54 protein-coding genes and 1 rRNA gene (1 of these 55 running past the window's edge) are annotated in these 56,300 nt (G+C 72.6%); 34 read left to right on the top strand and 21 right to left on the bottom strand.

Annotated elements, in window-relative coordinates; genetic code table 11:
* The 9 genes from rrf to E2B92_RS24410 all read left to right on the top strand — a co-directional run.
* Positions 1–78, top strand: a 5S ribosomal RNA gene (gene rrf / locus E2B92_RS24370); the annotation flags it as partial.
* Positions 79–139: 61 nt separating this feature from the next.
* Positions 140–784, top strand: coding sequence for an HAD family hydrolase (locus E2B92_RS24375; RefSeq protein ID WP_133087686.1), 645 nt, complete (start codon positions 140–142; stop codon positions 782–784).
* Positions 785–836: 52 nt separating this feature from the next.
* Positions 837–2,006 (top strand): MFS transporter, encoded by a 1,170-nt coding sequence (locus E2B92_RS24380; protein WP_133087687.1) that lies wholly within the window; start codon positions 837–839, stop codon positions 2,004–2,006.
* Positions 1,975–3,150 (top strand): acetoin utilization protein AcuC, encoded by a 1,176-nt coding sequence (locus E2B92_RS24385; protein ID WP_126888980.1) that lies wholly within the window; start codon positions 1,975–1,977, stop codon positions 3,148–3,150. Before E2B92_RS24380 ends, E2B92_RS24385 begins: the two co-directional genes overlap by 32 nt.
* Before the next feature lie 143 nt (positions 3,151–3,293).
* A complete protein-coding gene (locus E2B92_RS24390) occupies positions 3,294–4,109 on the top strand; it encodes a phosphatase (protein ID WP_126888981.1) in 816 nt (271 codons plus the stop codon).
* Between the two features lie 128 nt (positions 4,110–4,237).
* Positions 4,238–4,450, top strand: a complete 213-nt coding sequence (locus E2B92_RS24395; protein ID WP_160159783.1) for a helix-turn-helix domain-containing protein — start codon at positions 4,238–4,240, stop codon at positions 4,448–4,450.
* A gap of 151 nt (positions 4,451–4,601) precedes the next feature.
* Positions 4,602–4,700 (top strand): 30S ribosomal protein bS22, encoded by a 99-nt coding sequence (locus E2B92_RS24400; RefSeq protein ID WP_003948845.1) that lies wholly within the window; start codon positions 4,602–4,604, stop codon positions 4,698–4,700.
* 159 nt (positions 4,701–4,859) lie between these two features.
* A complete protein-coding gene (locus E2B92_RS24405) occupies positions 4,860–5,930 on the top strand; it encodes an NAD-dependent epimerase/dehydratase family protein (protein ID WP_126888983.1) in 1,071 nt (356 codons plus the stop codon).
* Positions 5,931–5,947: 17 nt separating this feature from the next.
* Positions 5,948–7,012 carry a lysophospholipid acyltransferase family protein gene (locus tag E2B92_RS24410; protein ID WP_126888984.1) on the top strand — a complete coding sequence of 355 codons (1,065 nt, stop codon included), beginning with the start codon at positions 5,948–5,950 and terminating at the stop codon, positions 7,010–7,012.
* Positions 7,013–7,111: 99 nt separating this feature from the next.
* On the opposite strand, the gene E2B92_RS24415 is transcribed toward E2B92_RS24410, so the two are convergent.
* From E2B92_RS24415 to E2B92_RS24425, 3 genes are all read right to left on the bottom strand, one after another.
* Positions 7,112–8,302, bottom strand: coding sequence for a DUF5667 domain-containing protein (locus E2B92_RS24415; protein ID WP_126888985.1), 1,191 nt, complete (start codon positions 8,300–8,302; stop codon positions 7,112–7,114).
* Between the two features lie 247 nt (positions 8,303–8,549).
* A complete protein-coding gene (locus tag E2B92_RS24420) occupies positions 8,550–9,329 on the bottom strand; it encodes an ECF subfamily RNA polymerase sigma factor, BldN family (RefSeq protein WP_126888986.1) in 780 nt (259 codons plus the stop codon).
* Between the two features lie 430 nt (positions 9,330–9,759).
* Positions 9,760–10,665 (bottom strand): HAD family hydrolase, encoded by a 906-nt coding sequence (locus E2B92_RS24425; RefSeq protein ID WP_073753144.1) that lies wholly within the window; start codon positions 10,663–10,665, stop codon positions 9,760–9,762.
* Between the two features lie 101 nt (positions 10,666–10,766).
* Here E2B92_RS24425 and E2B92_RS24430 point away from each other — a divergent pair, with 101 nt between their 5' ends.
* From E2B92_RS24430 to hemB, 6 genes are all read left to right on the top strand, one after another.
* Positions 10,767–11,033, top strand: a complete 267-nt coding sequence (locus E2B92_RS24430; protein WP_126888507.1) for a glutaredoxin family protein — start codon at positions 10,767–10,769, stop codon at positions 11,031–11,033.
* A 312-nt stretch (positions 11,034–11,345) separates the two neighbouring features.
* Positions 11,346–12,155, top strand: coding sequence for a redox-sensing transcriptional repressor Rex (locus E2B92_RS24435; protein WP_126888506.1), 810 nt, complete (start codon positions 11,346–11,348; stop codon positions 12,153–12,155).
* Positions 12,152–13,507, top strand: coding sequence for a glutamyl-tRNA reductase (locus E2B92_RS24440; RefSeq protein WP_126888505.1), 1,356 nt, complete (start codon positions 12,152–12,154; stop codon positions 13,505–13,507). The genes E2B92_RS24435 and E2B92_RS24440 overlap by 4 nt, the downstream gene beginning before the upstream one ends.
* Positions 13,504–14,481: a hydroxymethylbilane synthase gene (gene hemC / locus E2B92_RS24445; RefSeq protein WP_126888504.1), complete on the top strand. Its 978-nt coding sequence runs from the start codon at positions 13,504–13,506 to the stop codon at positions 14,479–14,481. Before E2B92_RS24440 ends, hemC begins: the two co-directional genes overlap by 4 nt.
* Positions 14,478–16,142 carry a uroporphyrinogen-III synthase gene (locus E2B92_RS24450; protein ID WP_126888503.1) on the top strand — a complete coding sequence of 555 codons (1,665 nt, stop codon included), beginning with the start codon at positions 14,478–14,480 and terminating at the stop codon, positions 16,140–16,142. The genes hemC and E2B92_RS24450 overlap by 4 nt, the downstream gene beginning before the upstream one ends.
* Before the next feature lie 239 nt (positions 16,143–16,381).
* On the top strand, positions 16,382–17,377 hold the full coding sequence (gene hemB, locus E2B92_RS24455) for a porphobilinogen synthase (protein WP_126888502.1): 996 nt from the start codon (positions 16,382–16,384) through the stop codon (positions 17,375–17,377).
* A gap of 244 nt (positions 17,378–17,621) precedes the next feature.
* Here hemB and E2B92_RS24460 read toward each other — a convergent pair whose 3' ends face one another.
* From E2B92_RS24460 to E2B92_RS24470, 3 genes are all read right to left on the bottom strand, one after another.
* Positions 17,622–18,353, bottom strand: coding sequence for a DUF4253 domain-containing protein (locus tag E2B92_RS24460; RefSeq protein ID WP_126888501.1), 732 nt, complete (start codon positions 18,351–18,353; stop codon positions 17,622–17,624).
* A 33-nt stretch (positions 18,354–18,386) separates the two neighbouring features.
* Positions 18,387–19,166 carry a hypothetical protein gene (locus tag E2B92_RS32740; RefSeq protein WP_235023957.1) on the bottom strand — a complete coding sequence of 260 codons (780 nt, stop codon included), beginning with the start codon at positions 19,164–19,166 and terminating at the stop codon, positions 18,387–18,389.
* A gap of 134 nt (positions 19,167–19,300) precedes the next feature.
* Positions 19,301–20,023: a DUF4232 domain-containing protein gene (locus E2B92_RS24470; RefSeq protein WP_126888500.1), complete on the bottom strand. Its 723-nt coding sequence runs from the start codon at positions 20,021–20,023 to the stop codon at positions 19,301–19,303.
* 298 nt (positions 20,024–20,321) lie between these two features.
* Here E2B92_RS24470 and E2B92_RS24475 point away from each other — a divergent pair, with 298 nt between their 5' ends.
* Positions 20,322–21,815: a helix-turn-helix domain-containing protein gene (locus E2B92_RS24475; protein WP_133087688.1), complete on the top strand. Its 1,494-nt coding sequence runs from the start codon at positions 20,322–20,324 to the stop codon at positions 21,813–21,815.
* Between the two features lie 56 nt (positions 21,816–21,871).
* Here the strand turns inward: E2B92_RS24475 and argS are convergent, their stop codons facing one another.
* Positions 21,872–23,629, bottom strand: a complete 1,758-nt coding sequence (gene argS, locus E2B92_RS24480) for an arginine--tRNA ligase (protein WP_126889323.1) — start codon at positions 23,627–23,629, stop codon at positions 21,872–21,874.
* A gap of 172 nt (positions 23,630–23,801) precedes the next feature.
* Here argS and lysS point away from each other — a divergent pair, with 172 nt between their 5' ends.
* Together lysS and E2B92_RS24490 are read left to right on the top strand one after the other, a co-directional pair.
* Entirely contained in the window at positions 23,802–25,544 is a 1,743-nt protein-coding gene (lysS, locus tag E2B92_RS24485; protein ID WP_126889324.1) for a lysine--tRNA ligase, read from the top strand.
* 140 nt (positions 25,545–25,684) lie between these two features.
* Positions 25,685–25,876, top strand: a complete 192-nt coding sequence (locus E2B92_RS24490) for a hypothetical protein (protein ID WP_235023958.1) — start codon at positions 25,685–25,687, stop codon at positions 25,874–25,876.
* A 109-nt stretch (positions 25,877–25,985) separates the two neighbouring features.
* On the opposite strand, the gene E2B92_RS24495 is transcribed toward E2B92_RS24490, so the two are convergent.
* The 3 genes from E2B92_RS24495 to E2B92_RS33055 form a co-directional block, all read right to left on the bottom strand.
* The gene (locus tag E2B92_RS24495) at positions 25,986–27,287 is read right to left on the bottom strand and encodes a DUF2637 domain-containing protein (RefSeq protein ID WP_443070300.1); all 1,302 of its coding nucleotides are present in this window, start codon (positions 27,285–27,287) and stop codon (positions 25,986–25,988) included.
* 106 nt (positions 27,288–27,393) lie between these two features.
* On the bottom strand, positions 27,394–28,128 hold the full coding sequence (locus E2B92_RS24500; RefSeq protein WP_126889576.1) for a DUF3558 domain-containing protein: 735 nt from the start codon (positions 28,126–28,128) through the stop codon (positions 27,394–27,396).
* A gap of 122 nt (positions 28,129–28,250) precedes the next feature.
* Positions 28,251–29,114 carry a DUF3558 domain-containing protein gene (locus E2B92_RS33055; RefSeq protein WP_200836977.1) on the bottom strand — a complete coding sequence of 288 codons (864 nt, stop codon included), beginning with the start codon at positions 29,112–29,114 and terminating at the stop codon, positions 28,251–28,253.
* Between the two features lie 190 nt (positions 29,115–29,304).
* Here E2B92_RS33055 and E2B92_RS24510 point away from each other — a divergent pair, with 190 nt between their 5' ends.
* On the top strand, positions 29,305–30,498 hold the full coding sequence (locus E2B92_RS24510) for an RtcB family protein (RefSeq protein ID WP_126883965.1): 1,194 nt from the start codon (positions 29,305–29,307) through the stop codon (positions 30,496–30,498).
* A gap of 160 nt (positions 30,499–30,658) precedes the next feature.
* On the opposite strand, the gene E2B92_RS24515 is transcribed toward E2B92_RS24510, so the two are convergent.
* On the bottom strand, positions 30,659–31,477 hold the full coding sequence (locus E2B92_RS24515) for an SDR family NAD(P)-dependent oxidoreductase (protein ID WP_133087690.1): 819 nt from the start codon (positions 31,475–31,477) through the stop codon (positions 30,659–30,661).
* 122 nt (positions 31,478–31,599) lie between these two features.
* On the opposite strand from E2B92_RS24515, the gene E2B92_RS24520 reads away from it, so the two are divergent.
* Positions 31,600–32,151, top strand: coding sequence for a hypothetical protein (locus E2B92_RS24520; protein WP_126883963.1), 552 nt, complete (start codon positions 31,600–31,602; stop codon positions 32,149–32,151).
* A 42-nt stretch (positions 32,152–32,193) separates the two neighbouring features.
* A complete protein-coding gene (locus tag E2B92_RS24525) occupies positions 32,194–32,904 on the top strand; it encodes an AAA family ATPase (RefSeq protein ID WP_126883962.1) in 711 nt (236 codons plus the stop codon).
* 11 nt (positions 32,905–32,915) lie between these two features.
* On the opposite strand, the gene E2B92_RS24530 is transcribed toward E2B92_RS24525, so the two are convergent.
* Positions 32,916–34,334, bottom strand: coding sequence for an FAD-dependent monooxygenase (locus tag E2B92_RS24530; RefSeq protein ID WP_126883961.1), 1,419 nt, complete (start codon positions 34,332–34,334; stop codon positions 32,916–32,918).
* Positions 34,335–34,472: 138 nt separating this feature from the next.
* Here E2B92_RS24530 and E2B92_RS24535 point away from each other — a divergent pair, with 138 nt between their 5' ends.
* Complete coding sequence (locus E2B92_RS24535; protein WP_126883960.1) at positions 34,473–35,033, top strand: TetR/AcrR family transcriptional regulator; 561 nt, start codon at positions 34,473–34,475, stop codon at positions 35,031–35,033.
* Between the two features lie 81 nt (positions 35,034–35,114).
* Positions 35,115–35,600, top strand: a complete 486-nt coding sequence (locus tag E2B92_RS24540; RefSeq protein ID WP_235023959.1) for a MarR family winged helix-turn-helix transcriptional regulator — start codon at positions 35,115–35,117, stop codon at positions 35,598–35,600.
* Between the two features lie 192 nt (positions 35,601–35,792).
* On the opposite strand, the gene E2B92_RS24545 is transcribed toward E2B92_RS24540, so the two are convergent.
* From E2B92_RS24545 to E2B92_RS24560, 4 genes are all read right to left on the bottom strand, one after another.
* The gene (locus E2B92_RS24545; protein ID WP_126883959.1) at positions 35,793–36,527 is read right to left on the bottom strand and encodes a Mut7-C RNAse domain-containing protein; all 735 of its coding nucleotides are present in this window, start codon (positions 36,525–36,527) and stop codon (positions 35,793–35,795) included.
* A 64-nt stretch (positions 36,528–36,591) separates the two neighbouring features.
* Positions 36,592–37,443, bottom strand: a complete 852-nt coding sequence (locus E2B92_RS24550; RefSeq protein WP_126883958.1) for an NAD(P)H-binding protein — start codon at positions 37,441–37,443, stop codon at positions 36,592–36,594.
* A 293-nt stretch (positions 37,444–37,736) separates the two neighbouring features.
* Positions 37,737–38,495 (bottom strand): metallophosphoesterase, encoded by a 759-nt coding sequence (locus tag E2B92_RS24555; protein WP_126883957.1) that lies wholly within the window; start codon positions 38,493–38,495, stop codon positions 37,737–37,739.
* A gap of 59 nt (positions 38,496–38,554) precedes the next feature.
* Complete coding sequence (locus E2B92_RS24560; RefSeq protein WP_126883956.1) at positions 38,555–39,100, bottom strand: GNAT family N-acetyltransferase; 546 nt, start codon at positions 39,098–39,100, stop codon at positions 38,555–38,557.
* A gap of 87 nt (positions 39,101–39,187) precedes the next feature.
* On the opposite strand from E2B92_RS24560, the gene E2B92_RS24565 reads away from it, so the two are divergent.
* A complete protein-coding gene (locus tag E2B92_RS24565) occupies positions 39,188–40,051 on the top strand; it encodes an ABC transporter substrate-binding protein (protein WP_235023960.1) in 864 nt (287 codons plus the stop codon).
* Positions 40,052–40,131: 80 nt separating this feature from the next.
* Here E2B92_RS24565 and E2B92_RS24570 read toward each other — a convergent pair whose 3' ends face one another.
* Positions 40,132–40,719, bottom strand: a complete 588-nt coding sequence (locus tag E2B92_RS24570; protein ID WP_185923526.1) for a hypothetical protein — start codon at positions 40,717–40,719, stop codon at positions 40,132–40,134.
* Between the two features lie 303 nt (positions 40,720–41,022).
* On the opposite strand from E2B92_RS24570, the gene hemL reads away from it, so the two are divergent.
* The 8 genes from hemL to E2B92_RS24610 all read left to right on the top strand — a co-directional run bounded on the left by hemL (position 41,023) and on the right by E2B92_RS24610 (position 49,233).
* Positions 41,023–42,330 (top strand): glutamate-1-semialdehyde 2,1-aminomutase, encoded by a 1,308-nt coding sequence (gene hemL, locus E2B92_RS24575; RefSeq protein WP_126883954.1) that lies wholly within the window; start codon positions 41,023–41,025, stop codon positions 42,328–42,330.
* Positions 42,327–43,016 carry a histidine phosphatase family protein gene (locus E2B92_RS24580; protein ID WP_126883953.1) on the top strand — a complete coding sequence of 230 codons (690 nt, stop codon included), beginning with the start codon at positions 42,327–42,329 and terminating at the stop codon, positions 43,014–43,016. The genes hemL and E2B92_RS24580 overlap by 4 nt, the downstream gene beginning before the upstream one ends.
* Before the next feature lie 218 nt (positions 43,017–43,234).
* Positions 43,235–44,464, top strand: a complete 1,230-nt coding sequence (locus tag E2B92_RS24585) for a hypothetical protein (protein WP_126883952.1) — start codon at positions 43,235–43,237, stop codon at positions 44,462–44,464.
* A 67-nt stretch (positions 44,465–44,531) separates the two neighbouring features.
* Entirely contained in the window at positions 44,532–45,137 is a 606-nt protein-coding gene (locus tag E2B92_RS24590; protein WP_126883951.1) for a TlpA family protein disulfide reductase, read from the top strand.
* An 18-nt stretch (positions 45,138–45,155) separates the two neighbouring features.
* Positions 45,156–45,917 carry a cytochrome c biogenesis CcdA family protein gene (locus E2B92_RS24595; protein ID WP_185923528.1) on the top strand — a complete coding sequence of 254 codons (762 nt, stop codon included), beginning with the start codon at positions 45,156–45,158 and terminating at the stop codon, positions 45,915–45,917.
* 4 nt (positions 45,918–45,921) lie between these two features.
* Complete coding sequence (resB, locus tag E2B92_RS24600) at positions 45,922–47,604, top strand: cytochrome c biogenesis protein ResB (RefSeq protein WP_126883949.1); 1,683 nt, start codon at positions 45,922–45,924, stop codon at positions 47,602–47,604.
* The gene (ccsB, locus tag E2B92_RS24605; protein ID WP_126883948.1) at positions 47,601–48,677 is read left to right on the top strand and encodes a c-type cytochrome biogenesis protein CcsB; all 1,077 of its coding nucleotides are present in this window, start codon (positions 47,601–47,603) and stop codon (positions 48,675–48,677) included. Before resB ends, ccsB begins: the two co-directional genes overlap by 4 nt.
* Before the next feature lie 37 nt (positions 48,678–48,714).
* Positions 48,715–49,233, top strand: coding sequence for an SRPBCC domain-containing protein (locus tag E2B92_RS24610; protein WP_126883947.1), 519 nt, complete (start codon positions 48,715–48,717; stop codon positions 49,231–49,233).
* A gap of 12 nt (positions 49,234–49,245) precedes the next feature.
* On the opposite strand, the gene E2B92_RS24615 is transcribed toward E2B92_RS24610, so the two are convergent.
* The 4 genes from E2B92_RS24615 to E2B92_RS24630 all read right to left on the bottom strand — a co-directional run bounded on the left by E2B92_RS24615 (position 49,246) and on the right by E2B92_RS24630 (position 54,400).
* Complete coding sequence (locus E2B92_RS24615) at positions 49,246–50,808, bottom strand: ABC transporter substrate-binding protein (RefSeq protein WP_126883946.1); 1,563 nt, start codon at positions 50,806–50,808, stop codon at positions 49,246–49,248.
* Between the two features lies 1 nt (position 50,809).
* Positions 50,810–52,882 carry a hypothetical protein gene (locus E2B92_RS24620; protein WP_235023961.1) on the bottom strand — a complete coding sequence of 691 codons (2,073 nt, stop codon included), beginning with the start codon at positions 52,880–52,882 and terminating at the stop codon, positions 50,810–50,812.
* A 69-nt stretch (positions 52,883–52,951) separates the two neighbouring features.
* Positions 52,952–53,881 carry an isopenicillin N synthase family dioxygenase gene (locus E2B92_RS24625; protein ID WP_133087691.1) on the bottom strand — a complete coding sequence of 310 codons (930 nt, stop codon included), beginning with the start codon at positions 53,879–53,881 and terminating at the stop codon, positions 52,952–52,954.
* 66 nt (positions 53,882–53,947) lie between these two features.
* Positions 53,948–54,400, bottom strand: a complete 453-nt coding sequence (locus tag E2B92_RS24630) for a PLD nuclease N-terminal domain-containing protein (protein ID WP_126883944.1) — start codon at positions 54,398–54,400, stop codon at positions 53,948–53,950.
* Positions 54,401–54,489: 89 nt separating this feature from the next.
* Between E2B92_RS24630 and E2B92_RS24635 the strand changes: the two genes are divergently transcribed.
* Together E2B92_RS24635 and E2B92_RS24640 are read left to right on the top strand one after the other, a co-directional pair.
* Positions 54,490–55,941 carry a menaquinone biosynthesis decarboxylase gene (locus E2B92_RS24635; protein ID WP_126883943.1) on the top strand — a complete coding sequence of 484 codons (1,452 nt, stop codon included), beginning with the start codon at positions 54,490–54,492 and terminating at the stop codon, positions 55,939–55,941.
* A protein-coding gene (locus E2B92_RS24640) for a hypothetical protein (protein WP_126883942.1) crosses the window boundary here: on the top strand, positions 55,938–56,300 show its 5' portion. Its footprint extends 105 nt past the window's final position; only the first 363 of its 468 coding nucleotides appear in the window; its start codon is at positions 55,938–55,940; its stop codon lies beyond the right edge, outside the window. The genes E2B92_RS24635 and E2B92_RS24640 overlap by 4 nt, the downstream gene beginning before the upstream one ends.

Here is a 56,300-nt window from a genome sequence, read left to right on the forward strand (position 1 = left end):
CCGAACCCGGAAGCTAAGCCTTTCAGCGCCGATGGTACTGCAGGGGGGACCCTGTGGGAGAGTAGGACGCCGCCGAACAAATTTTGTGGGAAAGCCCCGCACCTCTGGTGCGGGGCTTTTTCGCGTTTACAGTCGGGTTATGCGCTATGACTTGGTCATCTTCGACAATGACGGTGTGCTCGTGGACAGCGAGCCCGTCTCCAACACCATCCTGGCCGCGTACCTGACCGAGCTCGGGCACCCCACCACGTACGAGGACTCCCTGCGGGACTACATGGGCGCCGCGGTGCACCGCATTCACGATCTGGTGCTGGAGCGGTCCGGGCAGCGGCTGCCGGAGGACTTCGACGACATTTTCCACGCCCGTGTGTTCGCCGCGTTCGAGCGCGAGTTGCAGGTGGTCGCCGGCGTACCGGAGGTGCTGGAGAAGCTCGCCGCCGAGGGGGTGCCGTACTGCGTCGCGTCGTCCGGGAGCCATGAGCGGATTCGGGTCGGGCACCGGAAGACCGGGCTGGACCGGTGGTTCGGTGAGGGCACGGTCTTCAGCGCCCAGGACGTGGGGCGGGGGAAGCCGGCACCGGATCTGTTCCTGTACGCCGCCGAGCGGATGGGGGTGGCGCCCGAGCGGTGCGTGGTGGTCGAGGACTCTCCGTTGGGAGTGCGGGCCGCGCTGGCGGCGGGGATGGACGTGTACGGGTTCACCGCGATGACCCCGGCCGGGAAGCTGGCGGGGGCCAAGGGCTGCTTCGACGACATGGGGACGCTGATGGAACTGCTCGGGTGACGCGTGTGATCGGTCTACTCAGCGGTAGGTGAGCGCCCTACGCTGTGCCGCCATGACGGATGCGCGGTTGAGGCGTGGGCGGGGCTCGCTGGCGGTCTGCTTCTTCGTGCAGGGGGTGACGTTCGCGCTCCTGGTGACACGTATCCCCGCGATTCAGGACCGCTGCGGGATATCCGACTCCCTGCTGCCGGCCTTCCTGGCGGCCGTGCCCGTGCTCGCCGGTGTGGGGAGCGTGGCCGCCGGGAAGCTGGTGCGCCGGGTGGCGCCGAGCGCGGTGCTCCGGTGGGCGCAGCCGGTGGTGCTGCTCGCGCTCCTCGGGGTGGGCGCCGGGGAGCGGATGTGGCACGTGGCGGTCGCGCTCTCGGTGTTCGGGCTGGCCGTCGGGGCGCTCGACGCGTCGATGAACATGCTGGGCGTGAGCCTCCAGCACGCGTACGGACGCAGCATCATGCTCGGGTTCCACGCGGCGTACAGCCTGGGCGGGATCGTGGGGGCGTCGCTGGCCTGGGTGGCGGTGCACAGGGATGTGGCGCTGGGCGTGTCGTACCTGGCGGTCGTCGTGGTGGTGCTGCCGGCGGCGCTGGTGGGGAGCCGGTGGTACGTGGACGGGGGACGGGGAGGCGGGGAGGGGCCGGCGGGAGGCCGCGCGGCCGGGGTGCTGGTGCCGCTGTGCCTGGTGATGACGTTCGCGTACATCGGTGACTCGACGGTCTCCAACTGGAGCGCGAAGTACCTGACGGACGTGCTGGGCGGCTCGGAGGCGCTGGCGACGGTTCCGTACAACGCCTATATGGTCACGACCCTGTTGGGCCGGGCCGTGGGGGACCTGGGGGTGCGGCGGTTCGGTGCGGTGGCCGTGGTGCGGGGTGGGGCGGTGCTGGCGGCGGCCGGGTTCGGGGTGGTGGCCGGCGCGCCGGGGCCGGGGGCCGGGGTGGCGGGGTTCACGCTGCTCGGCGTCGGCCTGAGCGTGCTGGTGCCGCAGACGTTCGCCGCGGCGCGCGGTGACGCGGAGGTGGCGCGACTGAACGTCTTCAACTACGTGGGCTTCCTCGTCGGCTCGCCGCTGGTGGGTGCGCTGGGGGACGCGTGGAGTTACCGCGGGGCGATGCTGGTGCCCCTGGTGTTGGTGCTGGTGACGCTGCGGTATGCCCGGTCGTTCGGCGTTGAACGGGACCGATACGGTGGCGGGCATGAGCGGCCGCGCACTGTTGATGTGGGATGACGCACTGACCGGGTACGACTTCGGAGCCGGGCACCCGATGGACCCGGTGCGCCTCGCGCTGACCATGGGGTTGGTGCGGGCGTACGGGCTGGACCGTCAGGTGGACGTGGTGGCCGCGAAGCCGGCCGGGGACTCCACGCTGCGGCTGGTGCACCGTGAGGACTACGTGGCGGCCGTACGGGCGGCGTCGGCGGACCCGGGGGCGGCGGACCAGGCGTACGGGCTGGGAACGCTGGACGATCCGGCGTTCGCCGGGATGCACCAGGCGTCGGCGCTGATCGCGGGTCAGTCGGTCGGTGCGGCCGAGGCCGTGTGGCGGGGCGAGGCCGCGCACGCGGTGAACTTCGCGGGCGGGCTGCACCACGCGATGCCGGGTTCGGCGGCGGGCTTCTGCATCTACAACGACGCGTCCCTGGCGATCGCGCGGCTGCTGGAGCTGGGCGCCGAGCGGGTGGCGTACGTGGACGTGGACGTGCACCACGGGGATGGTGTGCAGGCGGCGTTCTGGGAGGACCCCCGGGTGCTGACCATCTCGCTGCACGAGCACCCGCGCACGCTGTTCCCGGGCACCGGGTGGCCGGAGGAGACGGGCGCGGCGGGGCCCGCCGAGGGCGGTGCGGCGAACGTGGCGCTGCCCGCCGGGACGGGCGACGCCGGCTGGCTGCGGGCGTTCCACGCGGTGGTGCCCGAGCTGCTGGCGGACTTCCGGCCCCAGGTGCTGGTGACGCAGCACGGGGCGGACACCCACTTCGAGGACCCGCTCGCGCACCTGGCGGTGTCCCTGGACGCCCAGCGGGCGGTCCAGGCGGCCTGCCACGACCTGGCCCACGAGTACGCCGACGGGCGCTGGGTCGCCCTGGGCGGCGGCGGGTACGCGGTCGTGGACGTCGTCCCGCGTTCGTGGACGCATCTGGTGGGCATCGCGGCGGGTGCTCCGGTGGAGCCCGAGTCGGTGATCCCGTCGTCGTGGCGGGACGAGGTGTACGCGCGGACGCGGCAGCTCGCGCCGGGGCGGATGACCGACGGGCGGTGGCCGCTGTCGTGGCGGGGCTGGGACGAGGGGTACGACCCGGCGGACCGGCTCGACCAGGCGGTGCTGGCGGCCCGCCGGGCGGTGTTCCCGCTGCGGGGGCTGCTGCCGTAGGGGAGCGGCCGGCGGGTGGTCCCTGCCTGGCGGGGAGGGCCGCCCTGGGGCACCCGCGCCCGCCTTCGGCGGGGTTACGCCAACTGTGGGGTGTCGCCAAGGTTTTGGCGCCCGCGCGGGGGTGGTGCGGCAGCATCGGCAGGGTGCTGAGTACCGGTGCGATGCGTGCGCATTTGTTGGCGGCCGGGCTGGCCGGTCCGGTGGCGACCTCGCGGGAGCAGAGTCTGCGGAGCTACCGCCTGTTCGCGGCCCGGGACCCCCGGGTGACCCTGGGGCTCGATCCGCTGTGGAGGTGGGACGAGCGGGACTTGTTACGGCTGATGGCGGACAAGTGCGGGGTCTCCGGCGACCCCGCGTACCGGTCCGGGCCCGACGTCATCGACCCGGAGCGGACACTGAGCGCGCTCGGCGCGTTCGCCGCGCGGCTGGCGGAGGCGGCCAGGAGACGGGCTCCGGTGCTGCTCGGGACCGGTCATCCACACCGACTGCTCGGTTTCTACGCCGGGCTCGCAGACGCTTTGTCGGCGGCCGGATGTCTCGTTCTCACACCCGCGCAGGGGCGATGTGTCGACATAACGACCCGGTTCGGCGTACGTACGTACAGTCTCGACTACGTACGGGGAGTCGCGTTGGTGCGGGAAGAAGGGGCCGAAGGCGCCGGTTGTGAGACCGGCGCACACACCCATTCCCCCCTCCCGGTCAGGGCAGCTCTGGAGGGTCTGGCGGACGCCGGAGGGCCCCTGCCGGAGCTCGTCGTGGGAGACCACGGATGGGTCTGCGGCGCAGGTCAGCTCGGTATTGAGGCCGTCGGCCTGGCCGACACGGACGACCCCGCGCTCTTCGTCGGGGAGGCCGAGGGACGGGTGTCCGTCGCCGTTCCCCTTGATGACGCTGTGCGGTCTGATTACTACCGACCGCTTACTCGCTATGTACTCAATCGAGCGTGTCTGTCACGGTAGGCGGCCGATGGCAGCTCCTCTTCCCCACTCGTATCACCCGCCCCTAGTCTGGTGAGTGAGCGCACCGCGACGAAGAGTCACCGGAGGGGAAGCCGGTGGGCGTTGCGGGCGGAAGGTACAGGTGGGTCATGGCTGCTGCTGGCGAGAGGCCTCTCAACGAGGTCAAGTTCCTGACCGTGGCGGAAGTCGCCGCGGTGATGCGAGTGTCGAAGATGACCGTGTACCGCTTGGTGCACAGCGGTCATCTGCCGGCGATCCGGGTGGGCAGGTCATTCCGGGTGCCGGAGCAAGCGGTTCACGAGTACCTCCGTGAGTCCTTTGTGGGGGTGGAGACGGCTTAGCCGCCGTCAGGGGAGTCCCATGTACCCCTCGGATTACAAGCTCGGCGCTCGGGCCGGTAGGCTAGACCGACGTAGGTCGTGTGGGCCCAGACGCCCCGCACCGAGATCCCCGCTTGTGCGGGGGTGTTCCGAGAAGTGAGCGAGGGTAGTCGTGGGCTCTGTTATCAAGAAGCGGCGTAAGCGGATGGCCAAGAAGAAGCACCGCAAGCTGCTCAAGCGCACCCGCGTTCAGCGTCGCAACAAGAAGTAAGCGACGGCTGTACGTGCGCCATTCGCGGCCCTTCCACCGGTTCCGGTGGGAGGGCCGCGGTGTTTCCCGCGTGACCCGTCGGGGTGCGGCGGTCATTACAGCGCACCATTCACCCGCTACGGTGGCCGGTAGGCGAGGACCGAACGGAAGGCGCTGATCTTGGGGAAGGTCGTGCTCGTCACCGGCGTGGCCCGGCAGCTCGGCGGCAGGTTCGTCCGCCGCATCCAGCGGGACCCGGAGGTGGAGCGGGTCATCGGCGTGGACGCCGTCCCGCCCGCCCACCAGTTGGGTGACGCGGAGTTCGTCCGTGCCGACATCCGCCAGCCCGCCATAGGGCGGGTCCTGGCCGAGTACGGGGTCGACACCGTCGTCCACATGGACGTCACCGGGACGCCGCTGGGCGCCGGCGGCCGGACTGCGGTCAAGGAGACCAACGTCATCGGCACCATGCAGCTCCTCGGGGCGTGCCAGAAGTCACCGACGGTCAGCCGCCTGGTGGTGAAGTCCAGTACGAGCGTGTACGGCTCCGCCCCCCGCGACCCGGCCGTCTTCATGGAGACGACACCGCCGAAGTCCCTGCCGAGCGGCGGCTTCGCGAAGGACGCCGTCGAGGTCGAGGGGTACGTGCGCGGCTTCGCGCGACGGCGGCCCGACGTGGCGGTGTGCGTGCTGCGGTTCGCCAACATCCTCGGGCCGGCCGCGGACTCGCCGCTGGCCGAGTACCTGTCGCTGCCCGTCCTGCCGACGGTGTTCGGCTACGACCCGCGGTTGCAGTTCGTCCACGAGGACGACGTCGTCGAGGTGCTGCGGATCGCCTCGCACGAGCCGCGGCGCGGCACGCTCAACAGCGGCACGTTCAACGTGGCCGGTGACGGTGTGCTGACGCTGTCGCAGTGCTCGAGGCGGCTGGGGCGCCCGACGGTGCCGGTGCCGCTGCCGGCGGTCACCTGGGTGGGTACGGCGCTGCGCACGGTCGGCGTGACGGACTTCTCGCCCGAGCAGATCCGGCTCCTGACGCACGGCCGGGTGGTGAGCACGGCGCAGATGCGCGAGACGCTCGGCTTCGCACCCACGTACACGACCGCGGAGACCTTCGCGGACTTCGCCCGCGGCCGGGGCCCGGGCCTGCTGCCGCCGGAGGCCCTCGCGGGGGCGGTCGACCGGATCGCCTCGTCGTCGCTGCCGTTGCTGGGCGGCGGCCGGGCGAAGACGACTCAGAGCGCCGGATGAGGGAGCGCGATTCAACGATGGCGGACGCCAAGGTCATTCCGTTCGACGACGACCGGTCGCGCGCGGGTGCGACCGGCCCCCGGCCGGGCCGCCGGCGGTCCCTGCTGGGCGGCGGCACCCGGCGGCGTACGGGCGAGGGCGGGGTGAGCGCCCTGCCGGGGCCTCAGACGCCCGGGGCGGCGGCCGGCACGGGCACGGACGGGGCACCGGAGGACGCGCGGGCCGGCACGGGTGCGGACGGCGGCGACTGGGAGCGGCGGATCGCCGGCGGGCTGGCCTTCCTGCGGCGGCGGATCACCGGCGAGTACGAGGTCGACGAGTTCGGGTACGACGAGGAGCTCACCGACCAGGTCCTGATGTCGCTGCTGCGGCCGCTGTACGAGAAGTACTTCCGCGTCGAGGTGAAGGGCATCGAGAACATCCCGTCCGAGGGCGGGGCGCTGGTGGTGGCGAACCATTCGGGGACGCTGCCGCTGGACGGGCTGATGATGCAGGTCGCCGTGCACGACAACCACCCGGCAGGGCGCCACCTGCGGCTCCTCGCCGCGGACCTGGTCTTCATGCTGCCGGTCGTCAACGAGCTGGCCCGCAAGGCGGGGCACACGCTGGCGTGCGCGGAGGACGCGGAGCGGCTGCTCCAGCGCGGTGAGGTCGTCGGGGTGATGCCGGAAGGCTTCAAGGGCATCGGGAAGCCCTTCGGCGAGCGCTACAAGCTCCAGCGGTTCGGCCGCGGCGGGTTCGTCTCGACCGCGCTGCGGGCGGGGGCGCCGATCGTCCCGTGTTCGATCGTGGGGGCGGAGGAGATCTACCCCATGATCGGTAACGCCAGGACGCTGGCACGGCTGCTGGGCTTCCCGTACTTCCCGATCACGCCCACGTTCCCCTGGCTCGGGCCGCTGGGGATGGTGCCGCTGCCGACGAAGTGGACCATCCAGTTCGGCGAGCCGATCCCGACGGACGGCTTCCCGCCGGAGGCGGCGGAGGACCCGATGCTGATGTTCAACCTGACGGACCAGGTGCGGGAACAGATCCAGCACACGCTCTACAAGCTTCTGGTGCAGCGGCGGTCGGTGTTCTTCTGAGGGCCGGTGTTCTTCTGAGCGGCGGGGGTCTTTGCGGCGGGGGTTTTGGGGGGCGGGGGGGGGGGGGGGCGCCCCCGGGGGGGGGCGCCCACCGCCGCTCTACCTCGCGTCTTCCTCGTCGATGCCCAGGCCGCCGATGATGCCCGGGAACAGCGGCGGGATCGTGACGTCCGGAGCGGGCGGCGGGGTGGACTGGGTGCCGCCGCCGGAGGGCGGTGCGGAGGTCGCCGGCTCCGGTTCGAGCAGCCCGCCCGTGTTGCCGCCGAGCAGGCCGTCGTCCTTCGCCGGGCCGGAGCCGGAACCGGAGGGGCCGGGCTTGCTGCTGCTGCCCGAGGGCCGGGACTCCGGGGCCGACGGGGACTGGTAGGAGGGGCGGGAGCCGGTGGAGTCCTCGGTGGCACCCGGCCGGCTCGAGCCCCGGCCGTCGCTCCGCTCCGGGGCCTGCGGCAGCTTGGACTGGAGCGGCCCGACCTCTTCGTCTATGGCGGCGAAGACGTCACTCACCTGGTCCCGTACGTCGGTGAGCTGGGCGGGCAGCCGGTCGCGCAGGCCGTTCCAGGCGTCCCGGTGGCTGCGGGCGAACGAACTGAGCGTGGCCATCGGCGCGATGGTGCCGTCCCGCTCGTAGGCCAGGCGGAGCAGCCGGTGGCCCTCGGAGGCGTCGTGCTGCATGCCGTTGAGCGCCCGCCGGATCTCGCCCAGGGACTCGTGGTCCAGCAACCCGGAGCGGTCGCGCTCCATCAGGCGGCGGGCCTCGCCCAGCCGGGTGGAAGCCTGGTTCAGGTAGATCTCGCCCCGGTCGGCGTCGTCGTCCGCCATACCGAGCTTGAGGTCTTCCATTCCGCGCTTCAGCCCGTACAGCGAGTCACCCGGGAGGGCGTCGGAACTGGCAGCGGCCACTCCGCTGAACGCGCCCGCCGCCACCCCGACCGTGAGCCCGCCGGCGGCGAGCCCCTTCGACCAGCGGGAGCGGGGGCGCAACCTCCGGAGCGCGGTGGCCCGGTGGGCTCCCCGCCCGGACGCCGCCCGCTGCTCCGGCACCGTAGGGCCCGCGGACGCGCTCCCCTCGGCGAACATCGCCTCCATGGCGGCGACGAGCTGTGCCCGCTGCACCACCTTCACGTCGGGGTCCAACTCCGGCTTCGGCAGCTCGCCGAGACCGCTCGCCAGGGCCAACAGCCGACCCTGTTCGGTCGGTTCGACCGATGCCTCGGGCTGCTCGGCCGCCTGCTCTTCCAGGGCCTGGGCGAAGGCGTTCGCCCGCCGGTGCGCCGATACGTTCGCGATCACTGGCGGCACCTCCTCTCGTCATGACGGTCGACTCCCCGGGGGGTCCGGAAGGTTGCACACCTTGAGCACATCCACACGAACGAGTGAGGGGCTGGGCTCGGGGTGCGACCACAGGGAGCCTGCATCCCGCACAACGAGCGTCTCGGCACTTGGGTTACGCACGAAAGATGATCGGACCAGCGCGTCATCGAGGCGTCACGGTAGGTGAGTTGGGGTGGACGGGCGGAGAGTCGGGGTGGACGGGCGGTCAGCGGGCGTCTTCGGGGAGCAGACGCGCCAGGGTCCGGACCGCCCGGTACTGGAGGGTCTTGATCGCGCCCTCGTTCTTGCCCATGACCCGGGCGGTCTCGGCGACCGACAGGCCCTGGAGGAAGCGCAGGGTCACGCACTCCTGCTGCTGCGGGTTCAGCTTGCGCACGGCCTCGAGGAGGGCCGCGTTGGAGAGGGACTCCAGGACCGAGTCCTCCGGGCTGCGCTCGACCTCGTTGGCGTCCAGCATTTCGCCGGTGGTCACTTCCAGTCGGAAACGGCTCGACTTGAAGTGGTCGGCGACCAGGTTGCGAGCGATGGTGACCAGCCAGGCACCGAAATCGCGCCCCTGCCACGTGAAGGTGGAGATGCGGCGCAGGGCGCGCAGGAACGTCTCGCTGGTCAGGTCCTCGGCCGTCGCCTTCCCGCCGACGCGGTAGTAGATGTAGCGGTAGACGGTGTCGCTGTACTGGTCGTACAGGCGGCCGAAGGCTTCGGCCTCGCCGGCCTGGGCGCGCTCGACCAGCTCCATCATGCGTGCGCTGTCGCTGTCGGCGGTGGGCCGTCGGGCGGTGGTCGAGGTGCCCGAACCGCCCCGGCCGCCGCGTCTCCCGACGGCTGCGCCGCCGTCGGCGAGGGCATAGCAAGGACCGGCGAGTGCCGGTGAGGCGAAGGCCGGGACGGCGTACGCGGTGGGGACGAAGCCGCGCAGATGGTCGAGGACCGTCGCGCGGAGCGTAGCCAGGCCCGAGGCGTCAACCCCGACGTGTGGGTACACGGGACTCCCAGAGGCAGAGCTTCCATCACGTGCAGTACGGAACCGTTCACCCGTCGTAGCGACGCGAGGGGGTCCCGTATGCGTTTGAGGAGAATAACGCTTAGTGCAGGGAGCGCTACACCGAGTTGCTCAAATCATCGATTCAGTCGCTTCTGTTACGTCTACGCGGCTGATCAAGTCGCACTTCGTGACCAGTTATTGATCGGATTACTTCCAGTTCTGGCTGAGTGCGGGATCTCTTGTGGCCGAGTGCGGGCGGCGCGACTGCCCGGGGCCGGAGGGGGGTAAGAAGCCCGGATTGGCCACGACCCGGAGGGCGGCGCGGGCGGCACGGGTGGGTGCGGGGCGGGTGCGGGCGGCACGGGTGGGTGCGGGTCGGCGGGCCAGGTGCCCCGGGTGCCCGGGACGGCCGCGTGGGCGGCGCGGGGGGTCAGCGGCGGCGGCGGTGGAGGGCGACCGCGGCGGCCGTGCCGCCGGCCAGGGCGCCGACGCCCGCGGCGGCCGGGATGCCGACCTTGGCGGCCTTGCGGCCCGTCCGGTAGTCGCGCAGCCGCCATTCGCGCTCGCGCGCGTACCTGCGGAGCTTGGTGTCCGGGTTGATGGCGTACGGGTGGCCCACCAGCGACAGCATCGGGATGTCGTTGTGGCTGTCGCTGTACGCCGCGCACCGCGAGAGGTCCAGGCCCTCCGCGGCGGCCAGGGCACGGACCGCCTCCGCCTTGGCCGGGCCGTGCAGCGGCTCGCCGACGAGCTTGCCGGTGTAGACGCCGTCCACGGATTCGGCGACCGTGCCGAGGGCGCCGGTCAGGCCCAGGCGGCGGGCGATGATGGTCGCCGTCTCCACGGGGGCCGCCGTGACCAGCCAGACCCTCTGGCCGGCGTCCAGGTGGGCCTGCGCCAGGGCGCGGGTGCCGGGCCAGATGCGGTCGGCCATGTACTCGTCGTAGATCTCCTCGCCGATGGTCATCAGCTCGGAGACGCGGTGGCCCTTGACGATGGACAGCGCGCTGTCGCGGGCGTCCTGCATGTGCTCGGGGTCCTCGACGCCTGCCAGCCGGAACCACGCCTGCTGCCAGGCGAACCGGGCGAGCTCGCGGCGCTGGAAGAACTTCCGCTTGTACAGTCCGCGGCCGAAGTGGAAGATCGCGGCGCCCTGCATCACCGTGTTGTCGAGGTCGAAGAAGGCGGCGGCGTGCTCGTCGCCGGGGACGGGGAACTGGGGTTCGGGCGCCGGCTGCGAGGTCTTGCGGGCCGCCTCGGCCGACGCCTCGCCCGCCAGCACGCTGCGCGCGGTGGCGGAACGCCTGTGCGGAGTGAGCCATCCCAGTGCGGCCATGTCGTGAGCATAGCCACTGTGTTCGGTCCTTCCCGACGTGTGGGGATGCCATGGCGTGAACTCTGTGCGGCGGCGGCATGGCCCGGACGGAGAATAGGGGCATGTTCGGACGTACGAAGAAGAAGGCCGGCCCGCGCACGGTGACCCTCATCGGGAAGCCCGGGTGCCACCTGTGCGACGACGCGCGGGAGGTGATCCGGGAGGTGTGCGCCGAGACGGGCGCGCTGTGGGAGGAGAAGGACATCCTCCAGGATGAGGAACTGCACCGGGCGTACTGGGAGCAGATTCCGGTTGTGCTGGTGGACGGTGAGCAGCACACGTTCTGGAAGGTGGACGCCGGGCGGCTGCGGCGGGCCCTGGAGGCCTGAGCGGTGCCCCGGCGGCCCGCGGCGGCCGGGCGGCGTGACCGGGAAAGGCGGTTACCATCGTGTGCGTTTTGTTGCGGTTCGGGGGCGAGGTCATGAGGAGTGTGTACAGCTTTGCCCCCTTCGGCTCGCGAACGGACTGAGGTTCACCTTGGTTCCGGGATGGCGCGAACGATTCGCGTGAGCCCGGTCACTTTGCGCGGACAAAATGGACACCATCTTTGTGCACGCGTTCACAAAGACATAGCCTGCTGTCGACGGGGCGGTCTTGGTACGTATGGCCGCCTGCAGCCCCGCTCATCCCGCAGGAGCATCGTGGCAACTGGCCGAACACACCGACCGGCGACCCGCAGCCGAGGAATCCCCGAGGCCACCGTCGCCAGGCTTCCGCTGTATCTGCGGGCGCTCACCGCACTGTCGGAGCGCTCCGTGCCGACGGTCTCCTCCGAGGAGCTCGCGGCGGCGGCGGGCGTCAATTCCGCGAAGCTGCGCAAGGACTTCTCGTACCTCGGCTCCTACGGCACCCGCGGTGTGGGGTACGACGTCGAGTACCTCGTCTACCAGATCTCGCGCGAGCTGGGGCTCACCCAGGACTGGCCGATCGTCATGGTCGGTATCGGTAACCTCGGCGCCGCCCTCGCCAACTACGGCGGGTTCGCCTCCCGTGGCTTCCGCGTGGCCGCGCTGATCGACGCCGACCCCGCGATGGTCGGCAAGCCGGTCGCCGGCATCCCCGTCCAGTTCATCGACGACCTGGAGAAGATCGTCGAGGAGAACGGCGTCTCCATCGGCGTCATCGCCACGCCCGCCGGCGCCGCGCAGCAGGTCTGCGACCGGCTCGTCGCGGCCGGGGTGACCTCCATCCTGAACTTCGCGCCGACCGTGCTGTCCGTGCCCGACGGGGTGGACGTGCGCAAGGTCGACCTCTCCATCGAGCTCCAGATCCTCGCCTTCCACGAGCAGCGCAAGGCCGGCGAGGAGCCGGGCGCGGGCGGCGAGGCCGTCCTGCCTCCCTCCCCCGCGGCCTCCGCCGTGGCGGGCGCCCCCCTGCGGGGCGCGGCCGCCACCGCCGCCGAGGAGCGGAAGGGGCCTGACGGGGACATGCCCGCGGTGATGCCGGCATGAGCCTCCTGGTCGTCGGCCTCAGCCACCGCAGCGCCCCCGTCAGCGTGCTGGAGCGGGCCTCCCTCGACTCCGACACGCGGAGCAAGCTGCTCCAGGACACCCTCGCCGCCGAACCGGCCGCCGAGGCCACCGTCCTGGCCACCTGCAACCGCATCGAGCTCTACGCCGACGTGGACAAGTTCCACGCGGGCGTCGCCGAGCTCTCCACGCTGCTCGCCCAGCACAGCGGGGTCGGGCTGGAGGAGCTCACCCCCTACCTCTACGTGCACTACGAGGACCGCGCCGTCCACCACCTGTTCTCGGTGGCCTGCGGGCTCGACTCCATGGTCGTCGGCGAGGGGCAGATCCTCGGCCAGATCAAGGACGCCCTCGCGCGCGGCCAGGAGATGCACACCGCGGGCAGGCTGCTGAACGACCTGTTCCAGCAGGCGCTGCGGGTCGGCAAGCGGGCCCACAGCGAGACCGGCATCGACCGGGCCGGTCAGTCGCTCGTCACCTTCGGGCTGGAGCAGCTCGCCGCGGGCGCGGACGTGGCCGGCTGGGCCGAGGGCAAGCGGGCCCTCGTCATCGGCGCCGGCTCCATGTCCTCGCTGGCCGCCGCCACCCTCGCACGGGCCGGAGTGGGCGAGATCGTCATCGCCAACCGGACCGTGGAACGCGCCGAGCGGCTCGTACAGATCCTCACCGAGCCCGGCGGCACGGGCGTGGCCGCCCGGGCCGTGCCCATGGAGTCCGTGGGCGGCGAACTGACACGTGCCGACGTCGTCGTCTCCTGCACCGGCGCCACGGGCCTGGTGCTGACGGGCGCCGCCGTGGAGAGCGCGATGGCCGGCCGTACGGCGCCGCTCGCGCTGCTCGACCTGGCCATGCCCCGGGACATCGACGCCGCCGTGCACCGGCAGGCCGGCGTCCGGCTCGTCGACATCGAGTCGCTCGCCGAGGCCTCCGCCGACGCGCCGATGGCCGCCGACGTGGACCGGGTGCGCGGCATCGTCGCCGACGAGGTCGCCGCCTTCGGCGCCGCCCAGCGCGCCGCGCACATCACGCCGACCGTCGTGGCGCTGCGCACCATGGCCGCCGACGTCGTCGCGGGCGAGATGGCCCGGCTGGAGGGCCGGCTGCCCGGCCTCGACGACAAGCAGCGCGCCGAGATCACCCAGACCGTGCGCCGTGTGGTGGACAAGCTCCTCCACGCGCCGACCGTACGGGTCAAGCAGCTCGCCAGCGAGCCCGGCGGCGCGGGGTACGCGGACGCGCTGCGCACACTCTTCGACCTCGACCCGGAGACGGTCGCCTCCGTCAGCCGGGCCGACGTCAACGAAGCCGATCTTAAGAACCGAGGGCGAGTATGACCGAGAGGGCCCAGAGGGCTGAGAGGGCACTGAGGCTCGGGACCAGGCGCAGCAAGCTCGCCATGGCCCAGTCCGGGCACGTCGCGGAGGCGGTCCGGAAGCTGACCGGGCGCCCCGTGGAACTCGTGGAGATCACCACGTACGGCGACACCTCCCGCGAGCACCTCGCGCAGATCGGCGGCACCGGCGTCTTCGTCACCGCGCTGCGCGACGCGCTGCTCGCCGGCGAGGTCGACTTCGCGGTCCACTCGCTGAAGGACCTGCCGACCGCGCAGCCCGACGACCTGGTGCTCGCCGCGATCCCGCGGCGCGAGGACCCGCGCGACGTGCTGGTCGCCCGGGACGGGCTGCGGTTCGAGGAGCTTCCGGCCGGGGCCCGCGTGGGCACCGGTTCGCCGCGGCGCATGGCGCAGCTCAACGCGTACGCGCGCAGCCACGGCATGGAGATCGAGTGCGTCGCCATCCGGGGGAATGTCGACACGCGCATCGGCTACGTACGCAACGGGGAGCTGGACGCGGTGGTTCTCGCCGCGGCCGGTCTCAACCGGATCGGGCGTAGTGACGAGGTGACCGACTTCCTGTCGGTCGACACGGTTCTGCCCGCGCCCGGTCAGGGCGCGCTGGCGATCGAGTGCACGGCGGCCAATACCGACCTCGCCGCCGCGCTCGCGGAGCTCGACGACCCGCACACCCGGGCCGCCGTGACCGCCGAGCGGTCCCTGCTCGCCGCCCTGGAGGCCGGCTGCTCCGCACCCGTGGGTGCGCTTGCCGACCTCCTGGCCGATGGGCAGGTTGTTCATGAGATGCGCCTGCGGGGCGTCGTCGGCACGACCGACGGCTCCACGCTGGTGCAGTTGTCCACCACCGGTCCCGTACCCATGTCGCACGGCGACGCTGTCGCGCTCGGTCGCGAGCTCGCGTCCGAGATGCTCGCCAAGGGTGCGGCCGGTCTTATGGGGGAGCGAGCACTTTGAGCCCCACCACTGCATCCAAGGCTTCCTCCGCGTACTCCGCGTGCGGGCACGTCACCTTCCTGGGCGCCGGACCCGGTGATCCGGGACTGCTGACTCTGCGCGCCGTCGAGGCGCTGGCGGGCGCCGACGTACTGATCGCCGAGCCGGATGTGCTCGAGGTCGTACGCGGTCATGCGCGGGCGGGCGTGAGCACGCCTGAGCTGACGGTTGTTGACGATGCGTCAATGACCGCCGGAGTCCCCGTGTTGAGGGATGCGACCAATCTTGTCATGGAGGCCGCGCGGGGCGGCAAGCGGGTCGTGCGTGCGATCAGCGGCGACCCGGGGCTCGACGGCAACGCGGGCGCCGAGATGCTCGCGTGCGCCGCGGAGGGCATCCCCTTCGAGGTGGTGCCCGGTGTCGCCGCGGCCGTGGGCGTGCCCGCGTACGCCGGTGTGCCGCTGCGCGACGCGGAGGGCGCCGACGTGCGCTTCGTGGACGCCCGGACCGCGAGCGAGCGGTGCTGGACGGAGGTCGGGACGAGCGACGGCACGGTGGTCGTGTCGACGACCCTCGACTCCGTGGCCGCCGCGGCCGGTGAGCTGGTGTCGGCGGGCCGTAAGCCCGACACCCCGCTGACCGTCACCGTGGCCGGGACGACCACCCGGCAGCGGACGTGGACCGCGACGCTCGGCTCCATCGCGCAGGTGCTCAAGCAGGCGAAGGTGCTGCCCTCGCCGGAGGGCCACCAGCCCGTCATAGCGGTGGTCGGTGAGCGCAGCGCCACCGCCCAGCGCGACCAGCTCGCCTGGTTCGAGTCCAAGCCGCTGTTCGGCTGGAAGGTCCTCGTCCCGCGCACCAAGGAGCAGGCGGCGTCGCTGTCCGACCAGCTCCGGTCCTACGGCGCGGTGCCGAGCGAGGTCCCGACCATAGCCGTCGAGCCGCCGCGCACGCCGCAGCAGATGGAGCGCGCGGTCAAGGGCCTCGTCACCGGGCGGTACGAGTGGATCGCCTTCACCTCCGTCAACGCGGTCAAGGCCGTGCGGGAGAAGTTCGAGGAGTACGGGCTCGACGCCCGCGCCTTCGCCGGGATCAAGGTCGCGGCGGTGGGCGAGCAGACGGCTGCCGCGCTGGTCGAGTTCGGTGTGAAGCCCGACCTCGTGCCGAGCGGGGAGCAGTCGGCGGCGGGCCTGCTGGAGGACTGGCCGCCGTACGACCCGGTCTTCGACCCCATCGACCGGGTGTTCCTGCCGCGGGCCGACATCGCGACCGAGACGCTGGTCGCGGGGCTCATCGAGCTCGGGTGGGAGGTCGACGACGTCACCGCCTACCGGACCGTGCGCGCCTCGCCGCCGCCGGCGGAGACGCGTGAGGCGATCAAGGGCGGTGGGTTCGACGCCGTGCTGTTCACGTCGTCGTCGACGGTGCGGAACCTCGTCGGCATCGCCGGCAAGCCGCACAACGTGACGGTCATCGCCTGCATCGGCCCGGCGACCGCCAAGACGGCGGAGGAGCACGGGCTGCGGGTGGACGTGCTGTCGCCCGAGCCGTCCGTGCACAAGCTGGCCGAGGCGCTCGCCGAGTTCGGGCTCCGGCGGCGGGCGGCCGCGCTGGAGGCCGGTGACCCGGTCACCCGGCCCAGCGAGCGCCGCCCGGGCGCGCGTCGGCGGCGCACGACCTGACGGTCGGGCGCGCGGCGGCGCGGTGTGGTGCCGGTGGCGCGGCTTGCCGGGCGGGCGGGTGTTCGGCGGGACGGTGGTGTGCTTCCCGGCCGGGCGGTGCGGCTTGGCGGTCGGGCGCGCGGCGGCGCGGTGTGGTGGGGGCGTTCCCGGTGGGGGCGTCCCCGCACGGCTCCCGCGTGCGTGGTGTGCCCGGCAGGCTGTCGGCAAGAGCATCGGGTGCGCGGGCGTAGCGTGGGCGTATGACTTCGTACGGATCCTTCCCCGGTGCGCGGCCGCGGCGGCTGCGGACGACTCCCGTGATGCGGCGCATGGTCGCGGAGACGCGGCTGCACCCGGCCGACCTGATCCTGCCCGCGTTCGTGCGCGAGGGGGTGAGCGAGCCGGTGCCCATCGGGGCGATGCCCGGCGTCGTGCAGCACACGCGGGACACCCTGCGGAAGGCCGCGGTGGAGGCGGTCGAGGCCGGGGTCTCCGGCATCATGCTCTTCGGCGTGCCGGAGGACGCGAAGAAGGACGCGCTCGGGACGGCGGGGACCGACCCGGACGGGATTCTGCAGGTCGCGATCCGGGACGTGCGGGCCGAGGTCGGGGACGACCTGGTCATCATGTCGGACCTGTGCCTCGACGAGTACACCGACCACGGGCACTGCGGCGTGCTGGACCAGGAGGGGCGCGTCGACAATGACGCGACCCTGGAGCGGTACGCCGAGATGGCGCAGGTCCAGGCGGACGCGGGCGTCCATGTCGTGGGGCCCAGCGGCATGATGGACGGGCAGGTCGGGGTGGTCCGGGACGCCCTGGACACCATCGGCAAGGAGGACGTGGCGATCCTCGCCTACACGGCGAAGTACGCGTCGGCGTTCTACGGGCCCTTCCGCGAGGCGGTCGGGTCGTCGCTGAAGGGCGACCGCAAGACCTACCAGCAGGACGCGGCGAACCTCCGGGAGTCGCTGCGGGAGCTGGCGCTGGACCTGGAGGAGGGCGCCGACATGGTGATGGTCAAGCCGGCCGGGCCCTATCTGGACGTGCTGGCGAAGGTCGCGGAGCGGGTGGACGTGCCCCTCGCCGCGTACCAGATCAGCGGTGAGTACGCGATGATCGAGGCCGCCGCCGAGAAGGGCTGGATCGAGCGGGACAAGGCGATTCTGGAGTCCCTCACCGGCATCAAGCGGGCGGGCGCGCAGATGATCCTCACCTACTGGGCGACGGAGGTCGCCCAGAGGCTCAGGGGTTAGGGCGCGTCTGTCGGATCTTGGCGGGCTCGCGTGCCCTGGCACGCGCTCCCCCTGCCTGCGGCGGGGGGACCCCCAGCGGCGTTGTCGTCGGTCGCCAATGTCCCCCGTAGCCCTACGGGCACGGGAGGTGCCCCCACCGCAGTGGCTCCTCCCCCTGCCTTCGGCGGGGGGACCCCCACCTCCGCCTTGCATCCACACGCACCAGACCCCGCTCCCTGATCCGGCCTGATCCAAAAGACACGCCCTAGTCCCACCAGAACGTCCAGTCGGGGCGGTCGAGCACCTCCTCGTCCGCGTAGGCGCGCAGGGTGTCGTACCCGTCCCGGACGCCGTCGGGGCAGAACGCGTGGTGCTCGGCCGCCACGGCGAGCGCGTCGGCCGGGGTGCGGGGCGGCGCCGCGACGGAGACGGTGAGCACGTCGGGCCCCAGGCCCACCACCCGTATGCCGAACCGGTCCTCCCAGGAGCGGAGCACGGCGGAGAGCCGGACGGGCTCGGTGTGCTCCCTGGCGCCGCCCCAGCCGAGGACGGCCGGGATGTCGGCGCTGCGGCGGGCCGGGACCAGGGCGCCCCGGGCCCCCTTCAACAGGTCGTCAGCCCCGGTCAGTTCGGCCGCCAGGCGGGCGGCGGCGTCGTCCGGGCCGGAGCCGGTGGCCGCGCGGGACGCCGGGGCGAGACCGGGCCAGGCGGCGGAGAAGGGCTCGGGGGCGCCGCCGCTGTCCTCCTCCGCCAGCTCGTCCCAGAGCCCGGCCAGGGTCGTGGCCGCGTCGTGGTCGTCGGGGTCGGCCACCAGGCCGGTGTGGAGGTACTGGGTCTCGGTGAGCAGCACCGGCTGCATCCCGGTGGCTTCCCGGGCACGCAGGAGGTGCGCCCACGTGTCGGGCGTCGCGGGCTCGTCCGCGTACCAGAGCGACGGCTGGACGCGCAGGGTGCCGGGCGGGAGGTCCAGGCCCAGCGCGTTCGGGTTGATGACCATGGAACGACCTTAGGCGGCGCCACTGACAATGACTCAGGGCCGGGACTCGTACAGGGCGGTGTGGTAGTGGCCGTCGGTTTCCCGGCCCGTGGGGTCCAGGCCAGCGAGCCGTACGGCACGGACGGCGGCGCGCTGTTCCTCCGGGTCCGTGAACGCCCGCTGCGGATACGTGCGGTCGGGGTCCGTACGGGTGGTGAGGCCGAAGCCCGCCAGGCACGAGGCGATGGGCGCGTACGGAACCGTGCGCAGGGCGAAGGCGCTCACCCAGACCGGGCGCTGTGCGCATTCGAGCAGCGCGGCGAAGGTGCGGCGGCTGAGGAAACTGGCACCGCCGGTCAGGGTGATGAGGCCGACGTCGGCCATGGCGGCCATCAGGGCGGGGCCGGGCACGTGCTCTTCGAGGTTGTCGGAGTGGACGCCGTCGAGGAGGCCGACCGCGCGGGCGTAGTCGAGGGCGTGCCGGGCGATGTCGAGGCCGAGGACGCGGACGGCGCCGGGCCGGCGCCTGGCGCCGTAGAACTCCTTGTCGTACTCGATGAGTTCGGCGGTCGTCAGGCGCGCGGCCATGGGGCTGGTGTAGTGGGCGTACAGGTCGGCGAGGGTCAGGTCGTGGTTGAGCAGGGCGGCGTTGATGCCGTACGAGCAGCACAGGTCCAGGACGGTGAGGCCGGGGTCCGCGCGTTCGGCGACGGTGCGGCGGAAGACGGCCTGGGCGTGGTGCGGGATCTCGTAGGACAGCGGCGCGAGCCGGGTGAAGTAGGCGCGCGGGTCGGGGCGGTCGTAGATGTCGTCGAAGCTGGTCATGCCGTGCATGCGTTCCTCCTGCAACCGGGTCGGCGCAGGCATCCTGTCTCGCCGCACGCCCCCGGCGGTGGGCGCAACGGGGGCGCATGGGCGCAGACGGGTCACAGGTGGCTCGATGTGTCGCGTGGTGGGCGCGGCGGGGTTCAGTGCATGAGCGCGTCGTCCATGGAGCGCAGCCAGTGGGTGACGCTCGCGGAGCTGTCGGTGTACGTGGCGGCGGGCAGCGTGATCACGGCGGGCGCGGCGTCCGTCGAACCCTCGCCGCTGCGCGGGGCGAAGCGCACCTCGAGCGTGCGGGCAGTGCCGCCGTGGCTGCCGCTCCCGTCGGCGGCCGCCAGCGTGATGGACGCGTAGGCCGACTCGCCGGGAGCGACGGTGACCACGGCATGCGGCTTGCTGGCGTCGTTGACGGGCGTGGTGGCCTGCGCGTCGTCGAAGCGGAGCAGCGGCGCGTGGTAGGCGTCGCACGGCTGTGCGCCGGTGTTGGTGAGGGTGAGCAGGCCGTGGTTCAGGGGGCGGCTGACGGGCGTGTAGGTGACCTTGACGTCGGCGCCGCACGGCTCGGTGGCGGGGGCGCCGGAGCCCGGTTCCCCCTGCGCGCCGCCGGTGGGGGTGGCGGCGGGCTTGCCGGGGGACGAACCGTCGCCGGCCGGCGTGCCGGTCGCACCACCGCTGGTCGCCCCGGAGGACGCCTGGCCGGGCGTCGCCCCGTCGGGGGTCGCCCGGTCGGGCGTCGGGATCGCCTTCGCGGCGGGGGAGGCGGGCGTGGGCGTGGCCGAGGGGTTCTCCTGGCAGGCGGTGAGCGACAGCGCGGCCAGGAGGGCGGTCGCGGCGGCGGCGGTGGTGCGGGTGCGGAAGGTGCGCATGGTGGTTCGTACTCCCCCGTGGGTGATGGTCAGTGACGGTTGATCAGTGCGATGACGACGGCCGCGCAGGCGATCAGTACGCCGGTGGCGCAGGCGTCGGTGAGGTGGAGGCGGCGGAGCGGCCGCATCGGTGTTCCCCCTTGCGGTGGTGCTGGACACACCGTGCCGGGCGGCGTGATTCACGGGCAATCGGCACGGGAGAATGGGGAACGCTGGAACGCCGGAACGGCCGTGACCTGCAGGTTCGTTGAGTGCCTGGAACGCCGTCCCGGAATGGTGCCGTAGAGGGGAACGCTGGGTGGGGACCGAGACGGAAGGCTTCGCGGAGGCGTTGCGCGGGCTGAAGGAGCGCTCTGGGCTCAGCTACGGCGTGCTCGCCAAGCGGGCCCACATGAGCACCTCGACGCTGCACCGGTACTGCAACGGGGACGCCGTGCCCACGGAGTTCGCCCCCGTGGAGCGGCTCGCGCGGCTGTGCGGCGCGTCCCGCGACGAGATGGTGGCGCTGCACCGGCGCTGGATCGTCGCGGACGACGCCAAGCGGCGTGGGCGGGCGGCCGCGATGCAGGGGGTGGCGGGTGCGGGTGATGCGTCGGCGGAGACGGGGGCCGGGGCAGGGAGCGCTCGTGACGCGCCGGAGGAAGCGGGGGCGGGTGACGCGCCGCCGGAAACGGGCGCGGGTGCTGCGTCGCCGGAGACGGGGGCCGTTGCGGCGGGTGCGGGTGACGCTCCGGCGGGAGCGGGGGCCGACGACCCGGGGGCGCCGCCTCCGGGGCCGGCGGACGACGAACCCGTGACCGTGCTCGCGGCCGCGCCCACCGGGGAGCCCGCCCACCAGGGGTCCCGGCGCCGGATCAGGCTCGTCGCCGCGGCGGCGGCCCTCGTCGTGCTGACCGCCTCCACCGCGCTGGCCCTGGCCATGGGCTCCGGCTCGCCCGGCCCCGCCGGTGCCGGGGCCGGACCCGGCACCGCCCGGTCCGCCACCGCGCCCGCGTCCGCGTCCGCCGGCCCGTCCGGCTCTCCCGCCACCGGCGCCCCCACGGCACCGTCACCGTCCGCCCCCACCGGCACGCCCACCCCGGCCGCCGGGGCCACCGCGCCCTCCGCCGCGCCGTCCGGGGCCACGCCGCCCAGGAGCGCCGTGCCGGACCGGCGCGACGGAGGCGTACCGCTGACCGTGGACGTACGCCCGTACGTCTGGCGCGATCCGTGCAGCCAGGTGTACGTGGTGGACCAGCCGCCCGCGCGGGTGCCGCCGCCCCCCTCGGAGCAGGAGGCGCGGGGCTGGGTGACCGCCCTGGGCGGGGCGCCCGGCGGCGACATGCTGATGGAGCTCGCCGTGCAGGGCACCGGCGAGGACACCGTGGTCCTTCACGCACTGCACGTACGGGTGGTGGAGAAGGACGCGCCGCTGCCGTGGAACGCGTACACCATGGGCGTGGGCTGCGGGGGAGACATGACGCCGCAGAGCTTCGACGTCAACCTGGACGCGGCACGGCCGCGCGCCGTGCCCGTGGCCGGACGGCAGGGCGACCGGGAGATCCCGGCGGGCGACTTCCCGTACACGGCGTCCGCGAGCGATCCGCAGGTGCTGCGGGTGACCGCGCACACGGCCGGGTACTCCGTGCGCTGGTACCTGGAGCTGGAGTGGAGCAGCGAGGGCCGGCGGGGGACGCTGCGGATCGACGACCGGGGCCGTCCGTTCGCCATCAGCGCCATCACCGGGCGCCCCGCGTACGACCACCCCCTCGGCGGGAGCGGCTGGATCCCGCACGTGTCGGGCGAGGGCTGAGGAGGCGGTCGTCCCGGTCGCCGCGCCGAGGGGCGCGGCGACCGGGCGCGCGTCGGTCAGAGGCGCTCGGGGGTGCGGATGCCGAGGAGCGCCATGCCCTGGTGGAGGGTGCGGGCCGTGAGGTCGCACAGGAACAGGCGGTTCTCGACCTGCTCGGGGGTGTCGGCCTTGAGGACCGGGCACTCCGAGTAGAACGCCGTGTAGTGGGACGCGAGCTGGTAGAGGTACGCGGCCAGCTTGTGCGGCTCGTACGAGTCCGCCACCTCGGCCAGCGTCTCGCCGAACTGGTCCAGGTGCAGGCCCAGGGCGCGCTCGGCCGGGGCCAGGGCGATCTCCGGGTGGGCGGCGGGCCTGGCCTCGCCGGCCTTGCGGATGATCGACTTGATCCGGGCGTACGCGTACTGGAGGTAGACGGACGTGTCGCCGTTGAGCGACACCATCTGGTCCAGGTCGAACTTGTAGTCGCGGGACGCGGAGGTGGACAGGTCGGCGTACTTGATCGCGCCGATGCCGACCTGGGCGGCGCGCTCGGCGATCTCGTCCTCGGTCAGGTCCTGGGCCTTCTCGCGCACCACGGCCGCAGCCCGCTCGATCGCCTCGTCCAGCAGGTCGACCAGCCGCACCGTCTCGCCCTCACGGGTCTTGAACGGCTTGCCGTCCTTGCCCAGGACCGTGCCGAAGGCGAGCTGGACGGCGTGCACCTGGTCGCCCAGCCAGCCCGCGCGGCGGGCGGTCTCGAAGACCATCTTGAAGTGGAGCGACTGGCGGGCGTCCACGACGTACACCAGGGTGTCCGCGCCGAGCTTCTGGACGCGGTCGCGGATGGCGGACAGGTCGGTGGCCGCGTAGCCGTAACCGCCGTTGGACTTCTTGACGATCAGCGGGACCGGGTTGCCGTCCGGGCCCTTGACGTCGTCGAAGAAGACGCACAGCGCGCCCTCGGAGCGGACCGCGACGCCGGATTCCTCCAGCAGGCGGCAGGTCTCGTCCAGCATGTCGTTGTAGCCGGACTCGCCGACCACGTCCGGGTCGTTGATCTCCATGTCCAGCTTGTTGAAGACCGAGTAGAAGTAGATCTTCGACTCGTCGACGAACCGCTGCCACAGGGCGAGAGTTTCCGTGTCACCGGACTGGAGGGCCACCACCCGGTCGCGAGAGCGGGCCTTGAACTCCTCGTCGGAGTCGAACAGGGCACGGGCGGCCTTGTAGAGGCGGTTCAGGTTGGACATGGCCTCCTCGCCGGAGGTGGCCGAGTCCTTGTGGTCCAGCTCGTGCGGGTGCTCGATCAGGTACTGGATGAGCATGCCGAACTGGGTGCCCCAGTCGCCGATGTGGTGGCGGCGGATCACCTTCTCGCCCGCGAATTCCAGGATCTTGACCATGGCGTCGCCGATGACGGCGGAGCGGAGGTGCCCGACGTGCATCTCCTTCGCCACGTTCGGCTGGGCGTAGTCGATCACCGTGGTGCCGGCGCTCGCGGCGTACGGCACGCCGAGGCGGTCGTCGGCGGCGCGGGCGGCGAGGGTGTCCAGGATCGCCTTGTCGCTGACGGTGATGTTGAGGAAGCCGGGGCCGGAGACCTCGATGTCCTCGAGGACGTCATTGGCGGGGATGGCTCCGACGACCTTGGTCGCCAGCTCGCGCGGGTTGCCCTTGAGCTTCTTGGCCAGGGCCAGGATGCCGTTGGCCTGGAAGTCGGCCCGGTCGCTTCGTCGCAGCAGCGGGTCGGCGGAGCCGGCCTCCGGCAGGGCTGCCGTCAGGGCGTCCGCGAGGCGCTGCTGCACGGTCGAAGCGAGGGAAGGGACCGAGGCCATGAGCTTCCGTTCCTGTCGTGGTGGTGAATGCCTATTCCGGTTGTCAAGTGTCCCATGGGTCCGCAAGCTCTTTGTCGTGGCTTTGCCCGGCCTGTGGACAACCTCGGGGGACGTCGTTCCGTCTGGGAGAATGTCTTACGCCAGCCTTCGAGAAGACCGAGGAATCAAGGACGTGCCGATCGTGGCTCAGAGCAGCACCGAGACCGACTGGGTCTCCCGTTTCGCGGACGAGGTCATCGCCGAATCGGAGCGACGTGCGCCTGGGAAACCGGTCGTGGTCGCCTCCGGGCTGTCGCCGTCGGGCCCCATCCACCTGGGCAACCTCCGCGAGGTCATGACCCCGCACCTGGTGGCCGACGAGATCCGGCGGCGGGGGTACGAGGTCCGGCACCTGATCTCCTGGGACGACTACGACCGGTACCGCAAGGTGCCGGCCGGTGTGCCCGGCGTCGACGACTCCTGGCAGGAGCACATCGGCAAGCCGCTGACCTCGGTCCCGGCCCCGGCCGGCTCCGCGTACGCGAACTGGGCGGAGCACTTCAAGGCCGGGATGACCGCGGCGCTGGCCGAGCTGGGCGTGGAGTACGACGGCATCAGCCAGACCGAGCAGTACACCTCCGGCGTGTACCGCGAGCAGATCCTGCACGCGATGCGGCACCGGGCGGCGATCGACGCGATCCTCGACCGGTACCGCACGAAGGACAAGGCGACCGGCAAGCCGAAGAAGCAGCAGCAGAAGCCGGTCGACGAGGCCGAGCTGGTCGCCGAGGAGGGCTCCGGCGCGGCCGGCGAGGACGACGGCTCCGGCGGCACCGGCGGCTACTTCCCGTACAAGCCGTACTGCGGGCAGTGCGGCAAGGACCTGACCACCGTCACCTCCTACGACGACGAGTCGACGGAGATGGCCTACGACTGCGCCTGCGGCTTCTCCGAGACGGTGAAGCTGAGCGAGTTCAACCGCGGCAAGCTGGTCTGGAAGGTCGACTGGCCGATGCGCTGGGCCTACGAGGGCGTGATCTTCGAGCCCAGCGGTGTCGACCACTCCTCGCCCGGCTCGTCGTTCGTCGTGGGCGGGCAGATCGTGCGCGAGGTGTTCGACGGCGTCCAGCCGATCGGCCCGATGTACGCGTTCGTCGGCATCTCGGGCATGGCGAAGATGTCGTCCTCGAAGGGCGGCGTGCCCACCCCGGCCGACGCGCTCCAGATCATGGAGGCGCCGCTGCTGCGCTGGCTGTACGCGCGCCGCAAGCCCAACCAGGCCTTCAAGATCGCCTTCGACCAGGAGATCCAGCGGCTGTACGACGAGTGGGACAAGCTGGAGGCCAAGGTCGCCGACGGCAGTGTGCTGCCGGCCGACGCCGCCGCCCACTCCCGCGCGGTGCGCACGGCGGCCGGTGAGCTGCCGCGTACGCCCCGCCCCCTGCCGTACCGCACGCTCGCCTCGGTCGTCGACATCACCGCCGGCCACGACGAGCAGACGCTGCGCATCCTGAGCGAGCTCGACCCGGCCACCCCGCTGTCCTCGCTCGACGAGGCCCGCCCCCGGCTGGACCGCGCGGAGAACTGGATCTCCACCCAGGTCCCGGCCGAGCAGCGCACCATCGTCCGCTCCGCGCCCGACACCGAGCTGCTCGGCTCGCTGGACGAGGAGGGCCGCGAGTCGCTGCGGCTGCTGCTGGAGGGCCTGGACAGCCACTGGTCGCTGGACGGTCTCACCACGCTCGTCTACGGCGTGCCGAAGGTGATGGCCGGGCTCGACCCGGAGGCGAAGCCGACGCCGGAGCTGAAGGTCGCCCAGCGCACCTTCTTCGCCCTGCTGTACCAGCTCCTGGTGGGCCGGGACACCGGTCCGCGGCTGCCCACGCTGCTGCTGGCGGTCGGCGCGGACCGGGTGCGCAAGCTGCTCGGCGCCTGACGCCCCGCTCCTCGGAGGGCTCTCACCCGCGGGTGAGAGCCCTCCGGGCGTTTCTGCATCCTTCGGATGACCCGGGTCTCGGTCCGCCGCAGGACGTTTCCGGGCGGCCGGGACGGGACCGTGGAGCCATGAAGGAGATCGTGGCAATCATCGGTTGGTTCACCGGCATCCAGGGCGCGCTCGGCGTCGCCGGACGGACCTTCGGGGACGGGCCCTGGGGCCTGCTCCACAAGTGGTGGGAGATCCCGACGGCCGGGTACGCCGTGATCGCGGTACTGGGCGCGGTCCTCGCCGTGTACGGCGAGATGGCGAAGGTCCGGGCGAAGCGGTGAGCGGCCCGGGGCCGGCGGCGGGGCGGGGGCGGGGAGGCGTTCGGGGGTCGGACGGGGAGGGGTTCGCCGGTGGGTGGCGAGGAGGTTCGCCGGTGGGGCGGCGAGGGGGTCAGGCGATGTGTTCGGCGGCGAGTTCGGCCTGGTAGCGGTTCTTGTACTCGGGCAGCAGGCGGCGCAGCAGGACCGCGCTGAGGGGGTGACGGATGCCGTAGCCGTCGGCGAGGTGTATGTCGAGGACGTCCACGCTGGGCCAGTCGTTGTTCTCGTCGACGTACTGCTTGAACACCGGGTACGCGAGGCGGCCGAACTCCTCGGCGTCCGGGTCGGCGGGATCGGGGGCGGACGGGCCGAAGTCCTCGGCGTGCGGGCCGGCCGGTCCGGCGGGCAGTGGTTCGTCGTCGGTGCCGGGGCCGGGCGGGATGTGCGCCGGAGCGGGCTCCGGGCCCTCGGTGTGGGCGGGCGCGTAGGGGCGCGCGGGGGTGTCCTGCGGCAGGTGCGCGGCGGCGAACCAGGGGCTCTCGTGGTTGGCGGGGAGCTGGGGGGCGGCCTCGGGCACGGGCTGGGGTTCCGGCTGCGGCTGCGGCTGCGGCTGCGGTTCGGGGTGCGGCTGCGGTTCGGGGTGCGGGGCGGCCTGGGGCTCGTCCTGCTCCTCGGGGCTCCGGTGGGGCTCCAGCTCGGGCGGGGTCTTGGCCGGCTGGACCGGGCTCGGGGGCAGCAGCACCGGCTCGATGCCCGCCGCCGCGAGGCCCGCCGGGGCCGTCTCGGCGAGCGGCACGCCGTACTTGGCCAGCCGCAGCGGCATCAGCGCCTCCACGGGGGCCTTGCGGCGCCAGGCCCGGCCGAATCGCGCCTGGAGGCGGGCCTGGTAGATCAGCCGGTCCTGTTCCAGCTTGATGACCTGCTCGTAGGAGCGCAGCTCCCACAGCTTCATCCGGCGCCACAGCCGGAACGTGGGCACGGGCGAGAGCAGCCACCGGGTGAGGCGTACGCCCTCCATGTGCTTGTCGGCCGTGATGTCGGCGATCCGGCCGATCGCGTGCCGCGCCGCCTCCACCGCGACGACGAACAGCACCGGGATGACGGCGTGCATGCCGACGCCGAGCGGGTCGGGCCAGGAGGCCGCGCCGTTGAAGGCGATCGTCGCGGCGGTCAGCAGCCAGGCGGTCTGGCGCAGCAGCGGGAAGGGGATGCGCAGCCAGGTCAGCAGCAGGTCGAGGGCGAGCAGGACGCAGATACCGGCGTCGATGCCGATGGGGAAGACGAGCGAGAAGTCGCCGAAGCCCTTCCGCTCGGCGAGCTCGCGCACCGCCGCGTACGAGCCGGCGAAGCCGATGCCGGCGATGATCACGGCACCCGTGATGACGACCCCGATGAGTATGCGGTGGGTCCGTGTCAGCTTCATCGCGGCCACCCGCGATCCCCTCCCCTTGATGTGTCCGAGCGGGCAAAGCCTGGCACACGTGTGCGGAGCCCGGACCTCGGGGGAGGGCCGGGCTCCGAAAACCGTTCCTGGGGGGTTACTTGTTGGCCGCCGCGACCGCGGCAACCGCCTCCTTGGTGGCCTTGACCGCGTCCTCCATCAGGTCCGACGGGGTCGGGGTCGTGGCGCCCGCGTAACCGGCGCCGTTGTAGGAGACGGTGATCAGGACGTTCTCCGTACGGGTCACGATCGCCGCGTACTTGAAGTCCTCGTCGGTCTTCTTCAGGCCGTAGCTGACGGCCGTCGCCTCGTTGCCGACGCCCGCCGCGGGCGAGGTCTTGACGCTGGTGGCACCCTCGGTCGCCTTCACCTTGGCGACCTCCTTGGTGTAGTTCGCCTGGGCGCGCTGCTCGCCGCTGCCGAGCGAGGGGTCGGAGTCGTAGCGCAGGAGCGAGATGTCGAGCCAGCGGTACTGCGAGCCCTTGACGCCCTTGTCGTCCAGGCCGTTCCACGCGCAGCTCCCACGGCTGGCCGTGTCGGTGGACTTGCCGGGCGTGCCCTTCTCGTTCTTCACCTCCGGCACCAGGTCCTCGATCGTCTTGGCGGTGATCGCCTTGCACGCCTCGGGCAGCTCCGTGTACTTCGGGGGCGCGACGGTCGGCGTGGGCTTCGTGGCGGCCTGCGGCGAGGAGGCGGTGGACGGCGACTGCGCGGTCGCGTCGCTCTTGCCGCCCTTGCTGTCGGAGTCCGACGAGCAGCCGGCGACGACGAGCATCACCGGTACGGCTGCGCAGGCGAGTATGCGGGTGAGTCGCGGGGCTGATCGGTGCATGGTTCCTTCAGTCGCTTGTCGTACGGTCCGGAGGTCCTACGGTCTACGGTCCCGACACGGTAGCCCGAGTCGGCGCGGGGGCGGCGGCGGGCCGGGGACGGAACGGGACGGTTCGGCCGCGGCTACTCGTCGAAACTGTCGGCGAGGTTCCGGGCCAGGCCCTGGGCCTTTTCCTGCAGTTCCTTGCTGTCGGGCACCTCGGTGACGCGGGCGGGCTGCTCGCCGTACCGGATGGTCACGATGACGTTCGATGTGCGGAACACCACGCTCACGGTGCGGTGCCGGGCGGTCGAACCGGCGCGGGCGAGGACGTCGTCGATGAACGCCGCGTCGCCGAGGTCGGCCAGCACGCGGGGCTCCAGGCCCTCGGGCGTGGCGGGGCTCCCGGTGGGGGCGGGGGAGGGGGTGCTCCTCGGCGTGGTGCCGGGGGCGCCGGCGGCGGCGGAGGAGGCGGGGGAGGCGGCTGCGCCGGAGGCGGGCGGGGCGGGGGACTGCGCCGTGCCGTCGGCGGGGGCGGCGGCCTGCGGGGAGGGGAGGCCGGCGGCGGTCTCCTTCTCCGCGTAGACCTGCTGGGCGCGGTCGTCGTCACTGACGGCGGGGTCGTAGGAGACGACGCGCTCGAAGTCCAGGGTGAGCTGGTGGGAGGCGTCCGGGCCCTCGCTCTTCCAACTGCATCCGGCGCGGCGGTCGGTGTCGTACGTCACGGCGGGGGTGCCGCGGTAGACCCGCTCGCGCTGCTCCTCGGGCAGCAGGGCGGCGCCCGGCAGCAGGTCCTTGAGCGTGGACCGCTGGAGGGAGCCGCAGGGCTCGAGGAGCGTGCGGTACTTGCCGGGGCGGCCGGCGGTGTCGGAGGGCCCGCCCGCCTTGGAGTCGGTGGTACCACCGTCCGGACCGGAGCCGGCGCTGCAGCCGGTGAGGCCGGCCACGCCGAAGGTGAGCGCCGCGAGGAGTGCGGCCACGCCGGGTACGTACGCCCTTCGCTGCACGGTCCCGGGCTCCTTTCGCTCTGGTGCCGGTCGGTACGGCCGGGCTTGGGAAAACGGGTTGCCGCTCGTCGCCGGCCGATGGACACAATGTGTATCGCACGCGCTGCCGTCGATGCCGGTCCGTTGTCGCTTATACGGACCTTGGAGCCGGTTTTTGCGCTTCCAGACTTAACGGGGGAATTGAGGAACTATGTCGTATGTAGAGGTGCCCGGGGCGAAGGTCCCGATCCGGATGTGGACCGATCCTTCCGCGGTGGAGGACGGGGCGATGCGGCAGCTCCAGAACGTCGCCACCCTGCCCTGGATCAAGGGACTGGCCGTGATGCCGGACGTGCACTACGGCAAGGGCGCGACGGTCGGTTCGGTGATCGCGATGCACGGGGCGGTCTGCCCGGCGGCGGTCGGTGTGGACATCGGCTGCGGCATGTCGGCGGTGAAGACGTCGCTGACGGCGAACGACCTGCCCGGCGACCTGTCGCGGCTGCGCTCGAAGATCGAGCAGGCCATCCCGGTCGGACGCGGCATGCACGACGACGTGGTGGACCCCGGCCGGCTGCACGGCCTGCCGACGGCGGGCTGGGACGACTTCTGGTCGCGGTTCGACGGGGTGGCGGAAGCGGTCAGGTTCCGCCGGGACCGGGCGGCGAAGCAGATGGGAACGCTCGGCGGGGGCAACCACTTCGTCGAACTCTGCATCGACGAGTCGGGTTCCGTCTGGCTGATGCTGCACTCCGGTTCCCGCAACATCGGCAAGGAACTCGCCGAGTACCACATCGGCCAGGCGCAGAAGCTCCCGCACAACCAGGGGCTGGTCGACCGCGACCTCGCCGTCTTCGTGGCGGACACCCCGCAGATGGCGGCGTACCGCAACGACCTCTTCTGGGCGCAGGAGTACGCCAAGCACAACCGCGCGATCATGATGGCGCTCTTCCAGGACGTGGTCCGCAAGGAGTTCAAGAAGGCCAAGGTCACCTTCGAGCCGGTCATCTCCTGCCACCACAACTACGTGGCGGAGGAGCGGTACGACGGGATGGACCTGCTGGTCACCCGCAAGGGCGCGATCCGGGCCGGTTCCGGCGAGTTCGGGATCATCCCGGGCTCGATGGGCACCGGCTCGTACATCGTGAAGGGCCTGGGCAACGAGGCCTCCTTCAACTCGGCCTCGCACGGCGCGGGGCGGAAGATGAGCCGCAGTGCCGCCAAGCGGCGGTTCACGACGCGGGACCTGGAGGACCAGACGCGGGGTGTGGAGTGCCGCAAGGACTCCGGCGTCGTGGACGAGATCCCCGGCGCGTACAAGCCGATCGAGCAGGTCATCGACCAGCAGCGGGACCTGGTGCAGGTCGTGGCGAAGCTCAAGCAGGTGGTGTGCGTGAAGGGCTGAAGGGCTGGGCGCACTGGTCGGACGGATCGGTGACGCGGCCGGCTGGTGCGTGGCCGCTGATGCCGGTGTGGGGGACGGGGAGGGCCCCGGCGGGTTGACGCCGGGGCCCTTCGCCGTGCCGGTGGGTCGGCGCCCGGGGCGCTTCGCCTGCGCCGGGGGGCTACGCCTCCCGGTGGACCTTGGTGTTGGAGGCCTGGGCGCGGGGGCGGACGACGAGGAGGTCGATGTTGACGTGGGCGGGGCGGGTGACCGCCCAGGTGATGGTGTCGGCGACGTCGTCGGCGGTGAGGGGGTCGGGGACGCCCGCGTAGACCTTGGCCGCCTTCTCGGTGTCGCCGCGGAACCGGGTGGTGGCGAACTCGTCGGTCTTGACCATGCCGGGGGCGACCTCGATGACGCGGACCGGCGTGCCCACGATCTCCAGGCGGAGGGTCTCGGCGAGGACGCGGGCGCCGTTCTTGGCGGCGACGTAGCCCGCGCCGCCCTCGTAGGTGGCGTGCCCGGCGGTGGAGCTGACCACGACCACCGTGCCGGCGCCGCTCGCGGTGAGCGCGGGCAGCAGGGCCTGGGTCATGTGGAGCGTGCCGATCACGTTGACCTCGTACATCCGGCGCCAGTCGGCGGGGTCTCCGGTGGCGACGGGGTCGGCGCCGAGGGCCCCGCCCGCGTTGTTGACGAGGACGTCGACCGAGGGGAAGCGGTCGAGGCTCGCGGCGAAGGCGTCGACGGCCGCGCGGTCGGTCACGTCGAGCGCGTATGCCGTCGCCCCGTGGCCGGCGGCGGTCAGCTCGGCGGCCAGCGCCTCGACGCGGTCCTCGCGGCGGGCGACGAGCACGACGTGGTGGCCGGCCGCGGCGAGCTGCCGTGCCGTGGCGGCGCCGATGCCGCTGCTCGCCCCGGTGACGACGGCGACCGGAGCGCCGGGGGAGCCGGGCGTGGCGGAGGGACCGGGGTCGGCGGCGGGGGTGGCGGCGGTCATGGGGGTACTCCTCGCGCAGGTGATCGAGCGGCCGGTACGCGGCCAGCATAAGTGGCCGCGAAGATCGCGCCCGAGCGGCGGGGGAGGCGAGTGACGGCCGGTCATATAGGTATGTTTCGGGCATGATGGCGATGCGCGGGAGTCTGCTGGTGGTGGCCGTGGCCACCGCCGTGGTGGCGACGGTGGGCGCGGGCGGCGGGGCCGCCGGGCATGTGCGGCCCACGGGGTCCGTGGGCTCGGCAGGGCACGTGCGCCCCGCGGGGGACTTGGGGCCCGCGGAGCATGTGGGGCCGGAGGCGGATGTGGCGCACCACGGTCACCTCTCCTACTGGGACGGGCGGCTGGACGTCGTACTGCTCAGTGAGAACCGCGGTCCCTCGGCGCTCGACGACACCACCGTGCGGCTGGCCTTCTCGGTTCCGCTCGCCGCCGGGCACGACCTGCCGGACGGCTGCGTCTGGGGCGGCGAGCGCGAGGTGCTGTGCTCCACCGGTCCGCTGCGGGTGGACGGCACGCGGCACGAGACGGCGCTCGCCCTGCGGACCGCCGGTGCGCCGCAGGAGCTGACGGCGCGGGTGGCCACCGCGTGGAACGGCGGCGCGACCGACCGGAACCCGGCCGACAACGACCACCGGGTGCTGGTCCTGGCGACGGGCGACCCGTACGTCTTCTGACGCCGTTTGCCCCGGGGCGGTGGTGGCGGTGAGACTCGGGGCGTGATCGTCGAACGTGCGTACGCCCATGTGGCCGGCCATGACGAGGGCGAGTGGCCCTGGTCGGTGCCGTGTGTGCGGTGGCTGATGGAGGAGGGGCTGCGGTTCACCGCGCCCGTGACGTTTCTGGTCGGGGAGAACGGCTCGGGCAAGTCGACCCTGGTCGAGGCCCTGGCGGAGGGCTTCGGCCTGGACTCCTGGGGCGGCTCGCACGACTGGCGGTACGCCACGCAGCGGGGCAAGTCGGTGCTGGGGGAGCGGGTGCGGTTCGAGGCCGCGACCTCCCGCGGGCGGCGGATGCTGGCGAGCCGGGCCGCCCGCAAGGGCTTCTTCCTGCGGGCCGAGACGGCGCTCGACGCGCTGGACCGGGAGGGGTTCGCACCGGATGCGGTCAGTCATGGCGAGGGCTTCCTGGCGGCGTTCCGGGGCAAGTTCCTCCAGCCCGGGCTGTATGTGATGGACGAGCCCGAGGCGGCGCTCTCGTTCAGCTCCTGCCTCGAACTCCTCGGGCACCTGGACCAGTTGGTGAAGCGGGGCGGCCAGGTCATCTGCGCCACCCACTCCCCGCTGCTGACCGCGCTGCCGGGCGCCGACATCGTCGAGGTCGGCGAGCACGGCCTGCGGCGGGTGGCCTGGCGGGACCTGGCCCTCGTCGACCACTGGCGCCGCTACCTCGCCGACCCGCAGGCGTATCTGCGGCACGTCCTGGACTAGTTCAGTCCGTTTCAGTCCGTGGCCCAGGCGATGTAGCCGTCGGGGCGGACCAGGAGGGTGTCGCGGCGGGCGGTGTTCGCCCAGCTCGCCCGTATGACCCGGCCGGGCACCGGCACGTCGGGGGTCCGGGCCGGGGCGCCCTGCGGGGCGATGAGGACGAACTCGCCCTTGCGGAGCAGCGCGTACAGCCGCCCCTCGGTCAGTGCCACGTCCGGGGCGCGCCGGCCCGTCAGGCGGTGGGCGCCGCGCGGGGCGCCGTACGCGATCCCGACGCCGGTGATCCCGCCGGCCACCTTGGTGGCCGCGGGGCGGACCGTGTTGATGACGCGGGTGCCGAGGGCGCGGACGGCCCGCTGGAAGGGGCCGTGGGCCATGGCGAGGCGGAGGAGGCCGCCGCTGCTGCGCAGCACCATCCGGCCGACGGGGTGCCGCTCGGCGTGGTAGCTGTCGAGCAGGGCCTCGGGGTCGGGGGCGTCCCCGCGCAGGACGGAGACGAGCTTCCAGGAGAGGTTCGCCGCGTCCTGGAGCCCGGTGTTCAGTCCCTGGCCGCCCGCCGGGGAATGGACGTGCGCCGCGTCCCCGGCGAGGAAGACGCGGCCGGTCCGGTAGGCGGGGACCTGGCGCTCGTCGCTGTGGAAGCGGGAGATCCAGCGGGCGTCGCGCATGCCGTAGTCCGTGCCGAAGGCGGACCGCGTGATGCCGCGCACCTCTTCGAGGTCGACGGGCTCGCTGTCGGGGACCTGGCGGTGGCGGTTCCAGCCCATGACCCGGTACCAGCCGTCGCCGAAGGGGGCGATGAAGGCGAAGGTCTCGCCGGTGCCATTGACCGTGACCAGGCCGGCGGGCTTCTCGGCGAGGCGGACGTCGGCCAGCACGATGGACCGGATGACCGAACGGCCGGGGAAGGGCAGTCCCAGCTCGCGGCGCACGGCGCTGCGGTGACCGTCGGCGCCCACGAGACAGCGGGCGCGCAGCGTGGTCCCCGTCCCGTCCGCGCCGGTGACCTCGGCGGTCACCGCGCCGGTCTCCTGGCGCAGGGCACGCAGCTCCGTGCCGTACCGGAACTCCACGCCGGCGGCGATGGCGCGGCGCTCCAGCAGGCGCTCGACCTCGTACTGCGGGGTGATGAGGATGAAGGGGAAGCGGGTGGGGAGGTGCGACAGGTCGAGCGTCAGCCGCTGGAAGAGGCTCATGCGGTCGATCGTGGTGCCCGTCTTGACCAGCTCGTCGGCCAGGTCCCGGGCGTCGAGCTGCTCCAGCGTGCGGGCGTGCACGCCGAAGGCGCGCGTCATGTTGCTGACCTCGTGGGGTCGCCGCTCGACGACCGTGACGCTCAGGCCCGCGGAGGCGAGGTCGCCCGCGAGCAGCAGTCCGGTGGGGCCAGCGCCCACCACGATGACGTCGATCTCCGTGCCGGCCGTGCCTTCCATGGCAGCCTCCTCGGCTTGACGATCGCTGCTCCGCGGCCGCCGGACCCTCCCGGTCAACAGCCGTTGGTCAACGCTTGTTGGCAACACTAGCCACCGCCCGGCTGGCGTGTCAACGGGTGTTGGCCTACAGTTGTTGGCATGACGACTGCTCGCCGCTCCGACGCCACCCGCGCCGCCATTCTGGAGGCGGCCAGGGAGCGGTTCGCCGCGGACGGATACGAGCGCGCCACCATCCGCGCCATCGCCCGGGACGCGGGCATCGACCCGTCCATGGTCATGCGGTACTACGGCAACAAGGAGGGGCTCTTCGTCGCCGCCTCCGAGATGGACCTGCGCATGCCCGAGTTCGGAGCGGCGCCCGCCAAGCACATCGGTGCCGCCCTGGTCTCGCACTTCCTCGACCGCTGGGAGCAGGACGACGTCCTGACCGGCGTACTGCGGGTCGGCGTCACCATGGAGGCGGGCGCCGAGCGCATGCGGGCGGTGTTCGCCGAGCAGCTCGGACCCGTCGTGGCCGCCGTCTGCCCCGACCCGGCCGAGGCCCCGCGCCGCGCCGCGCTCGCCGCCTCGCAGTTCCTGGGCCTCGCGCTGGCCCGGTACGTGGTGCGGCTCGAGCCCGCCGCCGAGATGCCGCGCGAGGAAGTGATCGCCTGGGTCGCGCCCACCATCCAGCGGTACCTGACGGCGGAGCGGCCGTAGGGCGCCGGCCGCCGCGGGGCCTGCCCCGGCGGGGGCCCGGCGGGTCCCGGCGCGGGGCGGACCGCTTCGTACACTCTGCGCATGGTGCGAAGGAAGCGGCTGATGGCCGAGCTGTCCGGTGAGGCCCGCCGCTACATGGCCGCGTACGCGCTGTTCAACCAGGCCCTCGCCGACCACCTGGGGCTGCACCCCACCGACGTGCAGTGCCTGAACCTGCTCGACCTGGAGCCCGGCCCCGTCACCACCGGGCGCATCGCCGAGCTGACCGGGCTCACCACCGGCTCCGCGACCCGGCTCGTCGACCGGCTGGAACGGGCCGGGTACGTCACCCGCGAGCGCGACGCGAACGACCGGCGGCGGGTGCTCGTGGCCACCGTGCCCGGGCGGATGGCCGAGTTCGGTGCGGTGTGGGAGCGCGTGGGCACCCCGTGGGCGGCGATGTTCGACGCGTACACGGAGGACGAACTGGCCTTCCTCACCGCCCACATGCGCCGCACGGTCGAGGTCAGCGCCGAGCAGATCGCGGGCCTGCGCGCGCAGCCCGCGCCCGAGGGCCCGGCGGGCTAGGGAGTGTCTTGCCGATCTTGCCGGGCTCGCGACGCCTGGCACGCACGCTCGCAGCGTTGTCGTCGGTCGCCAATGTCCCCCGTAGCCCTACGGGCACGGGAGGTGCCCCCACCGCAGTGGCTCCCTCCTCCGCCTTGCGATCGCACGCACCAGACGCCGCTCCCTGATCCGGCCTGATCGACAAGACACCCCCTAGGCGGCCGCGCCGCCGAACTCGCGCAGCGCGTCCTCGACGATCGCCTCCAGGCGCGCGTGGTGCGCGCCGCGCCAGTACACCCGGCCGCACTCGGTGCACTGCGCGAAGACGTCGTACGTGCGCTGCGTGCCCTGCTCCAAGTGCCCCCGCACCGCGTCCTTGTCGGCGTCGGCCAGCGGGCCGTTGCACGCCGTGCACCGCGTCCACGGGGCCAGCGGCGGGGCGAACCGTTCCAGCACGTCCCGCAGTTGGTCGTCCGGCCGGTCGCTGTAGACGTAGGCGCCGGCCCACAGCTCACGCCGCCGCAGCAGGCCCCGGTCGCGGGAGAGCATCACGCGCCGCTCCTTCGCCGACCAGGTGGCCAGCGCCGGGTCGCCGATGTCCTCGCTCTCGTACGCCGCGTCGACGCCGAGCAGCCGCAACCGGCGCGCCAGCGTGCCCAGATGGACGTCGAGCAGGAACCGCAGCGGGGCGCCCGGCACCAACTGCGGGCGCTCGATGCCGAGCACCTCGACGTGCTCGCCGGCCGCCGGGATGTGCGCGGGCGTGACCGGGCGGCCGTCGACCAGCAGCCGGCCCGCCTCCGTGAGCGGCACGCCGAGCGACTCGACGACATGGCCGAGCGTGGACGCCCCGTCGGTGACCACGGCGGAGCGCCCGCTGCGGCGCGGGGCGGCGACGAAGAGGCCCAGGGCGGGCGCGAAGCTGATGTGGATCTCCGGTCCGTTCACGTCGTCAGCATGCCACCGGGCGGGCCGGGCCAGCCAGGTCATTACGCCCGGGGCCGGGCCCCGCTCAGCCCCTGAACGCCTCCGCGTGATCGGCCGCCCACCGGGCGAACGTGCGGGCCGGCCGCCCGGTCACCTCCTCGACGGTACGGGTCAGCGGCACCGGCGCCGCCGCGCTCGCGCGCCAGTACGCGAGCAGCGCGTCGGCGAACTCGGCCGGGAGGTACGCCTCGACCGACGCCTTCCACTCCTCCGGCGTCACCCTGCCGACCGATATCCCGCGCCCGGCCGCACGCGCCAGGACGCGCACCTGCTCGGCGAAGGTGAGCGCCTCCGGGCCGGTCAGCACCAGGGAGGAGCCGCGCAGCCGGTCGTCCGTGAGAGCGGCGTACGCCACGTCGGCGAGGTCCGCCTCGTGGAGGGGGTCGCCGACCGCGTCCGGGTACGGCAGGTCCACGGCACCCGTCGCCCGCACCGCCGGCGCCCACTGGAGGGCGTTGGTGGCGAACGCGCCCGGCTGGAGGCAGGTCACGTCGAACGCGCCGTCGGCGGACGCGGCGGCCAGTGCGCGCTCGGCCGCGAGGTGGGGTGCGGCGACGGGGTTCGCCGCGGCGTCCGGGGACAGGACCGCGCTGGAGGAGAGCAGCACGATGTGGCGGACCCCGGCGGCCCGGGCCTCGGTGACGAACGCGTCGATGTGGCGCGCGTCCGCGTACAGGAACACGGAGTCGACCCCGTCGAGCGCCGCGCGGAACGTCTCCGGGGCGCCGAGGTCGCAGCGGACGGTGTCGACGCCGGGCGGCGGGGCGAAGTGGGCCGGGCTCGACGAGGCGGCCCGGACGGGGATGCCCTTGCCGTACAGGAGCGTGAGGAGGGTGGAGCCGACGCGGCCGCGGCATCCGGTGACGAGAACGGTCATGGTGGACGTGCCCCTTACATGGGTTGCGTAGAACAGAATCTGTGTGACGCAGATAAATGTCCGTCGGAGGCCCCGGGGCCGTCAAGCCATTTAGCCGCCGGGGGCGCCGCCGTGCCGCGCCCCCGGCGGGGTGGTCCGGGGTGCGGCCGTCCGGCGCCCGGGGCGCGACGGGTGCCCTCCGGCGCCTTCGGGGGTACGACCCTCCCCGTGTGGTGGGAGGTGCTCTACGGCGCGAACCTCGTGCCTGGTGGGGAGGTGTCCTGCGGCGCGACTCCCGCGTGGTGGGGAGTGCCCTACGGCACCACCCGGAAGTGCGTGGTCACCCGGCCGTCCGCATCCAGCACGTGGAACGCCACCCCGGGCGGCGCCGCCCGGTCCGTCAGGCCCTCGCCGCCCTCCCACGGCAGGCGCAGCGTCGAGACCACGCCGGGGGCCACCAGCAGGGGCCGGCCCGCGAACGTCGAGGCGGCGGGCGTGTGGGCGTGGCCGGTGAGGATCGCGGGGACGGTCGTCCGCCCCTCCAGTACCTCGGCGAGCCGGTCCGCGTTGGTCACATTCATGGAGTCGACGTACGGGTGGTGCAGCAGGGCGGGCGGGTGGTGGAACGCCGGGACGGCCGGGGTGCCGCCCAGCCCGTCCAGTGTGCGGGTCAGCCAGTCGAGGGTCTCGTCGTCCAGGAACCCCTCGTCCTGCCCGGGGATCGTCGAGTCCATGAGCAGCAGCGCGTGCCCCGCCACCCGGTGCAGCCGGTTGACCGGCCCGGTGCCGCCGGACCCGCCCTCGCCGCCCTCCTCGCCGAGCAGCACCTCGCGGTACGCGGCGCGGTCGTCGTGGTTGCCCGGGCAGGGGAGCGCGGGCGCGCGCAGGCCGGCCAGCAGCCGCGCCGCCTCCGCGTACTGCTCCGGGGTGCCGTGGTCCGCGATGTCACCGGTGACCAGCACCGCGTCCGGCTGCCGGGACAGCCCGTTCAGGTACGCGACCACGCGCGCCGCCCGCTCCGTCGCGCGCTCGGTGCCGTCGAGATGCAGGTCGCTGATGTGAGCCAGCAGCAAAGGAGCCCCCTCCGTCGGCGGGCGCGGGACAGCGCCCACCTCCTAATGGTTTGGCGATCTTAAACCATTAGTGAGTCCCCAGGGCCGGCCTCCAGGTCCAGCCTCCAGTCGTTGCAGCGCAGCGGCCGGCCCGGCGGGTACTCGAAGTCCCGCTCGCCCAGCAGCTCGAAGCCCGCCTTGCGGCACACCGCGTTCGACGCGGCGTTGCCCACCGAGGGGAACGCGTGCAGATACCGGTGCTTGCGCGCCGCCCGCGCCCGCTCCGCCACGGCGACCGTCGCCGCCGTCGCCACGCCCCGCCCCTGGAAGCCCGCCAGCACGGTCCACCCGGTCTCGTACACCCGTGTCCCGTCCCAGGTCTGCTCCCAGAAGCCGATCACCCCGACCGGGACCTCCTCCGGCTCCAGCACGATCCGGAACATCCGCCCCGCCCCGGTGCGGTCCGCGCTCAGGTCGACGTACCGCTGGTGCCGTTTGACCAGTTGCTCCTCCGTCTCCGGCCCGCCCAGGTGGGCCATCAGCTCCGGCGCGTTCGCCGCCTTGAGCAGGCCGAGGTCCCGCTCGGACCACGCCTCGAGCCGTACCGGCGATGTGTCGCTTCCCATGCCCAGCACTGTAGGGCGGGGGTCCGGCAACGAGGCGGTCTTGTGCGGGCCCCCCGGCCGCTCCAAGGTGGAGCGAAGTCCGGCCACTTGAGCAGGGGGGAGCCCGGCGTGTGGGAGTTCGGCGACGACACGGAGCAGGCGATACGGACGGCCCGCCGGCCGCGGCGCGTGGTGGCGTACGTACGCGCCGGCGCAGCCCTGCACGACCTGGGCGTGACGCCCGTGGCCGTGTACGGATCAGGCCACGACGGTGACCGCCTCGACCCGGCCAAGGCGGGTGCCCTGGCCGGGGCGGGCGTGCCCTACCTCGGCCCCGGCAAGGACCTGACGGACGACGCGCTGGGCGCCCTGCGCCCGGACCTGGTGGTCGACCTGACGTACGACGGCAAGAACCCGTACGCGATGGTCCGCCCGCCCGCCGCCCCGCTGCTCGCCCTCTCGGTGGCGGGCACGCCGCTCCCGGCGATGCTGGCCCGCTTCCGGGCCCTGGCGGCCGCCCTCCGCGACCCGGACGCCCCGGCCCCGGACGCCCCCGACCCGGTGGAGTCCTTCCGGGCCGCCGAGCGGGCCGTCCGCGACGCACCCCCCGCCCGGGTGCTCGCGCTGTCCGGCGCCGGGGACGGGCAGGTCCACCTCGCGCGGCCCGGGACCTGGCCGGAGCTGTGCCACCTCGCAGGCCTGGGCGTCCGGCTGATCGACCCGGACGAACTGGGCCCGGGCGGCGGCGTCAACTGGTTCACCACCGACTGGGAGCGCGCCGCCCGGCTGCGCCCGGACGTGCTCCTGGTGGACGACCGCGCCCACGCGGCCCCGCCACCGGCCGCCGCGGGGACGGTCACCGTCGTTCCCTGGAACCCCGAGACCCCGCCCAGCCCGGCCGCGTACGCCCGTTTCCTCCGCGCCGTCGCGCGCGGCCTCACCGAAGGCCGGCCTCAGGACCACCACACCTAGGCGAAGGGCCGCACCAGGGGTTCAGGACCCCGCCGGCGCAAAGGGCCACCCATCACCGCTCAGGGCCGCACCGAAGGACCTCAGGGCCACACCAGGCAGTACGGCTGATGGCCCGCTTCGTGCAGCCGCACGGAGAAGTCCTGCCACTCGTGCAGCAACTGGTAGACGTCGAACGCGTCCCGCGGCCCGCCGCGGTCCGGGACCGTCGACCAGATGAACGCCGCCGCGCCCACCGATTCCTCACCGATGCCGCGCAGCGGGTCGACCACCGTGGTCGGCAGCTTCACGACCGCGTAGTCGGGGTGCAGCACCACCAGCTCCAGCGGCGGGACCTTGTGCAGCGGCATGCCCTGGATGCCGGTCAGCACCATCGCGGCTATGGTCTCCGGCTTGATCTTGGTGAACATGCCGCCCATGCCGAGCTCGTCGCCGCCCAGCTCCTCGGGCCGCATCGAGATCGGCACGCGGGCCGCGGTCGCGCCGTTGGGGGCGCCGAAGTACTTGTACGTCACCCCCATGCCCCGGCCACCCCCGCTTCCGCTGCCCATCGGCCCCAAGGAGGCTCTGTCCCGCGAGACGTTGTCCTGCTCGCGCCGGTGCTTCCCCCGCCGGGCAGGCTCAGGGCCCAGGTCGTCGGTCCCCTCGCCCAGTCCGCCACCGCGATGCATATCTCCACCCGACTGCTTTTTAGGTAACACAGCCCCCGCCGCGCAACCCGATCATCGTGACAGTGACCTCCCCCGCGGACGTGTGGTGAAACACCTGTCCGCAAGAACGTCCGGGCCTCTGACACCATGGATTCCGTGAGCATTCCCTATGACGCCCCAGTTTCGCAGACCCGGAGGTCCGGCGCCTCGTCGTAAACAACGTCGCGGGCGGGCGAACCGTTCAGGGAAGGCCCACAGGCGTGGCCCCGGCCGCCATGCCCGAGCATTGCTGCCGTCAACTCGTTCTCGCAGGTCAGGACCAACGTGCCGTATTCATACGAAGCCCCAGTCTCACAGACGCTCTTCGACCGCGCGTCCCTCGTGACGCCCGGCGGCGTGAACTCTCCCGTACGGGCCTTCCGGGCCGTGGGCGGTACGCCCCGGTTCATGGTGTCCGGTACGGGTCCGTACCTCACGGACGCGGACGGGCGTGAGTACGTCGACCTCGTCTGCTCGTGGGGACCGATGATTCTCGGCCACGCGCACCCGGAGGTGATCGCCGCCGTGCAGGAGGCGGTCGCCCGCGGCACCTCCTTCGGCACGCCGGGTGAGGGCGAGGTCGCGCTCGCCGAGGAGATCGTGGCGCGGATCGAGCCCGTCGAGCAGGTACGGCTGGTGTCGTCCGGCACCGAGGCGACGATGTCGGCGATCCGCCTCGCCCGCGGTTTCACCGGCCGCGCCAAGGTCGTGAAGTTCGCCGGCTGCTACCACGGGCACGTGGACGCGCTGCTGGCCGCCGCCGGCTCGGGTCTCGCGACGTTCGCGCTCCCTGACACGCCCGGCGTCACCGGTGCCCAGGCGGGTGACACGATCGTCCTGCCGTACAACGACCTCGAGGCCGTGCGCCGCGCCTTCGCCGCGCACCCCGGTGAGATCGCCTGTGTGATCACCGAGGCGTCGCCCGGCAACATGGGCGTGGTCCCGCCCCGCGACGGCTTCAACCAGGGCCTGAAGGACCTGTGCGCCGAGAACGGGGCGCTGTACATCTCCGACGAGGTCATGACCGGCTTCCGTACGTCGAAGGCCGGCTGGTACGGCGTCGACGGCGTCACGCCCGACCTGATGACCTTCGGCAAGGTCATGGGCGGCGGCTTCCCGGCCGCCGCGTTCGGTGGCCGCGCCGACGTCATGGCGCACCTGGCGCCGGCCGGGCCGGTCTACCAGGCGGGCACCCTCTCCGGGAACCCGGTCGCCACCGCCGCCGGCCTGGCCCAGCTCCGGCTGCTCGACGACGCCGCGTACGCGAAGGTGAACGCCGTCTCGCGCGAGATCCAGGCCCTGGTGACCGCGGCGCTCGCCAAGGAGGGCGTGGCCCACCGCCTCCAGACGGCGAGCAACATGTTCTCCGTCTTCTTCACCGACGCCGAGGTCCTGGACTACGACGACGCGAAGAAGCAGGAGTCGTTCCGCTTCACCGCGTTCTTCCACGCGATGCTGGCGCAGGGCGTCTACCTGCCGCCGTCGGCCTTCGAGTCGTGGTTCGTCTCCACGGCCCACGACGAGCGCGCCGTGGAGCGGATCGCCGCCGCCCTGCCCGCCGCCGCCCGCGCCGCCGCGGAGGCGACCGCATGAGCACCACGGGGAACGACGACATCACGGTCGTCCACCTGATGCGCCACGGCGAGGTGCACAACCCCGACGGCGTCCTGTACGGGCGCCGGGCGGGCTACCACCTGTCCGAGCTCGGCCGCCAGATGGCCGACCGGGTCGCCGAGCACCTCGCGGGCCGCGACGTGACGCACGTCGTCGCCTCGCCGCTGGAGCGGGCGCAGGAGACGGCCCAGCCGATCGCCAAGTCGCACGGGCTGGACCTCGCCACCGACGAGCGGCTGATCGAGGCGGGCAACGTCTTCGAGGGCAAGACCTTCGGGGTGGGCGACGGCGCGCTGCGCCGGCCGGCGAACTGGCGGCACCTGACCAACCCGTTCCGGCCCTCGTGGGGCGAGCCGTACATCGACCAGGTCGTGCGGATGATGGGCGCGCTGAACGCGGCGCGTGACGCGGCGCGCGGGCACGAGGCGGTCTGCGTCAGCCACCAGCTCCCGATCTGGATCGTCCGCAGCTTCGTCGAGCGGCGGCGGCTGTGGCACGACCCGCGCCGCCGGCAGTGCACGCTCGCGTCGCTGACCACGTTCACCTACCGGGGCGACAGGATCGTCTCGGTCGGCTACAGCGAGCCGGCCCGCGATCTGGTCCCGCCGCACCTGCTGGCCGGTGCCAAGCCGGTGAAGGGCAAGTCCAAGGCGTTCGGCGCCTGAGGCCCACGGGACCGTCGGCCACTGGCCCCCCACCCCCCAACCCCCGAACCCGGCCCGCCGGGGCGCATGCCGCCCGGCGGGCCGGGTTCGTCGGTAATCGGCCCGTTACCCAGAAGATTATGTGCTGATCGGCGGAACCGTCCGCTTCCTCAGGCCCTCTCACACATTGCCGGTTTGGAAGGTATGTCCGGCAACGAGCGAGCGCGGATGGGGACGATATGCGCGGGATCAGTCGAAGGGGCCTGCTGGGAGCCGGAGTCGGCACCGCGGCCGCGATCGGAGTCGGCGGCTGCGGGTTCGGCGGCTCGGACAAGGCCGAGTCCGGCAAGGGTGGCCGGAAAGGTACGACCGCCCCCGGCAAGGTAGAGGGGCGACTCATAGGCGACGGTTCCACCTCGGACACCGGAAAGCAGCCGAACCAGCCCGGCAAGCCCGAGCCGCTGGAGCCCGGGCAGACCCCGCCGCAGTTCGTGATCTTCTCCTGGGACGGGGCCGGTGAGGTCGGCAACGGCCTCTTCCCGCGCTTTCTCGAACTCGCCAGGAACCACGACGCGGCCATGACCTTCTTCCTCTCCGGGCTGTATCTGCTGCCCGAATCGAAGAAGACCCTCTACCGGCCGCCGAACAACCGCACCGGCGCCTCGGACATCGGTTACCTCACCGACGACCACATCAAGCAGACCCTGAAGTACGTCCGCCAGGCGTGGCTCGACGGGCACGAGATAGGGACCCATTTCAACGGCCACTTCTGCGCCGGCTCCGGCTCGGTGGAGAAGTGGACCCCGGCCGACTGGCAGAGCGAAATCGACCAGGCGGTGAAATTCGTCACCGAATGGAAGACCATCAGTGGCTGGACCGACGTCGAACCGCTGCCCTTCGACTACCGCAAGGAGCTGGTGGGCGCCCGCACCCCCTGCCTGCTCGGCCAGGACAACCTGCTGCCCACCGCCAGGAAGCTCGGCTGGCGCTACGACGCCAGCTCGCCCGGCGGCCACCAGAAGTGGCCCGTCAAGCGCCAGGGCCTGTGGGACCTCCCGCTCCAGCAGATCCCCTTCCCGGGGCGCTCCTTCGAGGTCCTCTCCATGGACTACAACATGCTCGCCAACCAGTCCAAGAACACCACCAAGGGCATGCCGTCGCGCTATCCCGAATGGAAGAAGCAGGCCGCCGAGGCCTACCTCGCCGGATTCACGCGCGCCTACGAATCGAATCGCGCGCCCTTCTACATCGGCAACCACTTCGAGCAGTGGAACGGCGGCATCTACATGGACGCCGTGGAAGAGGCCCTCAAGGGGATGGCCGGCAAGAAGGACGTGCGGCTGGTGTCGTTCAAGCAGTTCTGCGACTGGCTCGACGTCCAGGACCCCAAGATCCTCGACAAGCTCCGTACGCTCGAGGTCGGCCAATCGCCGGCCGGAGGCTGGAACACCTTCCTTAAGTCCGCCTGACATCGGGCTTTACGGGCAGCCAGGGGGGCGCGCAAGATCCCCGAAACGTACATGCGAAACTTTTCACATGAGCCTTAGCCGCGCCCCCCGAGGCCTCCTGCTCACCGCCGGTGCCCTGGCGGCCGCGCTCACGCTGACCGCGTGCAGCGGCGGCTCCAACGGCACGTCCGGCGGTGGCGGCAACACCAACTTCGTCACCAACACCGGCGGTATCGAGTCCGTCGCCAAGGGCGAGCGGAAGGCGCCGAAGGAGATCGCGGGCGAGACCCTCGACGGCGAGCGGCTGGACGTGGCCGACCTCAAGGGCAAGGTCGTCGTCCTCAACGTCTGGGGCTCCTGGTGCGGCCCCTGCCGGGCCGAGGCCAAGCACTTCACCAAGACCGCCAAGGACCTGGCCCCCAAGGGCGTGGCGTTCGTCGGGATCAACACCCGGGACCCCAACAAGCAGCCCGCCCTCGCCTTCGAGAAGGACTACGGCGTCCCGTACCCGAGCCTGTACGACCCGGTCGGCGAGCTGGTCCTCAACGGTTTCCCCAAGGGCACCCTCAACCCGCAGGCCATCCCCTCCACCGTCGTCCTCGACCGTGAAGGCAAGATCGCCGCGCGCGCGCTCACCGCGCTCAACGAGGAGCAGCTCCGCACGATGATCGACCCGCTCCTGGCCGAGAAGTGACGGAGCGCTGATCCCGTGATGCTCCTCGCCGCCGAACTGGGGCGCAACGAGACGGTCTTCAGCGGGGCCCTCCTGCTGGCCCTGCCCATCGCCGTGCTCGGTGGCCTCGTGTCCTTCTTCTCGCCCTGCGTCCTGCCGCTCGTGCCCGGCTACCTCTCGTACGTGACCGGTGTCACCGGCACCGACCTGGCCGACGCCCGGCGGGGGCGGATGACCGCGGGCGCCGCCCTGTTCGTCCTCGGCTTCTCCGCCGTGTTCGTCTCGGGCGGCGCGCTGTTCGGCTACTTCGGCTGGACCCTCCAGGCCCACCGCGAAACGCTCACCACCGTGCTCGGCGTGCTGATGGTCCTCATGGGGATCTTCTTCCTGGGCCTCATGCCGTGGTTCACCCAGCGGGAGTTCCGCTTCCACAGGCGGCCGGTGGCCGGGCTCGCCGGGGCGCCGCTGCTGGGCGCCCTGTTCGGCATCGGCTGGACGCCGTGCATCGGCCCGACGCTCGCCTCGGTCAACGCGCTCGCGGCCAACGAGGCCAGCGCGGGCCGCGGGGCGCTGCTGACCCTCGCGTACTGCGTCGGCCTCGGTGTGCCGTTCGTGCTCGCCGCGATCGCGTTCCGCAAGGCGCTCGGCGCCTTCTCGTGGGTGAAGCGGCACTACGCGTGGGTGATGCGGATCGGCGGCGGCATGATGATCGTGACCGGTCTGCTGCTGCTCACGGGTGCGTGGGACACCCTGGTGCAGGAGATGCAAGGGTGGTCCGCAGGCTTCCAGGTGGGGATCTAGTTCCATGAGCACATCAGAGACGACGACCGAGCACGACGAGGCGGCGGCCGGCGAGCAGCTCTCCACCGCCCCCCAGGAGGATCCGGCCGCGGGCGGCGGCCCGGCGCTCGGCGTCATCGGCTGGGTCCGCTGGTTCTGGCGCCAGCTCACCTCCATGCGCGTCGCGCTGATCCTGCTGTTCCTGCTCTCCCTCGGCGCGATCCCCGGCTCGCTCATCCCGCAGAACAACGTGGACGAGCTGAAGGTCCGCAGCTTCAAGGAGAAGCACGAGACGCTGGCGCCGCTCTACGACCGGCTCCAGCTCTTCGACGTCTACAGCTCGGTGTGGTTCTCCGCGATCTACATCCTGCTGTTCGTCTCCCTGATCGGCTGCATCGTCCCCCGCACCTGGCAGTTCGCCGGCCAGCTCCGCGGCCGCCCGCCCGGTGCGCCCAGGCGCCTGACCCGTCTGCCCGCCTACGCCACCTGGCGCACCGGGGCCACGCCCGAGGAGGTGCGCGCGGCGGCGCTGGACCTGCTGAAGAAGCGGCGCTTCCGGGCGCACACGGCCGGTGACGCCGTCGCCGCCGAGAAGGGTTACCTCCGCGAGGTCGGCAACCTCCTCTTCCACATCGCGCTGATCGTGATGCTGGTGGCGTTCGCCATGGGCCAGCTCTTCAAGTCCGAGGGCGGCAAGCTGATCGTCGAGGGCGACGGCTTCTCCAACACGCTCACCCAGTACGACGACTTCAAGTCCGGCTCCCTGTTCTCCACCGAGGAGCTGGCGCCGTTCAGCTTCCGCCTGAACCAGTTCACCGGTACGTACGAGAGCAGCGGCCCGCAGCGCGGCACCCCCCGCACGTTCGAGGCGGCCGTCACCTACTCGACGCCGGGCGGCGGGAAGAAGAAGGGCGTCATCCGGGTCAACGAGCCGCTGGAGGTCGACGGCTCGAAGGTCTACCTGATCTCGCACGGGTACGCGCCCGTCGTCACCGTCAAGAACGGCAAGGGCGAGGTCGTCTTCCACGGCGCCGTACCGCTGCTGCCGATCGACAACAACGTGACCTCGACCGGTGTCATCAAGGTCATGGACGGCTACCGCGACAAGACCGGCAAGAAGGTCCAGCTCGGCTTCCCGGCCTTCTTCGTCCCGACGTACGCGGGCAAGGGCAACGGCCAGATGTTCAGCCAGTTCCCGGCGCTCGCCCAGCCCGCGCTCAACCTGAGCGCGTACCACGGCGACCTGCGCGTCGACGGCGGCCTGCCCCAGAACGTCTACCAGCTCGACACCAGCAAGATGAAGCCGTTCAAGGACCCGAACGGCGACATCTTCAAGCAGACGCTGGCGCCCGGCGACACCATGACCCTGCCGGACGGAGCGGGCTCGATCACCTTCGAGAAGCAGATCAAGGAGTGGGCCAGCTTCCAGATCTCCCAGCAGCCCGGCAACGGGCTCGCCCTCGCCGGTGCGATCGTGGCCATCGCCGGACTCGCCGGCTCGCTGTTCATCCAGCGCCGCCGGGTCTGGGTCCGGGCCGTACGGGGCGACGACGGCGTGACCGTCGTCGGGATGGCGGGGCTCGGGCGCAGCGAGTCCGCGAAGCTCCCCGAGGAACTGGCCGACCTGGCGGCCACGCTCCATTCCGTGGCGCCGACCGCGCCCGACGCCGAAGCCGAAGAAGCACCTGCCGAAGGGGCTGGGAAGTGAATCTCGCCGCCGCGACCAACGAGAGCCTGGCGGAGATGAGCAACGTGCTCATCTACTCGTCCATGGCCGTCTACACCCTGGCCTTCCTGGCCCACATCGCCGAGTGGGTCCTCGGCAGCCGCAGCAAGGTCGGCCGTACGGCGGCCGCCCTGACCGCGCCCGCGGCCGGGACGGTCCAGGTGCAGGTCCGGCAGCGGGGCGGGGGCACCACCGTCCTGGACAAGCCGGAGGTGGTCACCCGGTCGGCCGGCGGCGCCCGCGACGTGCCGGACGGTCCCGGTGCGGCCGGCGGCGACGAGAAGGGCGACCTCTACGGGCGGATCGCCGTCTCACTGACCACCCTGGCCTTCCTCGTCGAGGCCGCGGGTGTGGTCACCCGCGCACTGTCGGTGCAGCGTGCCCCCTGGGGCAACATGTACGAGTTCTCCACCACCTTCTCCACCGTGGTGGTGGGCGCCTACCTCGGCTTCCTCGTCGCCGGGAAGAACGTCCGCTGGCTGGGCCTGCCGCTGGTCACCACCGTGCTGCTGGACCTGGGCATCGCCGTGACCTGGCTCTACACCGAGAGCGACCAGCTCGTCCCGGCCCTGCACTCGTACTGGCTGTGGATCCACGTCTCCACCGCGATCTTCTGCGGCGCCGTGTTCTACCTGGGCGCCGTCGCCACGCTGCTGTACCTGTTCCGGGACTCCTACGAGAACACCCTGGCCAAGGGCGGTACGCCGGGCGGCTTCGCGCGCTCGGTGCTGGAGCGGCTTCCGGCGGCCGCGAGCCTGGACAAGTTCGCCTACCGCGTCAACGCGGCGATCTTCCCGCTGTGGACGTTCACGATCATCGCCGGAGCGATCTGGGCCGGTGACGCCTGGGGCCGCTACTGGGGCTGGGACGCCAAGGAGGTCTGGTCGTTCATCACGTGGGTCGCGTACGCCGCCTACCTGCACGCCCGGGCGACGGCCGGCTGGAAGGGCCGCAAGGCCGCGTACGTGGCGCTGATCGCCTTCGCCTGCTGGCTGTTCAACTACTACGGCGTCAACATGTTCGTGAACAGCCTGCACTCCTACGCGGGCGTGTGAGGTAGCGCTCGTCCCTGGTCCGCGCGACGCTGGATACATGGCCGAACAGATCCCTCCCGGCACCAGCGAGAGCCACGGCGACACCCACACCCTGCGGTTCGTCGTCCCCCTGCCGCACCCCGAGGAGCGCGTCTGGCTGGCCCTGACCACCCCCGGCGGGCTGCGGGGGTGGCTCGCCGGGACCGAGGTGATCCAGGGCCGGCTCGGCGGGGAGATCACCCTGCGCTGGCTGAACACGGACCCCCCGCACGTGGTGTCAGGGACGGTCACCGCGTGGGACGTGGAGCGGATCGTCGAGTACACGGTCGAGGTGCACGGCCGGATGCGGTTCCACCTGGAGACGGGCGGCGGACCGGGGGCATGCGTGCTGCGGTTCACCAACGAGTTCCGGGGCACGGACGAGCTGCGGCTGGACTGCCTGGCCGGCTGGCACGACCACTTCCTGTACCTCGCCGACTCCCTGGACGGCCGCCCGGCGGACTGGCCGTCCTGGTCGAGGGAGCGCTGGCAGGAGCTGCGCGACCAGTACGAGGCCCGGGACTTCGGCGCCACGTAGTCCGGCCCCGCCCTACCGCTCGCGCGGCGGCATGCACTCGGCGGACGGCGGCCCGCCGTCCGGCCATGCCATCCGTACGAACCGCGGCGTGTCCCTGGTGAGCTCCACCACCGGGACGGCCTTGTTGTACGGATTGCCGTGGTTGTCCAGGCAGATCCAGCCGCTCGCGCCCTCCACCCGCAGCCCGCCCGTCACCTGGGGCCACTGGAGCCCCACCTCCCGCGGCGCGGGCAGCTTCCCGGCGACCGTCGCCCTGCGGATCGCCCGCACGGCCGCCGCCATCGCGTCGTACGCGACGATCGCCTGACCGTCCGAGAGCTCCACCGGCCCCACCGGCCCCACCCGCGCCGTGCGCACCGCGTCCATCATCGAGCGGAACCGCTCGTACGCCTCCGGTGACCCGCCCGTCCTCGGGACCGCCCGGCCGGCAGCCGGACGCCAGGCGTCCGGGTGGGCCAGCGCGGCGTACCGGACGGTCAGCCCCTTGCCCAGGACGCCGCGGTTCAGCTTGGGGTCGGCGCCCAGGTAGGAGCCCTCGTCGCCGGTCAGCACGGTGAACGGCTTGTGGGTGCAGCCGCGTGCGCCCAGCGCGTTCACGAACTGCCGCAACTGCGTGTGCCGCCCCGCGAAGAAGACGGTGTCCGCGCGGGTGGTGCACAGGAGGTGGGTGATCTGCTGGAAGGTGTTGGCCGTGGGGCCCTCGACCGTCGGGTCGTCGGGCGAGGTGAACACCTGGGCCTGGTACGGGGACTTCGCCAGCAGGCCCGAGAACGCCTCCTTCAGCGTCTGGGTGTAGTGGTCGCTCTCGCGGGTGTCGTGCACCAGGATCGCCTTCGCCGCCTTCGCCGCCTTCGCCGCGTCCACCCGGCCGTAGTCGGCCAGCGCGCGGGCCTCGTCGCTGTTGGTGGGGGAGACCCGGGCGAGACCGGGGAACGGCTTGCGGCCGGGGCCGTTGGTGAGGTCGTCGGCGGTGATGGTGGTGCCGACGACCGCGATGCCCTCACCGGTCAGGGCCGCCACCGCCTGCCGGACGGGGGCGCTGCTGGTCGCTATGCCGGAGACCACCCGCAGGTGGTGCGGCGCGCCGGTCATGCCCTTCAGGGCGTCCACGGCCGTGCGCCAGTGGGCGTTGCCGTTGCCGGTGTTGGCGAGCACCAGCCGGATCTTGGGCACCATGTCGTTGGACTTGTGGTTGGCCTCGTACTGGCCGGCGAACGCGCCCTGCACCTCGTGCAGGATCTTGGTCCGCATCGACGGGCTGGTGGACGTCAGCGGCAGCAGCAGCGCCACCGTGGCGTACTCGCCCGGCTTCAGCGCCCTGTTCTGCTCGCCGATCGCCGTGGCGACGTCACGCAGCGCGGCGACCTCGAAGTCGTACCCGTCGCCGGAGACCCCGACGCACTCGCCGCTGCCGGCCGGACGGGCGACGCCCGGGGCGCAGGAGCGGTCCTCCGGAGTGGTGAGCCGGCCGACGGCGTACACCGTGCCCCAGGCCAGCAGCGCCAGCACCAGCACACTCGTGACGATCTTCTGCCGGGTGGTGTAGAAGAGCCGGTAGCGGAGCGGATGGGGCACGTCAGCCTCCGTTCTCCCGTCCTGGCGGCACCGTGAGGCCCCGCCAGGCACGGACGTCCCTCGGCCAGTGGGTGGCCGCGTCCCACAGCGGACTGGTGCCGGTCAGGTGCCGGCCGGAGAGCTGGCGCAGCTCGTGCACCAGCTTGTCGACCACGTCGTCGTCCGGCAGGGCGAGCGGGTCGGTGAGCAGCCACACCGCGTGCAGCAGCCGCCGCAGCCCGAGGTGCAGGGCGGTCGCGTCGGCGTCCAGCCCGTCCGGCAGCGGGCCGCCCGGGTCCTCGCCCAGGGCCACGGCCCGGCGCGGATCGGGGCCGGTGCGGTGCTGTTCGCGGGGGTACGGGGCCGAGGCGATCACCCGCAGCCGGTCCAGCCAGCCCAGGACGTCCGGGCCGGGGAACGCCAGGCGCAGCTCGGTCACGGCCTGCTCGGTGCGGCCGAGCGCCAGCTCCTGCCGCAGGCGGTACGGGGTCGGAGCGGGGCCGTAGTGCTGGTGCAGCGTCTCGTGGACGGCCCGCCACGCGGCGTGGGCGGGCGGGTCGGCGTCGTGGAACCGCAGCCGGTGCAGCAGCAGGGCCCGCAGCAGCGGGTCCGCCACGAAGTGCCCGTCCCCCTCGGGCCACCCGTCCGCCCGCAGCGCGTCCCGCATCATCAGCGCCACGTCGCCCTCCACCGACGCGCCGCGCAGCCGGGTGCGGGCGAGCACGCGGGCCGACTCCTCGTCGTGCGCGGCGGCCAGCACGGCGGCCACGTCCGGGCGCAGTCCCGGCGGCAGCAGCTCGGCCAGCAGGGTGCCCGCGACCGGGACGGGCGCCGTGTCCTCGCGCAGCTCCACCGTCACGTCCAGCAGCGCGCCCGGTGTGAGCGCCGCCCGGTCCGCCGCCGGCACCCCGCCGGCCGCCCGCCCGAGCAGCGCCACGCCCAGCGGACGGCCCCCCGTCAGCCGGTGGACCGCCCGGGACAGGTCGGCCGGGGTGCGCCCCGCCGGGTCGAACCGGTCGAACACGGCCCGCGTGTCCGCCGCGCTCAGCGGGGTCAGCCCGACGGCGAGGATGCCCGACGTGATGTCCTCGCCCCGGGGGCAGGGCGCCCGGTGGGCGACCTCCGGCAGCCGCGCCCGGGTCGCCCGGCGCAGCCCTTCGTGGCCGCCGTCCCGGGACGCGGCCATGATGACGAACCGGTCGCGGCGCCCGGCGCTGCGCTCCCGCAGGATCGGCTCGACCAGCCGCCGGCCCAGCGCCAGGTGGGCGTTGTCCAGCAGGACGACCGGGCGGCCGCGCCGGGTCCCGCGCCGGGTGAGGCCCACGTACGCCCGGCGCACGTCCTCCACGAGCGCGCCGACCAGGAACCCCTCGGCCTCCTCGCGGCGGCGCCCGCCCTGCTCGAAGTCGACGGCGAGCTGGTGCAGCCCCAGCTCCCCCCGGCCGCCCGCGTTGCGGTACGCGCCGTACCACGCCTTGGACTTGCGCTGGTAGCGGCCGAACACCTCCTCCAGCACCGTCTCGACCGTCGCCTCGGCCAGCAGCCCGGCGAGCGGTGCCGTCGACTCGGCGGCCGTCGCGGCCAGTTTCGCCAGCACCTTGGAGACCCACGTGCCGGCCGCGCCCTTGGCCTCGTCGACGGTCGCCAGGACCGGGCCGAGGCGCTGCAGGTCGCGCCGTGCCCGGTCGTCGTCCTCCTGCGTCCAGCCGGTGACGGCGACCGCCGCCAGGCCGAGCGCCAGGCGGGGGAACTCCACCGGCCTGGCCGACAGCACCCGGGGCGAGAGCTGCACGGCCAGCTCCGCGAGGGCGCCGGTCAGCGGGTTCCAGCCGGGCCCGTGGTCCAGCGGCGGTTCGATGTGGGCGCAGTCCAGCAGGGCGAGCGGGGTGCCGCCCCGGTAGGCGTTGCGCACCTGCTTGAGCAGCGCGGTCTTGCCCATGCCGCGGCCGCCGGTGAAGACGGTGACGGGCGGGTCGTCCCCGTGCTCGTACCCGGCGGGGGCGAAGCCGTACGGGGTGAGTCCGGTCAGGCGGGCGGCCAGGCCGTGCTCGTCCAGGACCGCCTCGCGGCCGTACAGCTCTCTGTCCACCGCCACCCCCCGTGACTCAGCGTCAAGTCAAGGTTACTTTCGAACCGTTGACCGCGTGCGGGGTCGGGCGAACCGTCATTCAGTCGTGATGGCGTCGAGCTGCGCGCGCAGGTACGTGTGCGAGTCGGTCCCGCGGACGTCCGTGCCGGGGTCGCACTCGTAGAAGTACACCAGCGACATGAGCTCCTCGCGCGGCGCGTCGGCGGGCGGCGGCAGCACCCGGTGGCGGCCCGGGCGCCAGCGCCCGTCCGTCCAGAAGGACATCAGGTCGCCGATGTTGACGGTGAGCGCGTCCGGGTCGTACGGGGCGTCCTCCCAGCCGCGCTCGTCGGTGAACACCTGGAGCCCGCCCCTGCCCGCCTGCCGGTCCAGCACGGTCACCGTGCCGAAGTCGGTGTGCGGCCCGATACGGAACTGGCCCGGCTCCGGGTCGCCCACCACGTCCCGCCCCGGGTACCAGTTGATGTTGAAGCCCCAGGTGGGGTGAGCGGTGTGCCGGGTGAAGAAGTCCTCGCCCTCGCCGAGCGCCGTGCCCAGCAGCTCCAGCAGCAGGTCGGACAGCTCCCGCATCCGCGCCAGGTACTCCTCCACCGGCGGCCGCAGCCCCGGCACCTCGGCGGGCCAGGTGTTGGGCAGGAACCACTCCGCGTCCACCGCCGGGTCGCCGGTCGGCTCGTGGGACGCGAAGGACAGCGACTCCTTCAGGTCCGGCGGGCCCGCCGACCCCTCCGCGTACGCGTTGGCCTCCGCGCCCGGCCCGAGCCAGCCCCGCCCGCCCACCCGCACGGCGTACGGCTGCTTGGTCCGTGCGTCCAGGCGGAAGAACCGGCGGGCCTCCTCGCGGATCGCCGCCCGCAGCGCGGGCTCGACCCCGTGCCCGGTGACCAGCAGGAATCCGGCGGTGCGCAGCGCCCGGTCGACGGTGCGCGCGGTCGCGGCGCGGGCGGCGGGGCCGCCGGAGAGCCAGGGCGCCAGGTCGACGACGGGGATCGTGGGTTCGCTCATGGCGGCTTCCTTCCCCGCCGGCCGCGCCGGCGACCCCGCGCGCGCCGGGGTCCGCCCTCCCGGGCGTCAGGACTTCTCGGGGCCGCTCTCGCCGTCCTTGCGCTCGTCCCGCTCCCGCTGCTCGAGCTCCTCCTCGCGGCGGCGCGGGTCGGCCTCCCGGTCCTCCGGGAGCGACTCGTCCTTCCGGTCCTCGGCGGACGTCCGGTCCTCGGTGTCCTTCCGGTCCTCGGCGGCCACGGCCTCGTCGCGCAGGGACTTCAGGAACTCGGGGTTGTCGTCCGGGGCGACCCACCGGTGGTTGCGGTGCCATTCGGAGGGGGTGCGGCCGCCGGCCGGGGCGTGGCGCAGCTTCCCGGCGGCGAGCCAGACGATCGGGCCGACGATCCAGAAGAGCAGGATGATGAAGATCCAGGCCACCTTGGGCAGGTGCTTGGCCTCGTCCTCGGGGGTGTTCAGGCAGTCGATGAACGCGTAGATCGTCAGCGCCAGCGGCAGGATGTACAGCAGTGCCCTGAGCATGTGGGACAGCCCCCTGGAAGCCTTGGCGGGGCGCGTTTCCTCTGCCCCGGTGACAAACCCAGCGTAGCCGGTGGCGGATACTGGGCCCCATGGCTTACGACGATCTCCGCTCGCTGCTCAGGGCGCTGGAGCGCGAAGGCGACCTCAAGCGCATCAAGGCCGAAGTCGACCCCCACCTGGAGGTCGGGGAGATCGTCGACCGGGTCCAGAAGTCCGGCGGCCCCGCGCTCCTCTTCGAGAACGTCAAGGGCTCCGCCATGCCCCTGGCGATGAACGTCTTCGGCACCGACCGCCGGCTGCTGAAGGCGCTGGGGCTGAAGTCCTACGACGAGATCAGCGCGAAGATCGGCGGCCTGCTGCGGCCCGAGCTGCCGCACGGCTTCGTGGGCGTGCGCGAGGCGTTCGGCAAGCTGGGCGCGATGACCCACGTACCGCCGAAGAAGGTCAAGGACGCGCCGGTGCAGGAGGTCGTCCTCACCGGTGACGACGTGGACCTGGACCGGCTCCCCGCGCTGTTCACCTGGCCCAAGGACGGCGGGTCCTTCTTCAACCTGGGGCTGACGCACACGAAGCACCCCGAGAACGGCATCCGCAACCTCGGGCTGTACCGGCTCCAGCGCCACGACCGGCGCACCATCGGCATGCACTGGCAGATCCACAAGGACAGCCGCAACCACTACCAGGTGGCCGCCCGGCGCGGGGAGCGGCTGCCGGTCGCCATCGCGTTCGGGGCGCCGCCGGCCGTGACGTACGCCTCGACGGCGCCGCTGCCCGAGGACATCGACGAGTACCTGTTCGCGGGCTTCCTCCAGGGCCGGCGGATCGAGATGGTCGACTGCAAGACCGTGCCGCTCCAGGTCCCCGCCCAGGCGGAGGTGGTCCTGGAGGGCTGGCTGGAGCCCGGCGAGATGCTCCCGGAGGGGCCGTTCGGCGACCACACGGGCTTCTACACCCCGCAGGAACCGTTCCCGGCGCTGAGAATCGACTGCGTGACGATGCGGAAGCGGCCGCTGCTCCAGTCGATCGTGGTGGGCCGCCCGCCGACGGAGGACGGTCCGCTGGGCCGCGCGACGGAACGCTTCTTCCTCCCGCTGCTCAAGATCATCGTGCCGGACATCGTGGACTACCACCTGCCGGAGTCGGGCGGCTTCCACAACTGCGCGATCGTCTCGATCGAGAAGAAGTACCCCAAGCACGCCCAGAAGGTCATGCACGCCATCTGGGGCGCCCACATGATGTCGCTGACCAAGCTGATCGTGATCGTCGACGCCGACTGCGACGTCCGCAACATGCACGAGGTGTCCTGGCGGGCGCTCGGCAACACCGACTACTCCCGCGACCTCACGGTCGTCGAAGGACCGGTCGACCACCTGGACCACGCGTCGTACCAGCAGTTCTGGGGCGGCAAGGCGGGCATCGACGCCACGAGGAAGTGGCCCGAGGAGGGCTACACGCGCGACGGCGGCTGGCCGGACATGGTGGAGTCCGACCCGGCGACGGCGGCGCTGGTGGACCGCCGCTGGAAGGAGTACGGGCTGTGAGCGCCGCCGTCGGAGGACCGGGCCTTCTCATCGGCACCCACAGTGCGTACGTGGCCCTGGAGCGCCCCCGGCTCGATCCCGCCGACCCGGGCATCCGGCGGGCCGCCGAGGAGGCGGGCGTGACGCCGGAGGAGTTCGTCGGCCCCGGGGACCTCTGGGTGGTCGCCTACGAGCGGGACGGCGCAGGCGACGGCTTCGAGCTGCCGGGCGTGCGCGACAGCGAGCCCGCCGGCTTCGCCGAACGGCTGCGCGCCGGGCTCACGGCCGCGCCGGGGCCGTTCACGGTCGACGGCGGTGCCGTGCTGCGCCTGGACGCCCGTCCGGCCGGCGTGGACGCGTACGCCTTCACGGCGCACATC

The sequence above is a fragment of the Streptomyces sp. WAC05374 genome (assembly GCF_004353505.1).
GTDB lineage: Bacteria > Actinomycetota > Actinomycetes > Streptomycetales > Streptomycetaceae > Streptomyces.

Coding starts and splice junctions, on each gene's coding strand:
- E2B92_RS24410 (WP_126888984.1), top strand. CDS start 5,948: ATGGCGGACGCCAAGGTCATTCCGTTCGACGACGACCGGTCGCGCGCG.
- E2B92_RS24625 (WP_133087691.1), bottom strand. CDS start 53,881: ATGAGCGAACCCACGATCCCCGTCGTCGACCTGGCGCCCTGGCTCTCC.
- E2B92_RS24385 (WP_126888980.1), top strand. CDS start 1,975: ATGAGCGGCCGCGCACTGTTGATGTGGGATGACGCACTGACCGGGTAC.
- E2B92_RS24510 (WP_126883965.1), top strand. CDS start 29,305: ATGTCGTATGTAGAGGTGCCCGGGGCGAAGGTCCCGATCCGGATGTGG.
- E2B92_RS24425 (WP_073753144.1), bottom strand. CDS start 10,665: ATGGCCGCACTGGGATGGCTCACTCCGCACAGGCGTTCCGCCACCGCG.
- resB (WP_126883949.1), top strand. CDS start 45,922: ATGAGCACATCAGAGACGACGACCGAGCACGACGAGGCGGCGGCCGGC.
- E2B92_RS24515 (WP_133087690.1), bottom strand. CDS start 31,477: ATGACCGCCGCCACCCCCGCCGCCGACCCCGGTCCCTCCGCCACGCCC.
- E2B92_RS24430 (WP_126888507.1), top strand. CDS start 10,767: ATGTTCGGACGTACGAAGAAGAAGGCCGGCCCGCGCACGGTGACCCTC.
- hemB (WP_126888502.1), top strand. CDS start 16,382: ATGACTTCGTACGGATCCTTCCCCGGTGCGCGGCCGCGGCGGCTGCGG.
- E2B92_RS24440 (WP_126888505.1), top strand. CDS start 12,152: ATGAGCCTCCTGGTCGTCGGCCTCAGCCACCGCAGCGCCCCCGTCAGC.
- E2B92_RS24560 (WP_126883956.1), bottom strand. CDS start 39,100: ATGGGAAGCGACACATCGCCGGTACGGCTCGAGGCGTGGTCCGAGCGG.
- E2B92_RS24460 (WP_126888501.1), bottom strand. CDS start 18,353: ATGGTCATCAACCCGAACGCGCTGGGCCTGGACCTCCCGCCCGGCACC.
- E2B92_RS24570 (WP_185923526.1), bottom strand. CDS start 40,719: ATGCATCGCGGTGGCGGACTGGGCGAGGGGACCGACGACCTGGGCCCT.
- E2B92_RS24635 (WP_126883943.1), top strand. CDS start 54,490: ATGGCTTACGACGATCTCCGCTCGCTGCTCAGGGCGCTGGAGCGCGAA.
- E2B92_RS24540 (WP_235023959.1), top strand. CDS start 35,115: ATGGTGCGAAGGAAGCGGCTGATGGCCGAGCTGTCCGGTGAGGCCCGC.
- E2B92_RS24580 (WP_126883953.1), top strand. CDS start 42,327: ATGAGCACCACGGGGAACGACGACATCACGGTCGTCCACCTGATGCGC.
- E2B92_RS24550 (WP_126883958.1), bottom strand. CDS start 37,443: ATGACCGTTCTCGTCACCGGATGCCGCGGCCGCGTCGGCTCCACCCTC.
- E2B92_RS24470 (WP_126888500.1), bottom strand. CDS start 20,023: ATGCGCACCTTCCGCACCCGCACCACCGCCGCCGCCGCGACCGCCCTC.
- E2B92_RS24585 (WP_126883952.1), top strand. CDS start 43,235: ATGCGCGGGATCAGTCGAAGGGGCCTGCTGGGAGCCGGAGTCGGCACC.
- E2B92_RS24595 (WP_185923528.1), top strand. CDS start 45,156: ATGCTCCTCGCCGCCGAACTGGGGCGCAACGAGACGGTCTTCAGCGGG.
- E2B92_RS24395 (WP_160159783.1), top strand. CDS start 4,238: ATGGCTGCTGCTGGCGAGAGGCCTCTCAACGAGGTCAAGTTCCTGACC.
- E2B92_RS24590 (WP_126883951.1), top strand. CDS start 44,532: ATGAGCCTTAGCCGCGCCCCCCGAGGCCTCCTGCTCACCGCCGGTGCC.
- E2B92_RS24530 (WP_126883961.1), bottom strand. CDS start 34,334: ATGGAAGGCACGGCCGGCACGGAGATCGACGTCATCGTGGTGGGCGCT.
- E2B92_RS24500 (WP_126889576.1), bottom strand. CDS start 28,128: ATGCACCGATCAGCCCCGCGACTCACCCGCATACTCGCCTGCGCAGCC.
- E2B92_RS24630 (WP_126883944.1), bottom strand. CDS start 54,400: ATGCTCAGGGCACTGCTGTACATCCTGCCGCTGGCGCTGACGATCTAC.
- E2B92_RS24375 (WP_133087686.1), top strand. CDS start 140: ATGCGCTATGACTTGGTCATCTTCGACAATGACGGTGTGCTCGTGGAC.
- hemC (WP_126888504.1), top strand. CDS start 13,504: ATGACCGAGAGGGCCCAGAGGGCTGAGAGGGCACTGAGGCTCGGGACC.
- E2B92_RS24520 (WP_126883963.1), top strand. CDS start 31,600: ATGATGGCGATGCGCGGGAGTCTGCTGGTGGTGGCCGTGGCCACCGCC.
- E2B92_RS32740 (WP_235023957.1), bottom strand. CDS start 19,166: ATGCACGGCATGACCAGCTTCGACGACATCTACGACCGCCCCGACCCG.
- E2B92_RS24610 (WP_126883947.1), top strand. CDS start 48,715: ATGGCCGAACAGATCCCTCCCGGCACCAGCGAGAGCCACGGCGACACC.
- E2B92_RS24380 (WP_133087687.1), top strand. CDS start 837: ATGACGGATGCGCGGTTGAGGCGTGGGCGGGGCTCGCTGGCGGTCTGC.
- argS (WP_126889323.1), bottom strand. CDS start 23,629: ATGGCCTCGGTCCCTTCCCTCGCTTCGACCGTGCAGCAGCGCCTCGCG.
- E2B92_RS24535 (WP_126883960.1), top strand. CDS start 34,473: ATGACGACTGCTCGCCGCTCCGACGCCACCCGCGCCGCCATTCTGGAG.